Source organism: Geomonas sp. RF6 (assembly GCF_021044625.1).
In the GTDB taxonomy this organism is placed as follows: domain Bacteria; phylum Desulfobacterota; class Desulfuromonadia; order Geobacterales; family Geobacteraceae; genus RF6.
In genome coordinates this window covers 2,827,672-2,884,313 of the sequence record NZ_CP087999.1, presented here as the reverse complement: position 1 = coordinate 2,884,313, position 56,642 = coordinate 2,827,672, and the positions used below count along the sequence as shown (strand labels likewise).

The 56,642-nt window shown below is 61.4% G+C and carries 52 protein-coding genes and 1 pseudogene (2 of these 53 only partly in view); 24 read left to right on the top strand and 29 right to left on the bottom strand.

Going from position 1 to position 56,642, the window contains the following annotated elements; translation table 11 throughout:
* The 6 genes and pseudogenes from rplM to LPW11_RS12390 all read right to left on the bottom strand — a co-directional run.
* Positions 1-78 carry the 5' end (the start) of a 50S ribosomal protein L13 gene (gene rplM / locus LPW11_RS12415; RefSeq protein WP_230994204.1) on the bottom strand. It extends 351 nt beyond the left edge of the window, so 78 of the gene's 429 nt are visible here — the first part of the coding sequence; it begins with the start codon at positions 76-78; its stop codon lies off the left edge, out of view.
* A 203-nt stretch (positions 79-281) separates the two neighbouring features.
* Positions 282-1,007, bottom strand: a pseudogene (gene truA / locus LPW11_RS12410) (tRNA pseudouridine(38-40) synthase TruA); the annotation flags it as partial.
* Positions 1,008-1,333: 326 nt separating this feature from the next.
* Entirely contained in the window at positions 1,334-2,353 is a 1,020-nt protein-coding gene (locus tag LPW11_RS12405) for an aspartate-semialdehyde dehydrogenase (protein WP_230994202.1), read from the bottom strand.
* Positions 2,354-2,484: 131 nt separating this feature from the next.
* Positions 2,485-3,597, bottom strand: a complete 1,113-nt coding sequence (gene asd / locus LPW11_RS12400; RefSeq protein WP_230994201.1) for an aspartate-semialdehyde dehydrogenase — start codon at positions 3,595-3,597, stop codon at positions 2,485-2,487.
* 120 nt (positions 3,598-3,717) lie between these two features.
* Positions 3,718-4,806 carry a 3-isopropylmalate dehydrogenase gene (gene leuB, locus LPW11_RS12395; RefSeq protein ID WP_230994200.1) on the bottom strand — a complete coding sequence of 363 codons (1,089 nt, stop codon included), beginning with the start codon at positions 4,804-4,806 and terminating at the stop codon, positions 3,718-3,720.
* A 599-nt stretch (positions 4,807-5,405) separates the two neighbouring features.
* Positions 5,406-6,011 carry an MlaC/ttg2D family ABC transporter substrate-binding protein gene (locus LPW11_RS12390; protein ID WP_230994199.1) on the bottom strand — a complete coding sequence of 202 codons (606 nt, stop codon included), beginning with the start codon at positions 6,009-6,011 and terminating at the stop codon, positions 5,406-5,408.
* A 604-nt stretch (positions 6,012-6,615) separates the two neighbouring features.
* Here LPW11_RS12390 and LPW11_RS12385 point away from each other — a divergent pair.
* The 8 genes from LPW11_RS12385 (at position 6,616) to LPW11_RS12350 (ending at position 13,314) form a co-directional block, all read left to right on the top strand.
* Positions 6,616-7,056 (top strand): hypothetical protein, encoded by a 441-nt coding sequence (locus LPW11_RS12385; RefSeq protein WP_230994198.1) that lies wholly within the window; start codon positions 6,616-6,618, stop codon positions 7,054-7,056.
* Positions 7,057-7,314 carry a hypothetical protein gene (locus LPW11_RS12380; RefSeq protein WP_230994197.1) on the top strand — a complete coding sequence of 86 codons (258 nt, stop codon included), beginning with the start codon at positions 7,057-7,059 and terminating at the stop codon, positions 7,312-7,314.
* Between the two features lie 15 nt (positions 7,315-7,329).
* On the top strand, positions 7,330-7,665 hold the full coding sequence (locus LPW11_RS12375; RefSeq protein WP_230994196.1) for a YbjQ family protein: 336 nt from the start codon (positions 7,330-7,332) through the stop codon (positions 7,663-7,665).
* A gap of 278 nt (positions 7,666-7,943) precedes the next feature.
* On the top strand, positions 7,944-9,026 hold the full coding sequence (serC, locus tag LPW11_RS12370) for a 3-phosphoserine/phosphohydroxythreonine transaminase (RefSeq protein WP_230994195.1): 1,083 nt from the start codon (positions 7,944-7,946) through the stop codon (positions 9,024-9,026).
* Positions 9,019-10,203, top strand: a complete 1,185-nt coding sequence (locus LPW11_RS12365) for a phosphoglycerate dehydrogenase (protein ID WP_230994194.1) — start codon at positions 9,019-9,021, stop codon at positions 10,201-10,203. The genes serC and LPW11_RS12365 overlap by 8 nt, the downstream gene beginning before the upstream one ends.
* Before the next feature lie 145 nt (positions 10,204-10,348).
* Positions 10,349-11,998: a mucoidy inhibitor MuiA family protein gene (locus tag LPW11_RS12360; protein ID WP_230994193.1), complete on the top strand. Its 1,650-nt coding sequence runs from the start codon at positions 10,349-10,351 to the stop codon at positions 11,996-11,998.
* A 118-nt stretch (positions 11,999-12,116) separates the two neighbouring features.
* Positions 12,117-12,647, top strand: coding sequence for a peptide deformylase (gene def, locus LPW11_RS12355; RefSeq protein WP_230994192.1), 531 nt, complete (start codon positions 12,117-12,119; stop codon positions 12,645-12,647).
* Between the two features lie 64 nt (positions 12,648-12,711).
* Entirely contained in the window at positions 12,712-13,314 is a 603-nt protein-coding gene (locus tag LPW11_RS12350; RefSeq protein WP_230994191.1) for a flavodoxin family protein, read from the top strand.
* A 137-nt stretch (positions 13,315-13,451) separates the two neighbouring features.
* Here LPW11_RS12350 and LPW11_RS12345 read toward each other — a convergent pair whose 3' ends face one another.
* From LPW11_RS12345 to LPW11_RS12320, 6 genes are all read right to left on the bottom strand, one after another.
* Positions 13,452-14,858: a TolC family protein gene (locus tag LPW11_RS12345; protein ID WP_230994190.1), complete on the bottom strand. Its 1,407-nt coding sequence runs from the start codon at positions 14,856-14,858 to the stop codon at positions 13,452-13,454.
* Between the two features lie 33 nt (positions 14,859-14,891).
* Positions 14,892-15,344, bottom strand: coding sequence for an outer membrane lipid asymmetry maintenance protein MlaD (gene mlaD, locus LPW11_RS12340; protein ID WP_230994189.1), 453 nt, complete (start codon positions 15,342-15,344; stop codon positions 14,892-14,894).
* A gap of 28 nt (positions 15,345-15,372) precedes the next feature.
* The gene (locus LPW11_RS12335; RefSeq protein WP_230994188.1) at positions 15,373-16,119 is read right to left on the bottom strand and encodes an ABC transporter ATP-binding protein; all 747 of its coding nucleotides are present in this window, start codon (positions 16,117-16,119) and stop codon (positions 15,373-15,375) included.
* Between the two features lie 9 nt (positions 16,120-16,128).
* A complete protein-coding gene (locus LPW11_RS12330; RefSeq protein WP_269145339.1) occupies positions 16,129-16,899 on the bottom strand; it encodes an MlaE family ABC transporter permease in 771 nt (256 codons plus the stop codon).
* Between the two features lie 90 nt (positions 16,900-16,989).
* A complete protein-coding gene (gene msrA / locus LPW11_RS12325) occupies positions 16,990-17,583 on the bottom strand; it encodes a peptide-methionine (S)-S-oxide reductase MsrA (protein ID WP_230994187.1) in 594 nt (197 codons plus the stop codon).
* A gap of 360 nt (positions 17,584-17,943) precedes the next feature.
* Positions 17,944-19,728, bottom strand: coding sequence for a GspE/PulE family protein (locus LPW11_RS12320; RefSeq protein WP_230994186.1), 1,785 nt, complete (start codon positions 19,726-19,728; stop codon positions 17,944-17,946).
* Between the two features lie 165 nt (positions 19,729-19,893).
* Here LPW11_RS12320 and LPW11_RS12315 point away from each other — a divergent pair, with 165 nt between their 5' ends.
* The 7 genes from LPW11_RS12315 (at position 19,894) to LPW11_RS12285 (ending at position 30,093) form a co-directional block, all read left to right on the top strand.
* Positions 19,894-20,220 (top strand): phasin family protein, encoded by a 327-nt coding sequence (locus LPW11_RS12315; RefSeq protein WP_230994185.1) that lies wholly within the window; start codon positions 19,894-19,896, stop codon positions 20,218-20,220.
* The gene (locus LPW11_RS12310) at positions 20,214-21,884 is read left to right on the top strand and encodes an ABC1 kinase family protein (protein ID WP_230994184.1); all 1,671 of its coding nucleotides are present in this window, start codon (positions 20,214-20,216) and stop codon (positions 21,882-21,884) included. Before LPW11_RS12315 ends, LPW11_RS12310 begins: the two co-directional genes overlap by 7 nt.
* Before the next feature lie 190 nt (positions 21,885-22,074).
* A complete protein-coding gene (lpxC, locus tag LPW11_RS12305; protein ID WP_230994183.1) occupies positions 22,075-22,992 on the top strand; it encodes a UDP-3-O-acyl-N-acetylglucosamine deacetylase in 918 nt (305 codons plus the stop codon).
* A gap of 545 nt (positions 22,993-23,537) precedes the next feature.
* Positions 23,538-23,741 carry a hypothetical protein gene (locus tag LPW11_RS12300; protein WP_230994182.1) on the top strand — a complete coding sequence of 68 codons (204 nt, stop codon included), beginning with the start codon at positions 23,538-23,540 and terminating at the stop codon, positions 23,739-23,741.
* Positions 23,742-24,040: 299 nt separating this feature from the next.
* Complete coding sequence (locus LPW11_RS12295) at positions 24,041-26,275, top strand: sensor histidine kinase (protein ID WP_230994181.1); 2,235 nt, start codon at positions 24,041-24,043, stop codon at positions 26,273-26,275.
* An 85-nt stretch (positions 26,276-26,360) separates the two neighbouring features.
* Positions 26,361-29,570 carry a DUF3971 domain-containing protein gene (locus LPW11_RS12290; protein ID WP_230994180.1) on the top strand — a complete coding sequence of 1,070 codons (3,210 nt, stop codon included), beginning with the start codon at positions 26,361-26,363 and terminating at the stop codon, positions 29,568-29,570.
* 109 nt (positions 29,571-29,679) lie between these two features.
* Positions 29,680-30,093 (top strand): hypothetical protein, encoded by a 414-nt coding sequence (locus LPW11_RS12285; RefSeq protein WP_230994179.1) that lies wholly within the window; start codon positions 29,680-29,682, stop codon positions 30,091-30,093.
* A gap of 85 nt (positions 30,094-30,178) precedes the next feature.
* Here LPW11_RS12285 and LPW11_RS12280 read toward each other — a convergent pair whose 3' ends face one another.
* From LPW11_RS12280 to cdaA, 3 genes are all read right to left on the bottom strand, one after another.
* Positions 30,179-31,819 (bottom strand): B12-binding domain-containing radical SAM protein, encoded by a 1,641-nt coding sequence (locus LPW11_RS12280; RefSeq protein WP_230994178.1) that lies wholly within the window; start codon positions 31,817-31,819, stop codon positions 30,179-30,181.
* Between the two features lie 275 nt (positions 31,820-32,094).
* The gene (locus tag LPW11_RS12275) at positions 32,095-33,132 is read right to left on the bottom strand and encodes a C40 family peptidase (protein WP_230994177.1); all 1,038 of its coding nucleotides are present in this window, start codon (positions 33,130-33,132) and stop codon (positions 32,095-32,097) included.
* 164 nt (positions 33,133-33,296) lie between these two features.
* A complete protein-coding gene (gene cdaA, locus LPW11_RS12270; RefSeq protein WP_230994176.1) occupies positions 33,297-34,454 on the bottom strand; it encodes a diadenylate cyclase CdaA in 1,158 nt (385 codons plus the stop codon).
* Between the two features lie 200 nt (positions 34,455-34,654).
* Between cdaA and ubiE the strand changes: the two genes are divergently transcribed.
* Complete coding sequence (gene ubiE / locus LPW11_RS12265; protein WP_230994175.1) at positions 34,655-35,362, top strand: bifunctional demethylmenaquinone methyltransferase/2-methoxy-6-polyprenyl-1,4-benzoquinol methylase UbiE; 708 nt, start codon at positions 34,655-34,657, stop codon at positions 35,360-35,362.
* Positions 35,363-35,464: 102 nt separating this feature from the next.
* On the opposite strand, the gene LPW11_RS12260 is transcribed toward ubiE, so the two are convergent.
* The gene (locus LPW11_RS12260) at positions 35,465-36,049 is read right to left on the bottom strand and encodes a class I SAM-dependent methyltransferase (protein WP_230994174.1); all 585 of its coding nucleotides are present in this window, start codon (positions 36,047-36,049) and stop codon (positions 35,465-35,467) included.
* Between the two features lie 324 nt (positions 36,050-36,373).
* Between LPW11_RS12260 and LPW11_RS12255 the strand changes: the two genes are divergently transcribed.
* On the top strand, positions 36,374-37,999 hold the full coding sequence (locus tag LPW11_RS12255) for a fumarate hydratase (protein WP_442899784.1): 1,626 nt from the start codon (positions 36,374-36,376) through the stop codon (positions 37,997-37,999).
* Between the two features lie 326 nt (positions 38,000-38,325).
* On the opposite strand, the gene LPW11_RS12250 is transcribed toward LPW11_RS12255, so the two are convergent.
* The 3 genes from LPW11_RS12250 to LPW11_RS12240 form a co-directional block, all read right to left on the bottom strand.
* Complete coding sequence (locus tag LPW11_RS12250) at positions 38,326-38,823, bottom strand: chemotaxis protein CheX (protein ID WP_230994172.1); 498 nt, start codon at positions 38,821-38,823, stop codon at positions 38,326-38,328.
* A 34-nt stretch (positions 38,824-38,857) separates the two neighbouring features.
* A complete protein-coding gene (locus LPW11_RS12245; protein ID WP_230994171.1) occupies positions 38,858-39,817 on the bottom strand; it encodes an HD-GYP domain-containing protein in 960 nt (319 codons plus the stop codon).
* A gap of 84 nt (positions 39,818-39,901) precedes the next feature.
* A complete protein-coding gene (locus LPW11_RS12240; protein ID WP_230994170.1) occupies positions 39,902-40,084 on the bottom strand; it encodes a helix-turn-helix domain-containing protein in 183 nt (60 codons plus the stop codon).
* A 370-nt stretch (positions 40,085-40,454) separates the two neighbouring features.
* On the opposite strand from LPW11_RS12240, the gene LPW11_RS12235 reads away from it, so the two are divergent.
* The 4 genes from LPW11_RS12235 to LPW11_RS12220 all read left to right on the top strand — a co-directional run bounded on the left by LPW11_RS12235 (position 40,455) and on the right by LPW11_RS12220 (position 44,686).
* A complete protein-coding gene (locus tag LPW11_RS12235) occupies positions 40,455-41,399 on the top strand; it encodes an HD-GYP domain-containing protein (RefSeq protein ID WP_230994169.1) in 945 nt (314 codons plus the stop codon).
* A 233-nt stretch (positions 41,400-41,632) separates the two neighbouring features.
* Positions 41,633-42,640, top strand: coding sequence for an energy-coupling factor ABC transporter permease (locus tag LPW11_RS12230; protein WP_331001567.1), 1,008 nt, complete (start codon positions 41,633-41,635; stop codon positions 42,638-42,640).
* A 481-nt stretch (positions 42,641-43,121) separates the two neighbouring features.
* Positions 43,122-43,934 carry a cobalt ECF transporter T component CbiQ gene (gene cbiQ, locus LPW11_RS12225; protein WP_230994167.1) on the top strand — a complete coding sequence of 271 codons (813 nt, stop codon included), beginning with the start codon at positions 43,122-43,124 and terminating at the stop codon, positions 43,932-43,934.
* The gene (locus LPW11_RS12220) at positions 43,931-44,686 is read left to right on the top strand and encodes an energy-coupling factor ABC transporter ATP-binding protein (RefSeq protein WP_230994166.1); all 756 of its coding nucleotides are present in this window, start codon (positions 43,931-43,933) and stop codon (positions 44,684-44,686) included. Before cbiQ ends, LPW11_RS12220 begins: the two co-directional genes overlap by 4 nt.
* A gap of 118 nt (positions 44,687-44,804) precedes the next feature.
* Here LPW11_RS12220 and LPW11_RS12215 read toward each other — a convergent pair whose 3' ends face one another.
* The 5 genes from LPW11_RS12215 to LPW11_RS12195 all read right to left on the bottom strand — a co-directional run bounded on the left by LPW11_RS12215 (position 44,805) and on the right by LPW11_RS12195 (position 49,166).
* Positions 44,805-45,974, bottom strand: a complete 1,170-nt coding sequence (locus LPW11_RS12215) for an IS4 family transposase (RefSeq protein WP_230994165.1) — start codon at positions 45,972-45,974, stop codon at positions 44,805-44,807.
* A 245-nt stretch (positions 45,975-46,219) separates the two neighbouring features.
* Complete coding sequence (locus tag LPW11_RS12210) at positions 46,220-46,996, bottom strand: UPF0149 family protein (RefSeq protein ID WP_230994164.1); 777 nt, start codon at positions 46,994-46,996, stop codon at positions 46,220-46,222.
* Between the two features lie 92 nt (positions 46,997-47,088).
* Positions 47,089-47,877: a ParB/RepB/Spo0J family partition protein gene (locus LPW11_RS12205; RefSeq protein WP_230994163.1), complete on the bottom strand. Its 789-nt coding sequence runs from the start codon at positions 47,875-47,877 to the stop codon at positions 47,089-47,091.
* 523 nt (positions 47,878-48,400) lie between these two features.
* Positions 48,401-48,763, bottom strand: coding sequence for a glutaredoxin domain-containing protein (locus tag LPW11_RS12200; RefSeq protein WP_230994162.1), 363 nt, complete (start codon positions 48,761-48,763; stop codon positions 48,401-48,403).
* A 37-nt stretch (positions 48,764-48,800) separates the two neighbouring features.
* Positions 48,801-49,166, bottom strand: a complete 366-nt coding sequence (locus LPW11_RS12195; protein ID WP_230994161.1) for a S41 family peptidase — start codon at positions 49,164-49,166, stop codon at positions 48,801-48,803.
* 157 nt (positions 49,167-49,323) lie between these two features.
* Here LPW11_RS12195 and asnS point away from each other — a divergent pair, with 157 nt between their 5' ends.
* A complete protein-coding gene (asnS, locus tag LPW11_RS12190; RefSeq protein WP_230994160.1) occupies positions 49,324-50,709 on the top strand; it encodes an asparagine--tRNA ligase in 1,386 nt (461 codons plus the stop codon).
* 569 nt (positions 50,710-51,278) lie between these two features.
* Positions 51,279-51,668: a hypothetical protein gene (locus LPW11_RS12185; RefSeq protein WP_230994159.1), complete on the top strand. Its 390-nt coding sequence runs from the start codon at positions 51,279-51,281 to the stop codon at positions 51,666-51,668.
* A gap of 3 nt (positions 51,669-51,671) precedes the next feature.
* Here LPW11_RS12185 and LPW11_RS12180 read toward each other — a convergent pair whose 3' ends face one another.
* The 4 genes from LPW11_RS12180 to hpnJ all read right to left on the bottom strand — a co-directional run bounded on the left by LPW11_RS12180 (position 51,672) and on the right by hpnJ (position 55,351).
* Positions 51,672-52,421 (bottom strand): DUF3108 domain-containing protein, encoded by a 750-nt coding sequence (locus LPW11_RS12180; RefSeq protein ID WP_230994158.1) that lies wholly within the window; start codon positions 52,419-52,421, stop codon positions 51,672-51,674.
* Positions 52,422-52,530: 109 nt separating this feature from the next.
* Positions 52,531-52,911 (bottom strand): EamA family transporter, encoded by a 381-nt coding sequence (locus LPW11_RS12175; RefSeq protein WP_230994157.1) that lies wholly within the window; start codon positions 52,909-52,911, stop codon positions 52,531-52,533.
* Positions 52,904-53,767 (bottom strand): hopanoid biosynthesis-associated protein HpnK, encoded by an 864-nt coding sequence (hpnK, locus tag LPW11_RS12170; protein ID WP_230994156.1) that lies wholly within the window; start codon positions 53,765-53,767, stop codon positions 52,904-52,906. Before hpnK ends, LPW11_RS12175 begins: the two co-directional genes overlap by 8 nt.
* 150 nt (positions 53,768-53,917) lie before the next feature.
* Entirely contained in the window at positions 53,918-55,351 is a 1,434-nt protein-coding gene (gene hpnJ / locus LPW11_RS12165; protein ID WP_230994155.1) for a hopanoid biosynthesis associated radical SAM protein HpnJ, read from the bottom strand.
* A 379-nt stretch (positions 55,352-55,730) separates the two neighbouring features.
* Here hpnJ and LPW11_RS12160 point away from each other — a divergent pair, with 379 nt between their 5' ends.
* On the top strand, positions 55,731-56,468 hold the full coding sequence (locus LPW11_RS12160) for a phosphorylase family protein (RefSeq protein WP_230994154.1): 738 nt from the start codon (positions 55,731-55,733) through the stop codon (positions 56,466-56,468).
* A gap of 80 nt (positions 56,469-56,548) precedes the next feature.
* On the opposite strand, the gene ptsP is transcribed toward LPW11_RS12160, so the two are convergent.
* Positions 56,549-56,642: the 3' end of a phosphoenolpyruvate--protein phosphotransferase gene (gene ptsP, locus LPW11_RS12155; RefSeq protein ID WP_230994153.1), read on the bottom strand. It continues 1,667 nt past the right edge of the window; the window shows 94 of its 1,761 coding nt (coding positions 1,668-1,761); its start codon lies off the right edge, out of view; the stop codon is at positions 56,549-56,551.

Here is a 56,642-nt window from a genome sequence, read left to right as displayed (position 1 = left end):
GCCGAGCACCTTGCTATCCGCATCAACCAGGTACCAGTCCCTGGCAACATCATCTTTTTTAGCAACTTGCGTTTTCATCGAAACCTCACAGCTATCGGAATTGTCAGTCGGACACACAGAAAGTTGAAAATTTAATTGATTTGAAGAAGCATGTCAAGACAAAAAGTCGGCAGGCGTCTTTTCTTAACATTACCTCACCCGTCACCTTCCAGTAAAGAGTGTAAAGGCGGCTCCCCCGCCCCCGGCGCGCACTCCAGCGGAATCAGTTCCTCCGGATAAAACACTTCCATCAGGCAAAGGCCTTGGGGGGGCGCCGTCATCCCCGCCTGACGCCGGTCACCCGTCTTCAGAAGCCGGGAGATGTCATCGGGTGTCATCCTCCCCTGCCCCACCTCCACGAGCGTCCCCGTCATGACGCGCACCATGTTTTTCAGGAAGCCGCTGCCGTTCACCTCCAGGTGGAGGAACTCCCCCTCCTCGCGAAGCTCCAGCGAGTGAATGGTCCGCACCGTCGTCTTTGCGGCGCAGTTGGAGCCGCGGAAGGCGGCGAAGTCGTGTTTCCCGACAAGGCGACGGCACCCCTCGCGCATCGCCTCGATATCGAGGGGAGCGCCGAGGCGCCAGGAGTAGAGGCGGGAGAGGGGCGCCCGCAGCGGTCTCGTCTGGATCGTGTAGCGGTAGTGCTTCCCTGTCGCGTGGTAGCGCGGATTGAAGTACAGCGGAACCTCTGAGGCATCGCGCACCGCGATGTCCGGCGGCAGGTTCGCGTTTAGCCCCTCACGGAATGCGCGGAGCGGCAGCCCCTTTTCCGTGGTAAAGCAGGCCACCATGCCGTGGGCGTGGACACCGGCGTCGGTGCGCCCGGAGGAACGGAGACGCACCGACTCCCCCAGCATGCGGGCGAGCGCACCCTCCATGACCTCCTGGATGGCGAGGCCGTTGGGCTGTATCTGCCAGCCGGCGTAATTTGTGCCGTCGTATTCGATTGTCAGCTTGATGTGGCGCATAGAAAACCAAAATCGAACTTCCACCGCAAAGGCGCAAAGGACGCAAAGAAAACCACGCAAAGAGAATCCTGACCGATGATGCTCGTTCCCAAGGTCATCTTGAACGCACTTGGGTGCAAAGCTCCGGCTTTGCATCCGCGTCAGCGGAGCAATGGGCGTGTGGCGAGGCTGAGCCTCGCGGCCAGTTGCGTTCCCAAGCTGGAGCTTGGGAACGAGTCGGAATCACGCAAAGAAAACCCCGGACTTGAAGCCGTTAAGCCTTTCTTTGCGGATTCTCCTTTGCGCTCTTTGCGTCTTTGCGGTGGGTGTTAGCCGTGCCTTTAGCCTTACTTAAGATACTTCTCGATGAGGATCTCCGCGATCTGCACGGCATTCGTCGCGGCGCCTTTCCTGATGTTGTCCGCCACCACCCAGAGGTTCAGGCCGTTCTCGATCGACTCGTCCTCCCTGATGCGCCCGACGAGAGTTGCATCCTGCCCCGCCGCGTCCATCGCCATCGGGTACTCGCTGTTCTGCACATCGTCGACGAGTTCCACCCCAGGCGCGTTCTCCAGGAGCTCACGCGCCTTCTCCACAGTGATCTTTTTCTCCGTCTCAATATTGATCGACTCGGAGTGGCCGTAGAAAACCGGGACGCGCACGGCGGTCGCTGTCGTCCTGATGTTCGACTCCATGATCTTCGCCGTCTCGCGCACCATCTTCATCTCTTCCTTCGTGTAGCCGTTGTCGAGGAAGGCGTCGATCTGCGGCAGGCAGTTGAATGCGATGCGATGCGGGTAAACCGTGTTCTTCGCCGGACGGCCGTTCAAAAGCTCGCCGGTCTGGACCCTCAGTTCGTCGATCGCCTTGCTGCCGCTCCCGGAGACCGCCTGGTAGGTGGATACGACGATGCGCTTGATCTCCCCGTAATCGTGCAGCGGCTTCAGCGCCACCACCATCTGAATCGTCGAGCAGTTGGGGTTCGCGATAATCCCCTTCTTGGTGTAACCGGCAATGGCATGCGGATTGACCTCAGGAACGACCAGAGGTACAGCATCATCCATCCGCCATGCGCTGGAATTGTCGATGCACACCGCGCCGGAGCGGACGGCAGAGGGGCAGAACTCCTCGGAACGGCTCCCCCCCGCGGAGAAGAGTGCTATGTCCACCCCCTCGAACGAGTCATGGGTGAGCTCCTCGACCTCCACCGCCTTCCCCTTGAATTCCAGCGTCTTCCCTGCGCTGCGGGAGCTCGCCAGCAGCTTTATCTTTCCCACCGGAAAGTCGCGCTCCTCCAGACACTCGATCATCTGCGTGCCGACCGCGCCTGTGGCGCCCACTATCGCTATATTCCAACGCTTGCTCATCTTCTGTCTCCTGTAACGGGCGTTCCCCCTCAGTTGCGGCAGGGGGAAGATGGTCGGATGACGGATAAACGGCGGATCACCCTCAAGGAGCGATCCGCCGCTTTTGGTTCAGCTATGGTGACTACGTTTCCCTACTTCAGCCCCCGCTCCTGCAGCACGCGCAGCATGCGCCGCAGCGGCTCGGCAGCGCCCCACAGCAACTGGTCGCCGCAGGTGAAGGCTGAGAGGTACTGCGGCCCCATCTTCATCTTGCGCACGCGCCCGACCGGAACGGTCAGGGTGCCGGCGATCGCCGCAGGGGTCAGGTGCTCCAGAGTTTCGGCCTTCGTGTTCGGCACGAACTTCACCCACTGGTTGTCGTTTTTGATCAGCTCCTCGATCTCCTCGATCGGCAGATCCTTGTTGAGCTTCATGGTGAGCGCCTGGCTGTGGCAGCGCATCGCCCCCACGCGCACGCAGATACCGTCAACGGGGATAGTCTCCTTCGTCCCGAGGATCTTGTTCGTCTCGGCGCACCCTTTCCACTCTTCACGGCTCTGTCCGTCCTCCACCTCGCGGTCGATCCAGGGGAGGACGCTCCCGGCCAGCGGGTAGCCGAATGCCTTCTTCGGCAGCGCCTCGCCGCGCATAGTGGCGGTGACGTCGCGGTCGATGTCGAGAATGGCGGAGGACGGGTTCTTCAGGAGATCCTCGACCGAGCTGTGCAGCGTGCCCATCTGCGCGAGGAGCTCACGCATGTTCGGGGCGCCTGCGCCGGAGGCTGCCTGGTAGGTCATGGAGGTAGCCCACTCCACGAGACCCGCGCGGAAGAGTCCGCCGAGAGCCATCAGCATAAGGCTCACGGTGCAGTTGCCGCCGATGAAGTCCTTCACGCCGCTGTCCAGCGCGGCATCGATGACGTTGCGGTTTACCGGGTCGAGGATGATGACTGCGTTCGGCTCCATGCGCAGCGTGCTCGCCGCGTCGATCCAGTAGCCGTTCCACCCCGACTTGCGCAGCTCGGAATGCACCGACTTCGTGTAGTCACCACCCTGGCAGGTGACGATGACTTCGTTCTTCTTCAGTTCCTCTATATCCGCGGCATCTTTCAGCACGCCGGCATTCATGGGGGCCGCCTGCCCGAGCTGGGAGGTGGTGAAGAAGGTCGCGTCGATACCTATCCCTGCAAAGTCGTTCTCCTCCTGCATGCGCTTGAGCAGAACGGATCCCACCATACCACGCCATCCGACAAATCCGACTTTCATAGAGTGATCCCCTTCATTCTAGGACGATAGTAAGTCAAATAGAGACGCGCCCCGCGCCACCCTCATCGTAGCACAGCAGCAATTCCTGCTGCCAGAGGGGGGCGCGGAGCGAAAGAGACGCTAGAGAGCCGCGACGATGGCGTCGCCGATCTCACGGGTACCGACCTTCTTCTCGCCGGCCTTCCCCTGGAAGATGTCCTGGGTCCTCAGCCCCGCGTCGAGGACCTTCACGACGGCGGCGTCGATGGCATCGGCGGCCTCCACCATCCCGAAGGAGTAGCGAAGCATCATACCGGCGGAAAGGATCTGCGCGATGGGGTTTGCCACCCCCTGCCCGGCGATGTCGGGTGCGCTGCCGCCGGAGGGCTCGTACATCCCGAAGGTACCTTCAGCAAGGGACGCGGAAGGAAGCATCCCGAGGGAGCCGGTGAGCATCGCCGCCTCGTCGGAGAGGATGTCGCCAAACATGTTTTCGCAGAGGATGACGTCGAACTGCTTCGGCCACTTGACCAGCTGCATCGCGGCGTTGTCGACGTACATGTGGGAGAGCTCGACGTCGGGGTACTCCTTGGAAATGCCGATCACGACCTCGCGCCAGAGCACGGATGTGGAGAGAACGTTCGCCTTGTCGATGGAGCAGACTTTCTTTCCCCTCTTCTGCGCCGCCTGGAAGGCCACGTGGGCAATACGCTCGATTTCGGGGACGCTGTAGCGCATGGTATCTACGCCGATGCGCTCGCGGCCGACCCCTTCGATCCCCTTCGGCTGGGAGAAGTAGATGCCGCCGGTAAGCTCGCGGATGACGAGAACGTCAAAGCCGCCGGCGATGACCTCTTCCTTGAGGGAGGAGGCGCTGGTGAGCGAAGGGAAGATGATGGCCGGGCGCAGGTTCGCGTAGAGGCCGAAGATCTTCCTGAGAGGGAGGAGTGCACCGCGTTCCGGCTGCTCTTCGGGGGGCAGGGTCTCCCATTTGGGCCCGCCTACGGAACCGAAAAGGATGGCGTCAGAGGCCTTGCAGATGTTTACAGTCGTCTCCGGGAGAGCCTTCCCCTCGGCGTCGATGCCGGCGCCCCCCACGTTGGCGTGGGTGCGCTCGAAGGTAACGTCGTAGCGCTTCTCTACAGCGTCAAGTACCTTGAGTGCCTCAGCCATAACCTCCGGTCCGATGCCGTCACCCGGCAGGACCGCAACTTTATAAACGTTTCCCATGTATCTCCCCCGCTGCTCTACTTGGATTCAAAAATTCCTGATTCTAGGGGGGGGTGGCAATGAATGTCAATAAAAAAGGATCTGTAAACGAAGGGGAGAGTTCTGCAGGAAGCGGGGGGCCGGCGGGTGAGCGGGGGCGAGATGCCGAGAGAGCCAGAAGGCGGGGAATATATCCTGATTATCCGGGAATTCCGGGGACCGTGGGTACATTGCCACGAAGCACTGCAGAAGGCCTGACGTTCCCCCCTTTGCGAAGGGGGGGCAGGGGGGATTTGATCTTCAAGTCTCCTCCAGAACCAGCCCGTTTAACAGTACATCTCGGGCGCCGAAGCGCAGTGCTGCGGCACTCTAAAGATCAACGACATAGGCACCACCAGTTTTTTGCAAAGTGGAATCGCAGAAATTGCTTGAGACCACAGCAGTTGCGACTGCTGAAGGATGGGGCTGGCCAAGTCAAATCCCCCCTGTCCCCCCTTCGCAAAGGGGGGGACGCGAGGCCTCGTGCGGCTCTTCATTGGAACATGAGACGGCTTCCCCGAAATTCCGGATGAGCCTATCTCCTTCCGCCTTCTGCGTCGCCTTCACTCTCTTCTACAGTGCTACAGTGCCTTGATCTCGTTGCTCTTGGTGCGGAGCTTCTTCACCAGCGCCGGGTACCCCTGGTTGGCAATGATCCTGCCGAATTGCCCGCGGTAGTTGGAGACGAGGCTCACCCCCTCGATGATCACGTCGTACACCATCCACTTCCCCCCCTTCTTCAGCAGCCGGTAATCGAGGGTATATTCGTCGCGCTTCGGCGTGATGACCTTCGATCGCACCTCGGCATAATCCCCTTCCACCGTCTCCTTCAGGTACTCGATCTTCTCGTTGTGGTACGACTCGATCTTCCCGGAATAGGAGTTCTCCAGGAGCGTTTCGAAGAGCGAGACGAACTCCTTTCTTTCCGCCGGTGTCCGGTCCTTCCAATGCCGGCCGAGGGAGCGCTGCGCCATCTCCCCATAGTCGAAGATTGCGCCGATTGCCTTCTTCAGCTGCGCGCGCCTCTGCGGCTCCTTCTGCGGTTGCTTCATGCTCTCGTCACTGACAATCTGCACGACATGGTCCACGGTTTTCTTCACCTCCTCAGTGACGGAGGCACCGGCTTGTGCGGCCACGGATAGCGTCAGGAGAAAGAAAGAGACGACGAGGATAGCCAGCCTTCTCATAAGACCTCCTTGCAAGGGAAGGGAACAGCAGCAGTTACGCAACGAAGCGAGTTGACGGGTTAGAGGGTACCATCCTCGAAGACTTTGACAACATCTGCGGGGGGGGTGGAGGCGCTTCAGCCGCCACTTGGCATTCTCTCCCCCTGCCATCGACGGGGCGATTTCCACGCCCTGACAGAGCGGGACCACCCGCTGTGCGGGCCATGGCCGCGTCAAAAAATACTGCTCAAAAAAGAGGCAAAGAGCTAAAACCTCCCATTTTCGCTTTATCCGCGCCGTTCTCTGCGCCTCTTTTCAACAGAGTTTTCCACAGCAATGTGGATTGCGAAACCGCATGGATAAAGGCTGCGCGCATAACCCCAATAATTTTATGCACTTTATGAGAGAAACCACCACCTCCGACAATTCATTGACGCTTCCGGCCGCTCTAGGAGAGTCGCCAACCTCCCGAAAAGAGCCCCTTTCGACGTTTGAGAAACGGCCGCAGGAGCGACTGGAGGGCCGTTCATCGGAAACACCCGTGGCATGAGAAAGATGGTAAAGTTCTATTCGTCCCGATGAAGCCCCCGCATGGACAGTTGCACGATGAGCGGGAGGACGCTCCATGGCCACCACCGAGTACTGGCTCATCCTCGTGATCACCATTATTGCCACCGTTCCGATGCTGGCCGGCGTCGTCCGCGCCATCACGGCCCCCTGGCGCACGCTCGCCACGCACTACCCCGGCCCCGCCGGCAGCTGCGCCACCGAAATCTCCTACGTCACCGCCCGATTCTGGGGAACCTCTCTCCCCTTCCCCCTGACCCGCTGCATCCGCATCCGCGGGAACGACGCGCTGGTGGCCTTCAGCATCATCGGCTTTGACTTTCTTCTGGCAAAGCTGCCGGAGATCGTGGTCCCCCGAAGCGCGATCGCGGAGTGCGTCCCGTGTGACCTTATTGTCCCCAGGCAGAGGTTGAGCTTTACCGGAGCGCCGACGACGATGGTGGTCTACGGGCGCGGCGCGACGTTCATCCGCAAGTGGTGGAAAGAAGGAGGGCAGTGAGTGGCTATGAACAAGGTCGCTTCCGTCTCGATTGCAGTGATGATTGTGGTAGGGATTCTCTTCCTTGCCGGGGTCTGCTGGCACTCCGTGGGCGAGATCCACTACCTGAAAACCTTCTACCCGTCGAGCTTCAATATAGACCAGGCATACGAGGCGACGAGGATCGAGGCGATAAAGGTGGGGATCATCGCCTTTCCTGTCATCGTTGCCATAGCGGCAGGCCTGTACGTGCTGAAAAACTTCTCCGGCAGGCGCTGAAAAAGGAGGGGAGAGATGGATATTCCGGTAACCACGACCTTCAGCATCGATGGATTCCGCATCCGCGAGTACAAGGGAATAGCGCGCGGCATAGTCGTGAGATCGCCGACCATAGCACAGGGGATTCTCGGGAGCCTCAAGAACATCATCGGTGGGAACATCGGAGCCTACTCCAGGATGTGCGAGCAGGCGAGGCAGCAGGCGTACGAGCTGCTGGTGCAGCACGCGCTGGAGATCGGCGCGAATGCGGTGGTGGGGCTGCGCTACGACGCTTCCGAGGTGGTGAGCCGGGAATCCGCGACGGAGGTCTTGTGCTACGGCACTGCGGTCGTCATCGAACCGGAACGATAGCTCTTCGTCCCGTAGCCGATCTTGCTTTAGACGTCTGGCTCCTTCCAGTTGACGCTCTCTACATCCCACTGCGAGCTCCCAAGACAGCACTCTCGACACAAGCTCCATAACTGTTGAACCTACAAAAGAAAACCTCTCGCATAGCGCCGAGACATGCCAGACTTTTGCCATCTCGTACAGCGACAGGAATTTTTCCTGTTTACAAGAATGACAAGACAATCGCGGCGCTGCTATGATAGATTCCTTTTTTTGCTAAACCACAACGAGAAGGAGATCCTATGTCACGCGTATTCAACTTTAGCGCCGGTCCTGCAGTGTTGCCCGAGGAAGTTCTCAAGAAGGCTGCCGCTGAAATGCTCGACTGGAACGGCTCGGGTCAGTCCGTTATGGAGATGAGCCACCGCGGTAAAGAGTTTATAGCCATCGCCGAAGCGGCTGAGGCTGATCTTAGGGAACTGCTCGCGATACCCTCCAACTACAAGGTGCTCTTCCTGCAAGGCGGCGCCACCCTGCAGTTTGCCATGATCCCCATGAACCTTCTTGCAGGGAAGACCAGCGCCGACTACGTCAATACCGGTGAGTGGTCGAAGAAGGCGATAAAGGAGGCGAAGCTTTTCTGCCAGCCGAACGTTATCGCCTCCAGCGAGGACCAGAAGTTCACCTATGCACCGGCTCAGGGCGACTGGAAGCCCTCTGCGGATGCGGCATACGTGCACTACTGCGCCAACGAGACGATCGGCGGCGTTGAGTTCCAGTGGATCCCCGAGACGGGCGATGTGCCGCTGGTATGCGACATGTCCTCCAACATCCTCTCCAAGCCGATCGACATCACCAAGTACGGCCTGATCTACGCAGGGGCGCAGAAAAACATCGGCCCCGCCGGCCTCACTATCGTGATCATCCGCGAGGACCTGATCGGGAAGGCTCCGGAAAAGACCCCGGCGATGCTGAACTACAAGACCCACGCCGATGCGGACTCCATGTACAACACCCCCCCGACCTACGGAATCTACATCGCAGGTCTCGTTTTCAAATGGCTGAAGGAGCAGGGTGGACTCGCCGCCATGCAGAAGAAGAACGCAGAGAAGGCGGCGCTCATCTACGACCTCCTCGACAGCAGCAGCTTCTACAACAATCCGGTGCGCCGCGAAGACCGCTCCCTGATGAACATCCCCTTCACCCTCGCCAAGCCGGAGCTGGACGACGAGTTCCTGAAAGGTGCCAAGGCGCGCGGGCTCGTGCAGCTGAAGGGGCACCGCTCCGTCGGCGGCATGCGCGCCTCCATCTACAACGCCATGCCGCTCGAAGGGGTGCAGGCGCTTGTTGAGTACATGAAAGAGTTCGAGGTAAAGAATGCCTAGCACCTACAAGATCCTCGTTCTGAACCAGATCTCCCAGATCGGGCTCAGCCGCCTCCCGATCGACCGCTACACCGTCGCAAAGCAGATCTCCGACCCAGACGCCATCCTCGTTCGCTCCGCGGACATGCACAGCATCGACATCCCCGCGAGCGTCAGGGCGATCGGGCGCGCCGGTGCGGGTACCCAGAACATCCCCACGAAGGAGATGTCCGGGCGCGGCGTCCCCGTATTCAACGCACCGGGCGCCAACGCCAACGCGGTGAAGGAGCTCGTCTTTGCGGGGATGCTCATGGCGGCCCGCAACATTCCCGCGGCGCTCAAATTCGTGGAGGATCTCGATCCTGACGATTCGAACATGGAGAAGACGGTCGAAAGCGGCAAGAAGAACTTCTCCGGCTTCGAGCTCTCCGGGAAAACCCTCGGGATCATCGGTCTCGGCAAGATCGGCTGCATCGTCGCCGACGCCGCGATCAAGCTCGGCATGGAGGTCATCGGGTTCGACCCGGAGATCACGGTCGACTCCGCCTGGAGCCTCCCCTCCCAGGTGAAGAAGGCGGAGAGCGTCCTCGACGTGGTAAGGCACTCCAACTTCATCACCGTCCACGTGCCCCTTCTGGACGCGACCCGCCACCTCATCAACGCCTCGAACCTGGAGTTTGCGCAGGAAGGGACCGTCCTCCTCAACTTTGCACGGGAAGCGGTCGTGAAAGAGGAGGACGTGCTGGCGGCCCTGCAGAGCAAGAAGCTCCACTACTACGTCTGCGATTTTCCCGGGGCTGGGATCAACGGGAAGGAGAACGTCATCTCCCTGCCGCATCTCGGCGCCTCCACCCGCGAGGCGGAGGAAAACTGCGCGGTCATGGTCGCCGATCAGATCCGCGACTTCCTCGAGCACGGAAACATCCAGAACTCGGTGAACTTCCCGACGGTGCTCATGCAGCGCGAGTCCCGCTTCAGGGTTGCGATCGCAAACTCCAACGTGCCGAACATGGTCGGTCAGATCTCCACGGCCATGGCGCAGCACGGCCTCAACATCCACAACATGATGAACAAGTCGCGCGGCGAGATGGCCTACACCCTCGTCGACGTCGACAGCGACGTGCCGCAGGAAGTGATCGACAGCATCAGCTCCATCAAGGGCGTGCTGGCGGTGCGTTACCTGCCTATGGCAGGATAGCATCACAAAAAGACGTGGGGACGCCTCCCGGGGCGTCCCCACGAGCAGTTCCACCGCCGCACCCTTCGGCTCCCGCAACCGGCGCCAGCGCAAGCAGCACCCCTGCCACACACATACCTGTACCACCACCAAGAGGAGCACCTCCATGCGTCTGCGATCCTTGTTGTTGCTGGTTTCTCTTCTCCTCCCCTCTTTCGCTTCGGCTGCCGCAACAGAGCGCCTCGAGGCACCGCATCGCATCAGCGCCGTCACCGTCTACCCCGACCGCGCCATGACCACCCGAAGCGCCACCCTCTCGCTCAAGCCCGGAAGCTACCTCGTCGACTTCAGCCGCCTCCCCGTTCTCGTGCAGGACGACTCGGTGCGCGTAACAGGCACGGGGAGCGCATCGGTTACCATCGTCGGCGTGGAGGTGAAGCGCGCCTTCGCGGAGCAGGTCCCGGAAAAGCGCGCAAAGGAGCTCGAGCAAGAGATCAGGGCGCTGGAGCGGAAAATCGGAAGTATCGACGCCCGGAAGGCGGCGCTGGCGTCGCAGCGCGGCTTTATCGACTCCATAAGGGTGGCCTGGGGAGACCGCATCTCCAAGGAGCTCGCGGCCGGGAAGCCGACCACGGGGGAGCTCAATGAAGCGCTCTCCTTTGTCGGGAGCGGCGTCGCCAAGGTTGAAGAGCAGGCCCGCGATGTCGACGAGGAGAAGCGTCAGCTCAAGGAGCGGATCGACGCTCTGCGCCGTCAGCGGGACGAGGCTATCGGCTCGCAGGCGAAGGAGTCGAAGACGGTGCAGGTGGCGCTCGAAGTCTCTCGCGCCGGAAACCTTTGCCTCGAGCTCTCCAGCATCGTGCCGCAGGGGGGATGGGAGCCGGCCTACGACGTCCGGCTCGGGGCGGACGGGAAAGAGGCCGACCTTGTCTTTCGGGGGGTGGTACGCCAGCAGACCGGTGAGGACTGGCAGGATGTCGCCCTCACCCTCTCCACCGCACGCCCAGCACTCGGCGGCGCACCACCGGAGCTCCCTCCCTGGCATATCTCCTTTTATCGCCCCCCCCCGCCCCCGGTGCCGCTGTACGACGGCGGCATGGCAAAAGCCGCACGTGCCGAGGATTTCCGCGTGGGCTCCGCCCTCCCGGCGCCGCAGGCGGCGCCCTCGGCACCGGCCCGGTACGAGACGGCTGAAGTGGCCCAGGAGCGTACCTCGGTGACCTTCCGCATCCCGCGCCCCGTCAGCATCCCTTCCGACGGCAGCGAACACGGCACGGTCGTCGCCACCGAAAAGCTCCCGGTGGCGCTCGAGTTCCTCGCCGTCCCGAAGCTGGCGCCGACGGCGTACCTCAAGTCGGAGATCGTGAACAAGCTGGAGTACCCCCTCCTCCCCGGCAAGGTGAACACCTTCACCGGCGGAAACTACACCGGCAGCTCGTGGCTCAAGAAGATCGCCCCCGGCGAGAAGTTCGACCTCTTCTTCGGCACCGACGAGCAGGTCACGGTAAAGCGCGAGGAGCTGAAGAGCCACAAGGAGGCCGGGATCTTCGGGAAGAGCAGGCAGACCTACCGCTACCGGATCGAGGTACAGAACTTCCGCAAGGAGGCGGAGACGATCACCATACACGACCAGCTCCCCCTTTCGGGGGATCAGGAGATCAAGGTATCGCTCGACAAGCCGAGTGTGCCTCCATCGGAGACGCGTCCGGACGGGACGCTGGTCTGGAAAATCCCGCTGCGGGCCGGCGAGAAGAAGGAGCTTACCTTCGATATCGTGGTGGAATACCCTAAAGACCGGGAGGTTGTCGGCTTGTAAGGGGTGTGGTAATCGAGGCGCTCAAGCCTTACTATTGATGGGAGAGTCGTACATTCCCCGGTATCTCCCCCAACCTGGAACCAGCGCTCCGGGGGGATCAATCAAGAGGAGAACCCAGATGGCCATCATCCGCCAGATTGCACAGCTCGGGCGGCCGGTGTTGCGCAAGGTCGCGGCCCAAGTGGAAAATCATGCGGCACCGGAGATCCGCTCACTTGTGGAGGATATGCTCCTGACCGTCGTCGATGCAAACGGGGTCGGGCTCGCGGCGCCGCAGGTGCACGAGTCGGTCCAGCTTTTTATCATTGCTCCGCGCCCCAACCCGCGCTATCCCAATGCATCGGAAATGGACCCCATAATCATGATGAACCCGAAGCTCCTGTGGGGCTCGGAGGAGATGGAAAAGGGGTGGGAGGGATGCCTCAGCATCCCCGGCATCCGCGGCTTCGTGCCGAGGCACAAGTCGATTCGCGTCGCCTTTCTCGGAGCGGACGGTACAACGCGGGAAGCAGAGCTCGAAGGGTTCGTGGCGCGCATATTCCAGCACGAGTACGACCACCTGCAGGGGGTAGTCTTCCTCGACCGCACCGACCCGCGCGAATTGGTCATGGAGAAGGAATATCTGCACCTGATGATGAATGCCGCCTAGCGGAGGCTTCGCTGGGCGCGAGGCCGCAGCCGTGGAATGCGTTTTCGCTATTAGTGGAGGGGGCATGAAAATCACTGCAATCGTAGGGAGCTACCGCAAGGGGCACATCATCGACAGCGCCGTCGATGAGATTCTTGCCTCGGCTGCGGCGGAGGGTGCGCAGGTCGCGAAGATCTACCTCACCGACACCCACATCGAATTCTGCACCAACTGCCGCGTCTGCACCCAAAACCCGGACGGCATGCGCGGCAGCTGTCCCCTTGCCGACGAAATGTCGGGGATACTCGATCAGCTGGAGACGAGCGACGGGATCATCCTCGCCTCCCCCATGAACTTCTGGACCGTCACCGCCATCACCAAGCGCTTCATCGAGCGCCTCGTATGCTACGCCTACTGGCCGTGGGGGAACGCCGGGCCGAAGATGCGCAAGTTGCCGAAAACGAAGCGCGCCGTCGTCGTTGCCTCCTCCGCCGCACCGGCCGTCGTGGCGCGACTCTGCACGAAGCTGGTAAAGACGCTGAAGCAGGTGGCTAATCTCATGGGGGCGAAGACGGTGGGGGTTCTGTTCATCGGGCTGAGCGCCCGGCAGAAGGATCAGGAGCTCGGGAAAGGGGCGAGAAGGAAGGCGGCGCTACTCGGGAAGAAGCTGGCGGCGCCGACTTCGTAAAGAGGAATCAGAGAGAGAAAAATGTAGGCCGGAATAAGCGAAGCGTTTCCGGCAGCGCCGGCAGCAAAAGGGCCGCCGGATCTGCCGGGAACGCCGGAGGCTTATCCCGGCCTACATTTTAACATGATCACCTTCACCTACAGCGGCGATTCCCCGGTGGCGTAGCACAGGTTGGCGATGGCCATGTTGTAGTCGTAGATCGCCTGGAAGTACGCCGCCCGCATCTTCGCGTACTGCTGCAGCGAATCGAATATGTCCTTCGCCGGGCCGATGCCGAAGTCGAAGTTTGAAGAGGACGTCACCGCCCACTTCTTCGAGTTTTCATAGCCGCTCTTCGTCTCCGCCAGGGCGGTCCGCGCCTGCACCCCTTCGTCGTAATATTTCCTGATCTGCAGGGGGATGTTTTCCTCTGCAAAGGCTTTCGTGGAGAGGAGTTTCTCGTATTGAGCCTGCTCCTGCGCGATCTTTGCGGAACTGATGCCGAAGTCGAGCCCCCACTTGATCCCCAGCGCGACCCCCCCCCAGAAGTGCCGGAAGTTGTCCTGGATCCACGGGTTGTTCACCTTGTCGCGCTGCGAGGCATAGGCCGCGGAGAGGTAGCCGCCGAGAAAGAGGTCGGGGTAGCGGGCTGCCTTCGCCCCCTCCACCAGAGCGCTCCTCGCCTGCAGTCCTTCACTTACCTGCTTGAACTCGGGACGCTGCTGCTTCGCCCGCTCGGCATACGCCTCGAACCGCTCCAGAGGAACATCAACGAGGGCGAGGCGCTGGTCGCCGAGGTCGGGGACCACGTCGGTCGTTCCCCCCATCCGCACCGAAAGCGCCGAAAGCGCCAGGGTCTCACCCTTCTCCGCCTGCGCCAGATAGTTTCCCACCTCTCCGTTGAAGGCGGCGAGCTTGAAAAGATCCGCCTCCTCGACGTTTTCCGATTCCTTCGCCAGGAGCTTCTGAGCCGTATCGCGCGCCTTGTTCAGGTCCTCCCGAACCTCGCACAGAACCTCCTTCATCTCCCGCGCGAGGAGCACGGAGTAATAATACTCCTTCACCTTCAGGGCGATCTCGTTGCGCCGCTGTTCCCTGCGGGCCTGCTCCACCTTCACCCCGTGGGTCGCGGCGGTCATGGCGTTGCTGATCTTCCCGAAGGTGTAGATCGGCTGCACAAGGGTGACGTCTCCCCGCTCGAACCAGCCGAGATGGTTCAGCTCGGAGCCTGTGTCCGGAGAGGAGACCTGGTTGCCGCGGGCGCGCGGTACCGGCCCTGTGAGCCCGAGGAAGTCGATCTTCGCAAAACGATACCCCTTCGCCTCGGCAAGCTTCGCGCTCATGAGATCAATGTCCGATTGCGCCTCCCCGAGTTCCGGGGCGTTCGCCAGCGCACGCCGCACCGCTTCGTCGAGTGTCAGGGGATGCCCCCCCTGTGCCCCCGCGAGAGCCGGCAGGATGAGCAAAATGCCGACGGCAACGAGTCCCGCACCGCCAGAGCCGCGTACCGCAAAGTGGGAGATCACGTTCCTGAGCGACAGCAAATGGATCTTTTTCCGCATCATGTCGCCTCCTCCAGTGACCAGGGTACCCGCAGGCTATTTCACCTGGCCATGTATGTATTTACTGAGCAGTTCCTCCAGATCGACCGCCGATTCTGTCTCACGTATCCTCCCCCCCGGCTTCAGCACGGTGTCGGACCCGCCGGGCTGAAGGAGGACGAACTTGTCTCCGATGATGCCGCGGGAGCGTATCGAGGCGATGACGTCCTCCTGGAGCTTGATGCCGCTTTGCACCTTCAGGTAGACGCGGGCCCTGCCGCTCCCTTTCGGGTCGAGCCCTATCCTCTCCACCGTCCCGACCTGGACCCCCGCGATCTCCACCGACGCCCCCGACTTCAGACCGGATACCGAGTCGAAGTCCGCAGCCACTTGGTAGTGGTCCCCCCCCAGAAGCTCCACCTTTCCGAGCTTCAACGAAAGATAGGCGAGGCAAAGAATGCCGATCAGAACGAATATCCCCACCGTCAGTTCAAGGTTTCTTCTTTCCATAGGTCACCCGCATTTCCCTCCATCCCATTCAGGCTACGCGTATCGGGCCATCGAGGCTCCCGCTGATGAACTGGCGCACCACCGGGTCGGGGGAAAGCTCGATCGCCTCCGGGGGGCCGACCGCCACGATCTTGCCACGGTGCAGCACCGCCACCCGGTCGGAGATGTCGAAGATCTCCGGTATCTCGTGTGAAACCACTACCGCCGTGAAGCCGAACTTCTCATGGGTTTCCCGGATCATGTGGTGAATCGCGCTGCAAATGATCGGGTCGAGCCCGGTGGTGGGCTCGTCGAAGAGGATGATGCGCGGGTTCATCACCAATACCCTCGCCAGCCCCACCCTCTTTTTCATCCCCCCCGAAAGCTCGTCCGGATACTTCCGCTCCACTCCCGGCAGCCCCACTGTCGCCAGCGCCTGGTGCACCCGTTCCCGGATCTCCCGTGCCGGGAGGGCCGTCTTCTCCTCCAGGGGAAATGCTACATTTTCGTACACGGTCATGGAGTCGAAGAGGGCCGCATTCTGAAAGAGCATCCCGAACTGCTCACGCATCTTGTTCAGCTTGCGCCGGTTCAGCTTCGCAATATCCTCGCCGTCCACGAGAACGCTGCCGCGGTCGGGGCGCAACAACCCGATCATGTGCTTTAGAAGGACGCTCTTCCCCTCACCGGAAGGGCCGATGATGGAGGTGATCTTTCCCGTCGGGATCTCCAGGTCGATCTCGTCGAGGACGACCTGGGCGCCGAATCTTTTGGTGACACCTTTCAGGGTGAGCATGCCGCACTCTCACAGGAGGATGGAGGTGATGAAATAGTCCCAGACCAGGATGAGGACGCTGGAGGTGACGACCGCCGAGGTGGTCGACTTCGCCACCCCCTCCGCACCGTGCCCGGTGTAGTACCCCTTGAAGCAGCAGACCCACGCTATGATCACCCCGAAGGAGATCGACTTGATGAACCCGGAGTAGACGTCCTTCCACTCGACGCTCTTTTCCATCTCTCCCATATACGCCCCCGGATTCACCCCCAGGAGCTTCACCCCCACGAGGTATCCTCCGGCAATCCCCACCACGTCGAAAATGGAGCAAAGGAGGGGAAGCGCCAGGATCGAGGCGAGGAGCTTCGGGGAAACGAGATACCTGAAGGGCTCCAGCGCCATCGTTTCCAGGGCGTCTATCTGCTCTGTTATCCGCATTATTCCTATCTCCGCCGCCACGGCGCTCCCTGCGCGACCGGTGACCATGAGGGCGGAGAGGACCGGCCCGAGTTCGCGGATCAGGGAGAGCGCCACCGCAGAGCCGAGGAGCCCCTCCGACCCGAACTTGGAAAGGGTGTAGTACCCCTGAAGGCCGAGCACCATGCCGGTAAAAGAGGCGGTCAGGATGATAACGAGGGTCGACCGGGCTCCGATGAAATTTATCTGCTTGAGGATGTGGACCGGCTTCTTCAATGAGGGGAGGGAGAAGTAAAAGGCGTAGAGGAGGAAGCTGAAGATCCTCCCCAGCGCTTCCAGGCGGGTCAGGACGAAGGCGCCTAGATTTACCACGAAGTTTGACAAAGGCCCCTCCAGCGAAGGAAATAGCACGCTAGAGATTTTAGGTGAGAAAAGTGAATTGTAAAGGCTGGGCCTTTTAATGGGATGAGGCGGCTACTCCCCCCACAGCTCGCTCAGGCGCTTCTCCCGTCCGGAACCGTGCCAATACTGGGCGTATCTGGTGGGGTGCTTCCTGTAGAACTGCCGGTGGTAATCCTCGGCAGGATAAAATGCGCGTGCAGGGATAATCTCGGTGAGGATTCTGCCGTCGAAGAGTCCGGCGCGCTCCAGAGCCTCGCGCGAGCGTTCCGCAAGGCGCCTTTGCGCCTCCGTCTCGAAAAAGATGACGCTGCGGTACTGGGGGCCGACGTCGCAGAACTGCCGGTTTTTCACGGTGGGGTCGATGTTTCGCCAGAAGACCTCCAGCAGCTTGCCGTAGCTGGTGCGCTTCGGGTCATAGAGGATCTGCACCGCTTCCACATGTCCGCTGCGGCCGGAGGAGACCTCCTCGTAGGTCGGCTCTTCCGTGCGCCCCCCGGTGTACCCCGGGGTTACAGACACGACCCCCGGGAGGTGATCGAAGACCGGTTCCATGGACCAGAAACAGCCACCTGCAAAGGTTGCCGTCTCCAGGGGGTGCGGCCCGTCCAGTGAAAGGAGTGCCGCCGCTCCCCAGACGAAAGGATCGAAAAGAAGTTCACCCATCATAGTGTCTCCCCCTCAAGCCTGTTCTAGCCACAAACCGTTGCAATCTAATTATTGTTCTTTAATTTTGTATGTCAACCGGTGGTGCCGTAGCTGCTTTTCAACATACGGGAGGAAGAGTGAAGGGGCTGTAATGACAGGGTGAACTTCCGCCAGCTCGCAAAACGCTGCGGCGGGGAGTCGCCGGAGGGGGGAGAAAGGGGGGCTTGAAAAGCTGCAATTCACATTAACAAATAAGGGAGTGCGGTCGTCGGCCGGGATACGCCGCAGGGGTTCCCGGCGGCGGTGCCTGCCCTCCAACGGATTGCCGGAAACGCTCCGCTTATCCCGGCCTACATGTCACATCTCCGCTGCCGCACCGCGCTAGGTGACGGAAACGACTTCCTCGTAGGTGGTGATCCCTTCCAGCATCTTGCGCACCGCCTGCTCCCGCAGGGTGATCATGCCGTCGCGGCGCGCGACCGCCTGCAGCTCCTCCAGCGCCATCCGGTCCGAAAGTACCGCCTTCACCCCTTCGTTCACATCGAGGACCTCGAAGATCCCGGTGCGCCCGCGGTACCCCGTGCCGCGGCATTCGGTGCACCCTGCCCCGAACCAGATCGCGCGCGCCCCCGTCAACTGCAGGTACTCACCCTCCTCCGCGGAGAGCTCCCGCTCCCTCTTGCAGTTGGGGCAGATCTTGCGCAGGAGGCGCTGCGCGATGATGCCCACGACGGTGGAGGAGATCAGGAAGGCCGGTATGCCGAGGTCCAGAAGCCTCGTTATGGAGGAGGGTGCATCGTTGGTATGGAGCGTGGAGAGGACGAGGTGCCCGGTGAGCGCCGCCTGCACCGCGTTTTCCGCGGTCTCCTTGTCGCGGATCTCGCCGATCATGATGATATCCGGGTCCTGGCGCAGGATGTTGCGCAGCACATTGTCGAAGGTGACTCCTATGCCGCTTTGCACCCCGACCTGGTTGAACTCCTCCATGACCATCTCGATCGGGTCCTCCACCGTTACTATATTCACCTCCGGTGAGGAGAGGGTTCTCAGGGACGAGTAGAGGGTGGTGGTCTTCCCGCTCCCGGTAGGTCCGGTGACGAGGATGATCCCGTTCGGCCTGTGGATGAAGGAGTCGTACAGCTTGTACTCCCGCGGGTAGAAGCCGATCTGGTCGAGCTCCTGCATCAATACGTCAGGATCGAAAATTCTTATGACCACCTTTTCCCCGAAGGCGACCGGGAGGGTGGAGACGCGCAGCTCGATCTCTTTGGCGTTGTGGCTCGTCTTGATGCGCCCGTCCTGGGGGCGCCTCTTCTCCGCAAGGTCCATGCGCGAGAGCATCTTTATGCGCGACACGATCGGTGGGTGCAGCGGCTTTGGCACCACGTGGACATTATGCAGCACGCCGTCCACCCGCAGCCTGATGAGGCTCTTGTCCCGCTTCGGCTCGATGTGGATGTCGCTCGCGCGCTGGTCGAAGGCGTACTGCAGGAGAAAGTCCACCGCGCGCACGATGTGGCGGTCGTTCCCCTCGATTTCGTGCCCGGTCTTCAGCCTGACGAACTGCTCCAGGTTCCCGAGGTCCACGGCTGTTGTCGCCTCGCTCTCCGCCGCCTGAACCGAGGCGCGGAAGCCGAAGAACTCCCGCAGGATCTTCAGGATATCGCTGCGGGAGGAGAGGACGCGCCGAAAGTCGATCCCCTTGGCGCTCTTTAGCTCCTCGATGACGTCGTCGTTGAAGGGGTCCGCCACCGCAAGGGTGACGACACCGCCGGCGACGCCGACGGGGACGATCAGGTGCTTCAACGCAAAGGGGCGCGGAATATGGGCGGTGACGACGGAAAGGTCGAGGCTTAGCGGGTTGATCTTTAAGTATTCCATCCCCACCGCGGCGGCGATCGCCTCCGTGATGAGGTCCTCGGTGAGGAGCTTCCCGCCGGAGCCGGCAACTTCCAGGTTGAGGGAGGCGATGACCTCAGCCGGGGAGGGCTTTTCCGGGACGTGCTGCAGCCGGCGCGCGTATCCTGCCTGCGCCGCACCCGCCAGCCTCGCAGCCTGCTGCTCACCGGCCGTGGCGAGGTTTTGCGCCTGCTCCTCGCTGATGAGTCCCCGCTTCAGGAGGATCTGCGCCACGTTTTTCACGGTGAGCATCATTTTTCTGGTCATAGCACCCCCGACCCCTGCGGAAAATGAAGATTAACGAGCGGAGTCATTTCGGGAGTATCTGTGAGATGCCAAGCAAAGTCAAGTAGTCGCTCTCATTGACTTTAACGCCCCCCACGGTAACATTGCACCAGTTTTCCCCATTAAAAACTGGAAGGAGGGAATATCATGTTCGACTTGCTGGAAAAAGCGGTCCTGACGGCGCTGGGGGTGGCCTCTATCACCCAGAAACGCGGGGAGGAGATGCTCCAGGAGTTGAGGGATCGCTACAAGATGAGCGAAGACGAGGGGCGCGCCTTCATCGACAGGCTTCAGGACATCGCCCGCCAAGGGAAGGAGCGCAGCGTCGAGCTCGCGGAGTCGGAGGTGCGCCGCGCTCTGGACGCACTCGGGATCGTCTCGCGCGACGAGTTCGAGCGCCTCAGGAGACGGGTGGAGGCGCTGGAGGCGATGCAGCCGATAGAAGAGATCGTGGAACTGGGCCCGGAATGCTGAGAGTATTGCAGATAAACCGCAACGTGCGCAGCATCAGGCGCTATCGCCAGATCGTCCGTGTCCTCGCCGCGCACGGCCTGTACCAGCTCCTCGACTACCTGAACCTCTCCCACATCGCCGCCAGACGCCGGCGCGCCTCCGACATCTTGCACCTGGCGCCCCAGGAGCGCCTCCGGCTCGCCATGGAGCAGCTCGGCCCGACTTTCATAAAGCTGGGGCAGCTCCTTTCCACCCGCGCGGATATCATCCCTCCCGCCTTCGTGGCGGAGTTCGCCCTGCTGCAGGACCGGGTCCCCTCCATCCCGTTCGAGGCGATAAAGGCGGAGATCGAGCTCGAACTCGGCGCCCCGGTGGAGGAGCGCTTCTCCTCGCTGGAGACGACCGCCATGGCCGCGGCCTCCATCGCGCAGGTGCACCGGGCGAGGCTTAAAAACGGGGCAGAAGTGGTGGTGAAGGTGCGCCGCCCCGGCGTCGTGCAGATGGTGGAGACCGACATCGACATCCTCATGGGGGTGGCCCTCCTCCTGGAACGGCACATGGCGCGCAGCGACATCTACGACCCCGTCGGGTTCGTGCGGGAGTTTGCGCACACCATCAGGCGCGAGATGGACCTCTCAAAAGAGGGGCACGCCATAGAGAAGATCAGGGACAACTTCGGCGGCGACGAGACCCTCTGCTTCCCGAAAGTGTACTGGGAGGCCACCACCCACGGCGTCCTCACCACGCGGTACGTGCAGGGAATAAAGGTCAGCGACCTCGCGGCCCTCGACGCAGCGGGGCTGGACCGCCGGCTCATAGCCCAGCGCGGGGCGGTCGTCTTTCTCAGGATGGTCCTGGAGCACGGGTACTTTCACGGCGACCCGCACCCCGGAAACGTCCTCATCCTCCCGGGGAACGTCATCTGCCTCCTCGACTTCGGGATGGTGGGACGCCTCGACCCGGGGCTCAAGGACTATCTCGCCGACCTCCTGAACGCCCTCATCAAGAGAGACGTGGACGAGGTCGTAGCGATCCTCATCGACAAGGGGGAGGTGGGGGAGAACCTGAACGTCACTTCCCTGAAGCGGTCCGTCGCCGAGTTCATCGACAGCTACTTCGAGATCCCGCTAAAGGAAATCCACGTCGGGCGGGTGCTTCTCGCCTTCATCGACCTGATATCCATCCACCGCATCAAGCTGCACCCGGATCTGGCGCTCCTCATCAAGGTCATCGTAACCGTGGAGGGGATGGGGCGCGAACTCGACCCGGACTTCGACATGGTGGCACACCTGCGCCCCTTTCTTGAGGGGGCGTTCCGGGAGAAGTATTCTCCGACCCACATCGCAAGAGAGGCTGCGGCAGCGACCCACGCCTATCTCTCTCTATTCAAGAACCTCCCCCGGGAGATCAGGGAGATCCTGAAAAAGATAAACCGCAACAAGTTCCGCATCGATCTGGAGCACCGCGGTCTGGACCGCTTCAGCCGCGAGCTGGAGCGCTCGGCGAACCGCCTGTCGCTGAGCCTTATCCTCGCGGCCCTCATCATCGGCTCCTCCATCGCCATGCAGACCGGGAGGGGGCCCCTCCTCTTCGATCTCCCCGCCTTCGCCCTCGTCGGCTACGCCTCCGCCGGTGTGGTCGGGCTGTGGTGGGTTGTGGCGATCTTGCGCTCCGGCAGACTCTAGGTGTTGCACAAAAGCCACACTCACCCGTTGCTTTTACACCACACCCCCTCTCCTCCACCCCCCTGAACCTCCCCACGTCTCGCCATAAAGCCCCGACAGCAGCGGATCCATCCCATCACGGGAAGACCATGAAATTGGCTCGTTCCTTGCTTAAAGGGAGCCGTATTGATTTTTTTCCGGGAGGACGCAGATGATTTTCCAGCAGACGTTGAAGAACAAGGTCACGGTGAGCGGCATCGGCCTGCACACCGGCAAGACCATAACCTTGACCTTACGTCCCGCTCAGCCCGGCACCGGCATCGTCTTTCACAGGGTGGACATGTCCCCTGCCGTATCGATAGAAGCGTGCGCCAAGAACGTAGTGAACACCCGTCTCTCCACCACCATCGGTAAAGACGGCGCGAGCGTCTCCACCATCGAGCACCTGATGGCTGCTCTCTACGGCTGCGGCATCGACAACGCCCACGTCGACATCAACGGTCCGGAGGTCCCGATCATGGACGGCTCCGCAGCACCGCTGGTGGAGACGATCCGCAACGGCGGCGTAGAGGTCTCCTCGAAGGCCCGCCGCTTCCTCGTGATCAAGAAGCCTGTCAGCGTGACGATCGGCGACAAGCGCGCCACCGTCATCCCGTCGCGCCAGTACAAGATCTCCTTCGACATGCAGTTCGAGCACCCGGTGGTGAAAAGCCAGTTCCGCACCCTCACCTTCACCGCGGAGAGCTTCAGCGACGAGATCGCCGGGGCCCGCACCTTCGGGTTCCTCTCCGAAGTCGAGATGCTGAAGGCCCACGGTCTTGCCCTCGGCGGCTCCCTCGACAACGCGGTCGTCATCGGCGACGACGGCGTGCTTAACCCGGAGGGTCTGCGCTACTCCGACGAATTCGTGCGCCACAAGATCCTCGACTCCGTCGGCGACCTCTATCTCTGCGGCCACCGCCTCATCGGCCACGTCAAGGCGCTGAAGTCCGGGCACGAGCTGAACCACAAGCTGGTGACCGAGCTCCTTTCCCGCCCCGAGTGCTTCTCCCTGGTGGAGTTCACCCCGCAGGAAAGCGCAGCACCGTTCAACCTGCCGCTCCCGGAGCTCGCCTGGCTCGAAGCGTAACGGCAGCCACACCGCCTTTCTGAGAAAGCAGCCCCCGCAATGAGGCTGCTTTTTTTATTTCTGCGGTCCACGTAGGCCGGAATAAGCGGTAGCGTTTCCGGCATGCGCCGGTGCGCGACTGCGTCTGCCGTGGACTGCCGGGAACGCCTGCCGGCTTATCCCGGCCTACCTGGACGAGACTGTCTCTGGCCTTGAACGGGACGGACGCGGGCGCGCTGACAATGTAGGCCGGAATAAGCGGCAGCGTTTCCGGCATGCGCCGGTGCGCGGCTGCGTCTGCCGTGGACTGCCGGGAACGCCTGCCGGCTTATCCCGGCCTACATGGACGAGACTGTCTCTGGCCTGAACGGGACGGACGCGGGCGCGCTGACAATGTAGGCCGGAATAAGCGTAGCGTTTCCGGCAGCGCCGGTGCTCAGATTGTCCCGCGCCTGAGCGGGAGGTGACGAGCGGGTTGACAGCGGCGCAAAGCGGCAGCTACCATGAAGACATAGGCTTTTTCATGGGAGAAAGCTGGTGGAAAGGATAAATGAGGGGGAGTCGCCATGAAAAACGAAGAGAATATCTCCTGCGGACTGTCCGAGCACAAAACCCACATGTGCGCCCTGCAGGCAGCCGGCAACACCGCGGAACTGCAGCGCCTGTCCAGCCATCCCACCGTCACCTGCGGAGTGTGCGGCGCCAAAGCCAACAGAGCGGACAATGTCTGCACCCCGGCAGGGGTCTTTGACGACGAGCAGATCGCCTGACGCTGCTCCCTTCACCTCCATCCCGAGCAGCGTAACAACCGGAACCTTCCCTCCCCCCTTGCGGGGGAGGGCCAGGGGGGGGGAAGGTGCCAGCAGATCAGAAGGTGGCAGCTGAACCCACCGCACTGTCCACCCTCCGATCAGGCGTGGCCCGCCTGATTCACTATTCCCACCGAATTCAAAACCAAAGCTGCGCCGCCCGTGACTCTCGTGGGCCCGCCACCGCCGGGGGCACCCTTGAATTCCCTGCTCCTTTCGTATAGAGTGGTTTGATTTTAAATTCCCGACAGGCGGGGTTCATGGTTCAAAAAGAGAGTTCGGAACTCCCGCAGCGGGAGCTCAAGAAGAGGAAGCGGGAAAGGGTCATCATCGTCCTTTCCCTGCTCGCCATATTCATCCTCACTGCAGGGGAGATCCACCTCTCGCGGATCAGCTCGGAGGTGCCGGTCGGGAGCAACATCGCCATTTTCGGCGTTATCAACCTGATCATCCTCCTCATCATCCTCCTCGTCTACCTGGTCTTCCGCAATATCGCCAAGCTTGCCATAGAGAGGCGCCGAAACGCGCCGGGGGCGAAGCTGCGAACGAAGCTCGTCCTGGCGTTCGTTACTCTGTCGCTCGTCCCCACGATGCTCCTTTTCTTCGTTTCCGCCGCCTTCATAAACAACACCATCCACAACTGGTTCAACAAGCAGGTGGAAACCTCGCTGAACGAGTCGATGGAGGTGGCGCAGACCTACTACAAGAGCTCGGCTGCAAACGCCCTTTACTACGGGGAGCAGATAAGTGCCGCCATAAAAGAAGAAAAGCTCCTCAACGAGGAGAACCTCCCGAGCCTCAAGTCCCTCGTGCGCCAGAAGCAGAAGGAGTACAACCTCGGGGTCGTGGAGGTTTACTCGTCGCAGCGCGAGGAGCTCTTCCGCGCCGCCAACCCCGAGGTTCCCAGGGGGGACTTCACCAACCCCTCCTCCGAAGACATCAAGGTCGGTCTTTCGGGTCACGAGCTGACGAGGGTCAATTCCGTCGGGAAGGCGGACCTCATCCGCGGCATCGTTCCCATCTACTCGAACTGGAACGAGCACGATGTGGTGGGGGTCGTCGTGGTGAACTACTACGTCCCCTACTCCCTGGTCAGCAAGATGAAGGAGATCTCCTCCTCCTACCACGATTTCCGGCAGCTGAAGCTCTTGAAGAACCCGATCCGTACCGGGTACATCCTCACCCTCTTCCTCATCACCATGGTGATCGTCTTCCTCGCCGTATGGACCGGGGTCTATCTCGCCCGCAGCCTCACCATCCCGATACAGGAGCTGGCGGCGGCGACAAGACAGGTGGCCGAGGGGAACCTGGAGGTGCATCTGGGGGAGACGGGGCACGACGAGATAGGGATGCTGATCTCCTCCTTCAACAGGATGACCCAGGACCTGCGCGAGAACCAGCTCGCCCTGCAGCACACCAACGAGGAGCTGAAGTCGAGCAACGCCGAGCTGGAGCAGCGCCGACGCTACATGGAGGCGGTGCTCACCAACGTCACCGCCGGAGTCATCTCCGTCGACCGCGACGGCGTCCTCACCACGGTGAACAAGTCCGCCGAGAAGCTCCTCCTCATCAACACCGATCGGGTCAGGGGGCGCAACTTCCGCGAGGTGCTGGCCCCGTCCCAGCTCGACGTGGTGAAGGGGCTCCTGCGCGACATGGTCCTCGCGAAGCAGGGGTCGATCAGCAAGCAGGTCACCATACCGATGCCGGAGGGGGACCTCACCCTCCTCACCAGCCTGACGGTGCTGAAGGACGAAAACGACTCCTTCATGGGGATGGTGGTGGTCCTCGACGACCTCACCAACCTGATCCGCGCCCAGCGCATGGCTGCGTGGCGCGAGGTCGCCCGACGGATCGCCCACGAGATCAAGAATCCGCTCACACCGATCCAGCTCTCGGCGCAGCGCCTCAGGAAGCGCTTCCTTTCCCGCTTTCCGGAAGAGGAGCGGGTCTTTGACGAGTGCACCTCCATGATCATCAAATCGGTGGACGAGCTGAAAGGGCTGGTGGACGAGTTCTCCAACTTCGCGCGCATGCCGGCGGCGCAGCCGACACCGAACGACCTGAACGCGGTCGTGCGCGAGGCGGTGACGCTGTACGACGAGGCGCACCGCTCCATCACCTTCACGCTGAAGATGGACGAGTGCCTCCCCCCGATCCTCCTGGACCGGGACCAGATAAAGCGGGTGCTCATCAACCTCCTGGACAACGCCGTCGCCGCCATAGACGGGCCGGGAGAGATCGTCCTCTCCACGAGCTACGACGCGGAGCTCAAGATGGCTACCTTCGCCATCTCCGACACCGGTCACGGCATCGCGCCGGAGGACAGGCCGCGCCTCTTCGAGCCGTACTTCTCCAGGAAAAAGGGGGGTACGGGGCTTGGGCTCGCCATCGTCAACACCATCATCGCCGATCATCACGGCTTCATCAGGGCGAAGGAGAACTTCCCCCGCGGCAGCCGGTTCATCGTGGAACTCCCGGCAGACAGAACGTAGGAAAGGCGGGGAAGGAAAACCGTCGGGCCGTGACAGCGAGCCCGGGGAGTGAGGGAGTCATCCCCTTCACCACGCAAGGAGCACAATGCCTCTGACGAGGAAAAAAATAGCGATCGTCTCCCTGGCCGTGCTGGCGATCGCCCTGATCGCCGGTGGCGCGGTGCTGGTGCAGCGTCTCATGAACCTGGAGACGTACCGGGGGGAGATCATCGACTCCGTGCAGCAGTCCCTGAAGCGGGAAGTGCGCTACGAGCAGGGCACCTTTTCCCTCGGGCTCTCCCCCGCCTTCACCTTCACCAATGTCGCCATCCGCGAGCCCGACCGCTCCGGCGACTTCGTGCGGACTCAGCGGCTGACCTTCAAGGTGGCCATACTCCCCCTCCTGTACAAGAGGGTCGTGCTGAAGGAGATGGTCCTGGAGCGCCCCGTGCTGCAGATCATCCGCGCAAAAGACGGACGCTTCAACATAAGCGACCTCCTGGAGGAGAAGCCCTCCCCCCAGCCCTCCCTGAAAGTGAAGGGGGTGCAGCTAATCGGCGCCACCCTTACCTTTACCGACAACGCAGTCGCTGCGGCTCCGCTCGTCACCTCCCTGCGCGACACGCAGCTCTCCCTGTCGCACCTCGACCGCGGCAAATCGTGCGACTTCAAGATCGTCGCCTCCCTCGTGACCCGGGGCAGGAGCGTCCCCCTCTCCGCCTCCGGCAAGGCGCGTCTCGCCTCCAAGGGGGAGCGCTTCACCGAAACGTTCGTGGACGGGAAGATCCGCACGGGGGGGATCGATTCGGTCCATTTCCTCCCCTACTACGGTCGCTACCTCCCCTTCAGCAGGCTCGGCGGGGAACTCGCCCTCGACTGCTCCTTCAAGGGGAAACTGAACTCCTTCAAATCTAAAGGGGAGGTCCGGGTCTCCCGGCTCTTCCTCGAGTACCCGCAGGTCTTCCACGCCCCGCTCACCCCGAAGCTCACGAGGCTCGGGTTCGAGATGGAGCTCGGCCGCGACTTCCTTTCCTTCGACAACCTGAAGCTCAACGTCGACGGCGCGCAGGGGCGCGGCAGCTGCCGCCTGAGCGACATCCACTCCGGCGACCTGCGCATCACCGCGAAAGCCACCACCTCGCCCCTCAATTTCCAGCAGTACCACCAGTTCATCCCGTACGGCGTGATCGTGAAGGATCCGGCGGAGTTCATCGAGCAGAAGATCCGGGGGGGGAACTACCGCCTCGAGGAGGGGCGGCTCGACGGCAGGATCAGCCAGATCCTGCACATGGAGCGGGGGAGGAACTACGACGTCCTGTACATCAGGGCGCGCGCAGAGGACGGCCTGCTGGTCTACGCGAAGAACGTCCCGGCGTTCTCGGAGATCAAGGGGATCCTGGAGCTCTCCGGGAAGGACTTCAACCTGAAGGGGATGTCCGGCAAATTCGGCGGCTCCCCCTTCACCCTCGAGGGGAAGATCACCGATTATCCGATCGACGTCCCCTCCGGATATCCGTTCACCATGACGATGCTCCCGCGCCAGCAGGAGGCCGCCTGGCTCATGGGATCCGGACGCGGTGAGAAGCTCGCCCTTTCGGGGGACTCCACGCTCCATCTGACCGGATCCGGCTTTACCTCCCTCTATCATCTGAACGGGACGTGGGATCTCACCCATGCCGCCTTCCGGCTGCCGCAGATCGAGAAGCCCTCGGGGCGCCCCAATACCCTTTCCTTCTCGGCAAGCCTTTCCCCGACGGAGACGAAGATCTCCTCGCTAAGCTGCCAGCTCGCGCCCCTCTCGGTGCAGGGCTCGGCGCTGTACCGCTATGACAAGGGAGGCTCCCTTACCCTCGACCTGAAGAGCAACCCCTTCCAGGCGGCGGAGATCGCCCCCCTCCTCCCCGACCTGAAGAAGTACCGCCCGGCAGGGGTGGTGCAGGGCGCAGTGCAGGGGAAGGGGAGCGGGCTCTCGCAGCTTTCCTGGGGAGGTGAGATCAACCTGAACGGCTTCTCGCTGCACCCGGGGGGGAAGGTGAAGGTGATCACCGGACTGAGCGGCGCGCTGCGATTCGACGGCGACACCCTCGAGACCTCCCACTTCACCGCGCGCCTCGGCAACTCCCAAGTGTACGGGAAGGGGACGCTGGTGGGATTCAAGAAGCCACACCTGGAGCTCTCCTTTTCGGCACCGGTCCTCGACGTTGCCGATCTCGGCTTCACTTCCCCGAAGGGACCGCTGAAAGTGGAGAAGGTGCAGGGAACGGTAACCTTCAGGGAGGACGACCTGCAGATCGGCGCGCTCTCCCTGCAGCTTGGCAAGTCCCCTCTCAATGTGAGGGGAAGCGTGCAGGATCTCGAACACCCGCGGGTCGAGCTCGCGGTGAACTCCCCTTACCTGGAACTGGAGGACCTGGGGCTCCTCTCCGAGCTCTCCGGCGGCACCGGCGGCTCAGGGCGCAGCGCTCCGCTGAAGGTTACCGTGAGCGCCGATGCGGGAAAGGTGCGCGACATCCCCTTCAAGCGACTGAAGGGTACCGTCATGCTGGAGGACCGCATCCTCTACCTGCAGCCGGTGGAACTCTCCGCCTTCGACGGCGACATCACGGCCAAAGCCCGCATCGACAACGGCTCCGCCTCCCCGCGGTACCAGGCGAGCTTCACCGGGCACAGGCTCTCCGCGGAGAAGCTCATGCACGCTCTCGGGGTGCAAAAGCAGCAGGTAACCGGCACCGCCTTCTTACAGGGGGAGCTGACGGCACGCGGGGGGAACAGCGCCGACATAAAGAAGACCGCACTCGGGTCGGTGAAGATAAAGGTGGAACAGGGAACGATCCGCAAGTTCGCTACCCTCTCCAAGATATTCTCCATCCTCAACGTCTCGCAGCTTCTCAAGTTCCAGCTCCCGGACATGGTCTCAGGGGGGATGCCGTACAACAAGATCACGGGTGACATCGCGATCAGGGACGGCGTCGCCGCCACCAGCAATCTCTATCTCGACAGCAACGCCATCAACATGACTACCGTCGGGAAGGTGGACATGGTGAGGGACGAGCTCGACCTGACCGTAGGGGTGCAGCCGTTGCAGACGGTGGACAAGATCGTGAGCCGCATCCCGGTCGTCGGGTGGGTCCTTACCGGGAAGGACCGCACCCTTGTCACGACCTACTTCGAGGCGAAGGGAAAGATCGACAACCCGCAGGTCACTGCCGTGCCGGTGAAGTCGCTGGCGAAGGGAGTATTCAATATTTTCAAGAGGATGTTCGAGTTGCCGACCCGCCTGATTTCCAACATGGGACAGGTCATTACCGACCGCTGAGGGGGGAATGGGGGCAAGATGTTAGCATGCTTTTTTCTATTGTAAAGTCTTGAGAAGGTATGTTATTTTTCCCAGCGGTTCGCATACTATTTCCATCAGGAGGATGACTGTGAAGAAGACTCTCGTGGTTTTGTTGGCAATCGTTGCCGTTTCAGCGGTCGGCTGCAAGAAGAAAGAAGAAGCACCGAAGGCCAGTGCCCCGGAGGCAGGCCCCGCAGCTACGCAGATGCCTGCGGTACCGGCTGGCACAAATCCCCACGCGGGCCTGAAACCGCAGGAGGTTAAGCCGGGTGCAGGACACAAAGGGAAAGTTGTAGAGACGATGGACGCCGCCGGCTACACCTATGTCCAGGTGGACGAGAACGGCCAGAAGCTGTGGGTAGCAGTAATGCAGACCCCGGTGAAGGTTGGGGATACCGTCGAGTTCCCGGATTCTCCGCCGATGATCAATTTCTCCAGCAAGACCCTCAAGCGCACCTTCGACAAGATCATCTTCGCGCCGGGCCTGGCTGTCAACAAGTAACGAAAAGTTATCGCTGTAATGAAATGGGCGAAACCTGCAGAGGTTTCGCCCTTTTTTTGTGCTTTTTGAGTTGCCGGAGGGGCGGCTAGCGGCCGGCGCCCCCCTCCTTCTCCAACTCCGCCGCGAGCGCCAGGTAGCGCTCCCCGTCCCTGCGCTCCCCGAGAGACATGGAGAGCTCGCCGAGCGCTGCCAGCGCAGGGAGGTGCTTCGGCACCAGGGCCAGAAGCCTCTGATACCCCTCCTTTGCCTGGCGGTACTCCCCGTGGCTCTCGTGCAGGGCGGCGAGAAGAAGCCACCCCCACGGATGTTCCGGCTGCTGCTTCACGATCTCCCGGTACGCCTTCTCGGCACCCTTCCTGTCCCCCTCTTCCTCCAGCGCCTCCCCCATGAGCATCTGGGTCACCGCGGAGTAGCCGGTCGCCCTGTGGTGGGCGGCGAAGTCCTTCGCGCCGAAGCGCCCGCGCGCGCCCCCCTTCTCCAGCCCCTTCAGGAGGGAGCTCCTGGAGCGCTCCACGAAGGGGTCGCTGCGCAGCGGAAACCCTTCCCCTTCCGCCGCCTCGAAGAGCAACTCCGAGACCCTCTTCTCCTGCACAGCGGTTCCGAAGAGCTCCGTCCCGGGGTAGTACACAAGCGGCGAGACCTGCCCGTCCTGGGGACGGATACGCTCCACCAGAGAGAGCGTCTGTTGCAGGTCCTCCTCCCCCTCCCCGGGAATACCGGTGATGAGGTAGACCGACATGTTGATACCGACCGCGCGCACCATCCGCGCCGCCCGCTCCACGTCCGCCGGCGTGATCCTCTTCCCCAGCGCCTTCAGCATCGCCGGAGAGCCGGACTCCACCCCGAACTGGATACACTCGCACCCCGCACGCTTCATGGCGGCGACCATCTCCTGGTCGACGGCGTTCACCCGGGACTGGCAGTTCCACATGATATGGAGCCGCTCCTCCTCCAGAAGGCGGCAAAACTCCAGCACACGCTCTCGACGGACAGTGAAGGTGTCGTCCCTGAAGGAGAAGTAGATAAGGCCGTAGCGGTCGCGTATGGAGCGGATTTCGGCAACGATGGAGGCTGGGGATCGGAAGCGCACCCCTCGCCCCCAGAAAAGGGGGGAAGAACAGAAGAGGCAGGAGGCGGGGCACCCGCGCGAGGTGATGACAAACTCCAGCTGGCGCCGGTAGTCCACCCCGATCCTCTCCCCGGAGATCTCTCCCGGGAAAGGGAGCGCGTCCAGATCGGCTATCGGCTCCCGCGGCGAGGTGCAGCGGACATGCGCCCCCGCACGGCAGGCGATTCCCGCCACGGAAGAGAGGTCCCCCTTCCCGGAGAGTACCGAGAGGAGCTCCATCATAGCCCCCTCCCCCTCTCCCAGTACGACGCAGTCCACCTCGACGTTCCTCGCGAGGGTCGCCTCGGCGGTATGTGTGGCGTGGGGGCCGCCGAGGATGACGAAGGCGCCGGGGAGGAGCTCCTTTACCAACCGTGCCAGTCGCAGCGATTCGTGGCGGTTGTGCGTGAACTGCGAGATCCCCACCACTTGAGGCTTCACCCGCAGCAAGTGGGAGCGGATCTTTCCCCACCCCGTCCGCGAGAAGTTGGCAAGGGTCGCCTCGTGCCCATCCTTCAGGAGCACCCCGTGCAGCGATACGAGCCCCACAGGGAGAAGCGAGGTAAAAGGATCCTGCGCTCCGGCTGGGTCTGACTTGTAGGCTAGTAGTACTTTCATCTTAGATCCCAGGGGGACCGGCTCCGCAGGTGCCTGCCCCCTTCCATGCACGGGGACTGGCTCCGCAGGTGCCTGTCCCCCTTTATAGTGATAACAAGTGCGGCCGTCTTGAGTGTACGCCACCCGCGCGGCAGGGTCATCCGGAATGTGCCGCCCGCCTTGAGGGGGGAGGGGGACAGGCACCTTTTAACAAAGGAGCCAGTCCCCATATCGGGGCATAAAAAAATCCGGCCCTCTGCGGGCCGGATTCCTTTGCTGCATCATGGTTGAACCGGTTACTGCTCGTCGCCGCCGTTCAGGCCGAGGGCATCGTTCTGGCTCGCATCTTCCTCCTGCTCCTCCTCAACCCCGAGGATCAGGTCGTCGAGCTTGAACACGTCCGGATTGACCTTCGCGATGCGCTTGGCGCCCAGGAAGCGGGAGCGGTAGTACGGGGTGTTCATGGGGGAGATGACGACGCGGTGATCGCGGCTGGAGGCATGGATCATCTTGCTGTTGCCGAGATAGATCCCCACGTGCGATGCGTACGGCGCGTAGGTGCTGAAAAAGATCAGGTCACCCTTTTGCAGGTCCCCCGGAGCGACCGGGTTGCCGACCTCGAACTGCTCACGCGCGGTGCGCGGCAACGATACCGACAGATCGCGAAAGACTTTCTGCACGAATCCGGAGCAGTCGATCCCCGCGGTCCTGGAGGTGCCGCCGAAACGGTAACGGGTGCCGAGAAAGCCGTACGCCGCGCGCTTCAGCTCGCGCACGTTGTCGACCTTGAGCTCCGTGTTCTTCCTGAGGTCGACCTGCGCCTCCGGCTCAAGCTCCGCCAGCTCCTGGAGGCTCTGCTCGTAGTCCCTGTCGCTGAAAAGATCGGGGTGGCGCAGCTGCAGCTTCTTCACAGACGCGACCTTCGGAGCTGCCGCTTCTTCCACAGCGACGCTGCTCTCGCGCAGCACGAGGACCTTCCCTGCCGCCACCTTCTTGCCGATGGCGCCATTGAGACGCTTCAGCTCGGCGACGGAGACGCCGGTCTTCCGGGCGATCTTCGCGAGGGACTCACTCTTTTTGACTTTGTAGGTGTTGCTGACGCGTGCCGGAGCAGCGACGGTGCGCGGAGGAATGACGAGAACGGTGCGGGCCTTGATGTGGTCCCCGACGATATTATTGGCAGCCTTCAGCTCCTCTACAGAGACGTGATACTTCTTCGCGAGTGAGTAAACGGTTTCGTGCTTTTTAACGCGATGGGTCTTTGAGGCGAGAGCCAGGGAAGGGAAGATCAGAAGGATTGTGCACAAATATAAAAGTCGTAGGCAATGTTTCATGCGCCCCCCTTTTGTTTTAAAACAATACGCATGGCGACAAGTTTATATAACAATTTCCCACCACTGTCAACAGTTAACTCCTCATGAGGGGGAGGCCGCGCAAAAAAAGAGGCCGCAAGCGCTGCCGCCGCGGCCTCAACTACCTGAAATACCGTCTGCGGCGCCTACGGCGCGCCCCTGCGCGGACGTTTCTCCACTGTCACCCGCACCGGCGAGCGCGGCACCCCAGCAACCGAGAGCCCCGGCGGAAGCTTGATATCTTCCTTCCTGATCTGCAGGATGTTCACCCCCTCCTTCGTGCGGGAAAGATCGAGATCAACGGAGACGTTCAGCTCCTTCGGGGAGGCGACGAGGGTGGAGAAGGACTTCAGCTGCACTTCCACCTCGTCAGGTGTGCTGCGCGTCAGCGCGAGGCCGTCCGGGAGGTTGTGGAACTTCACCGGCGCGTTCACGCTCAGAATCTCACCGTGGCGGAAGGTGATCAGTACCCAGCAGACGAAGACCAGGAGCACGACACCGAGCTTCTGCCAGAAGTTGCGAAAGAGCATCCCCGCGAGCCCCACGCGCCTCGCCTCACCCGACGACAGAAGAAGGGAGGAGAGGCGCTCCCGCAGCGCCGTGCTGCTATCGACCGTCTCCAGGGTGCCGCCGACGGAAAGGGAGACCTCCCCCCTCTCCTCCGAAACCACCACGACGACTGCGTCGGAGCGCTCCGAGAGGCCCAGCGCCGCACGGTGCCTCGTCCCGTAGTACTGCGGGATGTCCGCGTTCACCGACAGGGGGAGGTGGCAGGAGGCGAGGGCCAGGCGGTTCTCCCTGATGAGGACGGCGCCGTCGTGCAACGGGCTCTGCACGTTGAAGATGGAAGTCAGCAGCGGCCCGGTCACCACGCTGTCCAGACCGACTCCGTGCAGCACATGCTCGTCCAGCGGCTCCTCGCGCTGGAAGACGATGAGGGCGCCGACACGCTCGCCGGCGAAGGTAAGGATCGTGTCGCACAGCTCCCCCAGATCCATACTGAGAGAGGCGGTCGGGCGTCCGATAAAGGTGCGCAGCAGGCTGAAGCGGTACAGCGCCTGGCGGATCTCCGCCTGGAAGACCACGATCAGCAAGACGAAGAGGACGGTGCCCAGTTCCTGCAGGATCCAGCTCGTCATGAAAAGCCCGAGGTTCTTCGTGGCGAAGTAGAGGATCCCGAGGAAGAGGACCCCGATGAAGACCTGCAGCGCCTTCGTGTCCTTGAACCAGCTGTAGAGCTGGTAGACCAGAAAGGCCATGATCAGAATGTCGGCGATGTCCTGGGGGCGGATCTGCGGCAGCACCTGGTTCACCTCGGCGAGTGTGGAGGGTGGCAAGAAAGGGTGCGGAAAGACTGCGAAGCTCCCTTGTCACGGGGGTGAAGGGGGATAGTTTTTGCTGGCAAGCTGTAGCGCTTTATGCTAAAGATCAACCTTTGCCGGGGTCTCCGGGCTCGAAACGAGCTAGAATTTATACCATTTTAAAAATTAAAAAGGTAGGAAAAATGTACGCACTCACCGAGAAAGGGGAGCGGATCCGCGCCATGTTCGGCGCCATCGCCCCGCGTTACGATCTGCTGAACAGACTCCTCTCCCTGGGGATCGACCAGCGCTGGCGCCGCTTCGCGGTGAAGCAGATCGGGGTCGCCAAAACCGGCCGCGTCCTCGACGTCGCCACCGGGACCGGCGACGTGGCGCTGGAGATAGCCTCCCGCACCGCTTCCGATGTCAGCATCGTAGGTGTCGACTTCTGCCCCGAAATGGTGGAACTCGGGCGCGTGAAGGTGCAACAGGCCGGGCTGGAAGAGCGGATCGCGCTGCAGGTTGCGCCGTGCGAGGACATTCCCTATCCGGATGAGACGTTCGAGGCGGCCACCATCGCCTTCGGAATCAGAAACGTGGTGGACAGGAAGAAGGGGCTGACCGAGATGCAGCGTGTCATCCGCAAGGGGGGGAGGATCGTGGTGCTGGAATTCTCCAAGCCGACCGCACCGGTCTTCAGCTCGCTGTACAACTTCTACTTCCTGAAGGTGCTGCCGCTGATCGGCGGCATGTTCTCCCGCTTCAGCGCCTACAAGTACCTCCCCGATTCCGTCCTGGAGTTCCCCTCCCGCGAGGATTTCAAGGGGATCATGAAGGAGGCGGGGTTCAGCGACGTAAAGCACTACGACCTGACCGGCGGCATCGCCACCGTCTATGTCGGGGTGAAGTAAGCCGCACCGCAACTGCAAAGGTCAAAAAGGCACCCTCCGGGGTGCCTTTTTTTGTTTCAGCGGAGGATTGGGCGAGATGGTGCGGGGACGTGGCCGCCGCTCCTAGTTCATCGGCGCGGCGCTCTTTTGAAATATCATCCTCGCCACCGGGGGCGTCCCCGTCGGGCTCTCATCGGAGCGCAGGATCTTCCCCGGGTACCAGGCAAAGAGGCGCCGCAACTCTCCGGGCTGCAGGAGAAACGACTTCGTGTGCATCCCCTCCAGGTTGGGGGTGTCCACGATCGTCTCCATAATGAGGAGCCCCCCGGGGGTTAACGAGGCGATCGCCTCAGGGACGAGGTCGCGCAGCAGGAAGTTGAAATTGAGGATGACGTCGTACTTCTCGGACAGCCGGTACTGCTCCAGGTCGGCGCAGACGAAATTGACCCGGATCCCTTCCCGCCAGCAGCGCGTCCTCCCCTTCGCGAGCCCCTGCTCGGAGATGTCGATCGCGGTGACGTCGAAGCCGTGCCTTGCCAGATAGATGGCATTTCTCCCCTCGCCGCAGGCTATGTCCAGCGCCCGGTTTCCCGGCGCCAGCCGGAGCACCAGATCGAGGTTTTCCTCCAGGAACCTCGAGGGGGTGAAGGGGAATATGTAATCAGGAACACCATACTTGCTGTTCCACTTTGTGCGGTCTTTCTCCATCGCTTCGTTCCTCTACTCTCGTCTCACCCCAGCGGGGGGAGGCGGTTCTGATGTGGTGAACCGGCATCTGAGCTGTAGCAGAAAGGCCGGAGTGCGTCATTAAAATTTTGCGCTGCAATGGCAGGACGGTCAAGGGGTCCGGTGCCGAAGCCGCTTGCGGCGCCCCTCGACCCGTCCCAGGACCAGCGTTGCGGCAACTTCCTGCTCGACAAACGCTCCCGATTGAAATATATTCGCGATGGCCCACGGCCGTATACGTTTTTTTCGCGACTTCCCGACAGCGACCTGACGCATTCCCCCGAGGTCTCCCCTCACCAGGAGTTTTTGATGCCCCCCGAGTTCAGGTATCAGGAGCAGTTTCCTCTAGGTCCCGATACTACAAGCTACCGGCTTATCCCCGATTCGCAGCAATACCTGAGCGTGACAGAGTTCGACGGCACGGAGATCCTGAAGGTCGCCCCCGAGGGGCTCTCCCTCCTTGCCAGGACCGCCATGAAGGATGTCTCCTTCCTGCTGCGCCCAAAGCACAACGAGCAGGTGGCCCGCATCCTCAGCGACCCGCAGGCGTCGCGCAACGACCGCGGCGTCGCCCTCGCCTTCCTGCGCAACGCGGAGGTCGCCGCAGGGTTCGAGCTTCCGGTATGCCAGGACACCGGCACGGCGATCATCATGGGGAAAAAGGGGGAGCGGGTCTGGACCGGCGCCGACGATGCCGAGTTTCTCTCCCGCGGGGTGTACGACGTCTACACCGGTGAAAACCTGCGCTACTCGCAGACGGTGGCGCTCGACATGTACCGGGAGCAGAACTCCGGCACCAACCTTCCCGCGCAGATCGACCTGTACGCCGTCCCCGGGATGGAGTACCGCTTCCTGTTCCTTGCCAAGGGGGGCGGCTCCGCCAACAAGACGTACCTGTACCAGGAGACGAAGGCGCTCCTGACCCCCTCGCGCCTGGTCGACTTCCTGGTTCAGAAGATGAAGACTATCGGCACCTCGGCCTGCCCCCCCTACCACCTCGCCTTCGTGATCGGCGGCACGAGTGCTGAAAGCAACTTAAAGACGGTGAAGCTCCTTTCCACCGGCTATCTCGACAATCTCCCCACCTCCGGGGACGGGAGCGGCAGCGCCTTCCGCGACCTGGAGCTTGAGGAAACGCTCCTGAAGGCGGCCCAGGAGTCCGGCATCGGCGCGCAGTTTGGGGGAAAGCACTTCTGCCACGACGTGCGCGTCGTGCGACTCCCGCGCCACGGTGCCTCCTGCCCGGTGGGGATGGGAGTTTCCTGCTCCGCTGACCGCAACGTGAAGGGGAAGATCAACAGGGAAGGGATCTGGGTGGAGGAGCTCGACCGCAACCCGGGGCGCCTGATACCGGAGCAGTTCCGCGGCAAGCACTGCCACGGCGTGCGCATCAACCTGGACCGGCCGATGGATGAAATCCGCAAGGAGCTCTCCCTGCACCCGGTTTCGACACCGCTCCTCCTCTCCGGCACGATCGTGGTGGCGCGCGACATCGCCCACGCCCGCTTCAAGGAGCTCCTGGACGCAGGAAAGCCGCTCCCCGAGTACCTGAAGAAGCACCCGGTCTATTACGCGGGTCCGGCGAAGACTCCGGCAGGAAAGCCCTCCGGCTCGTTCGGCCCCACCACGGCGGGTCGTATGGACAGCTATGTGGAGCACCTGCAGGAGGCGGGCGCGTCCCTCATCATGATAGCGAAAGGGAACCGCAGCAAGCAGGTCGCCGTCTCGTGCAGCAGGCACGGCGGCTTCTATCTCGGCTCCATCGGCGGGCCGGCAGCGGTTCTTGCCGAGGAGAACATCAAGAAGGTGGAGTGTCTCGACTACCAGGAGCTCGGGATGGAGGCGGTGTGGCGCATAGAGGTGGAGGATTTCCCCGCCTTTATTCTCACCGACGACAAGGGAAACGACTTCTTCGCCGAATTGGGGATCTGACGAAGCGGGAGGTTGGAAGTGAAGAGGCCGGGGTGCATGCACCACCGGCCTCTTTTGCTTGTAAGTTATAGGGGGCATCCGCCAGAGGACACAACGAAGCTAAGCCGTCGGCGTCGCGTCCCTCCCCTTTCAAGGGGGAGGACAGGAGGGGGATGGGGTCGGTGCCGTCACCAGCTACAACCCCATCCCCACCCTGTCCCTCCCCTTGAAAGGGAGGGGACGCTTGAGATCGTGCCGTACTAAAGAAACATGCGCGATCGTGATTGCTCTAACATACGTTGCTTCCCCCAGACTTCTTGCTGCGGGGAGCCACGAGCCGCGGCCTCCTACATGTACACCATGACGCGGAAGCTGATCCTGCCGTCCATCGTCCTGAAGGGGATGGTGACCCCTTTGCACTGAACCCGCATCATGCCGTCCGCAGGAGCGGGGGGCTGCTCGTTTATGGGGCGGATGCGGCCGGAAACCACGAGAGGGAGGCCGAGAGCCACGCTACCGTACTGCTCGTGGTACTTGCTCTTGAAGACCCCGGCGATGTTGTTGGTGATCTCCCCCACCGCATCGTTGATCGAATCCTCGTCCGCGTCCTCCAGCATAAGGAGCTCCTTCGCCACCTGCACCGCGGAGGGCATCTCCGTGGCAAAGAGGATGTACCCGACGCGGTCCCCGGCAACGCCGATAATCCCCACCACATCGCTCCCCACCGGGTCGATCTTTTTCTCCACCTTTCCTGCGTAGATGTCGGTGCCCATGTAGCTCTTGAAGGTATCCTGCGTCGCCTCCATGATGGTGAACATGATTTCTTCGAACGTAATGTTACTCACAAACCCTCCTTGGCACCTGCCACTATGATTCTTTTCAGGGGAAAACAGCCTCGTTGGGGCAGACGATTTCCTCCAGCACGTCGAGCAACCTGGGGTTTAGCGCCCCTTTCATCTCCTGCTTCATGATCTGCAGCGCTATGGAGGAAGGAAGCGCCTTCCTGCATGAGCGGTCCATGGTAAGGGTGCAATAGACGTCGCACACCGCCCCGACCTGCGCGCTGCGCGGGATCTGTTCCCCCTTCACTCCGTGAGGGTATCCGGTGCCGTTGTTCCGCTCGTGATGGTGGCGCACGATGGAGAGGGCGTTTTCGCTGATGCGGGTATTGTTCTTCAGGTAGTGGTACCCCTCCTCGGGGTGCTTCTTGTACAGCGCGATCTCCGGCTCGGTGAGCTTGCCGCTCTTGTTGAGGATCTCCTGCGGGATGAAGATCTTCCCGAAGTCGTGGAAGAGGGTCCCGATCCCCACGTCGAGCATCTCGTCCCGGGCCAGCATGTACGCCTCGGAGTGGAGAAGGATGGAGAGGGCGGTGACCTGGAGGCTGTGCACGAAGGTGTAGTAGTTGTGCGACATCACCGTCTCCATGGTGGAGAGGCAGTCCTTGTCGCTCACCAGGTACTGCAGGAGATTCTGCACCAGGCGCTTGCTGCGCTCGAAGTCGGCCACCTTTTCCGGGTGCTCGAAGATGTCCCCCACGAAGTTGATGGAGGTCTGGTAGATGATCTTTCCTTTCGCCTTCGCCTGCAGCGTCTCGTCCTTCAGGACCCGCTCCGCGTTCGCCTCCAGAAAGAGCGTGATGACCTCCAGGTCCGCCGGGCTGACGAAAAGAAAATCGACGCAGTTTTCCACGAGCCGCTGCGCGTCCAGACGCGAGAAGTTGCGGCCATGGCTCTTGTACAGGATATATTTGTCCCCGCTCTTCAGGTAGAGCGCCACGTCGGGAAAGAGGTCCGACTGGATGCTGTCCACGCTGACAGGGACGTAAAACTCCCCCATTGCTTCCTCCTGCTGATCCTGCCCGGGTTATCCCGGCACATTATCTCCAGAAGGTATCGGCAGAGTCCGTGGTTACTTAAGGGGTTAAATCCCGGTTACTTCCTGCAGCTTGAGCTCCAGGTCGTCCCCGTTTACCCGCAGCGGCTGCCCCCCCTCCTCCTCGGTGCGGATGAGCCCCTCGTCAATCCAGGTCATCAGCTCGTCGCGCTCCACTCCGAACTTCGAGACCGCCTCTTCGATCGTGTACCACGTTTTCGCTAAAGACATCGCTTCCCCCTTTTCCGCACCTTCGCGCCTGGTCGTTCCATCCAGAGAAAGAGTCTCTTCGTCCCGGTGAGCCCGCGGCGAATGCCTCTCCTTTCCCGCCTCCCTGCAGCAGTCACGATGCATGGTATCGCTCGCGGGGTTAATGTCAATCGCGAAGCCCCGCGGGTGCTGGATCTACGCGCCCTGCCGCTGACGAACCCTTCTGGTAGGTGCAAATCGACAGGAAGGAGGCCGCAAAAGGGAAGCAGTCGTATACGTCGGTGCGCCGGATGAGGCGATTTTTCCCTCTCTTTTTTCTGCATACCGCCGATAAGATGATCGGCGACGAATACAGTGCTTTGCTTTGCGCGCACTGCGCATTGGAGGGGGCATGCAGGAAACAGTCTTGTTTGTGGATGACGAAAAAAGTTACCTCGCCTACACCACGAGCATCTTTGAAAACAAGGGGCTCAGGATCCTCACTGCATCGTCCGCCATGGAAGCGCTCGAAATCATCGACCAGGAGCACGTCTCCGTGGTGGTCTCCGACAACGAGATGCCGGGGATGCGCGGCCTCGAGCTCCTGGCGAAGATCAAGGAACTCTCCCCACACACCGTAAAGATCATGATGACGGGGAGCGCCGATCTCTCCACCGCTCTCGCCGCGATCAACAGCGGCGAGGTCTTTCGCTTCGTGGTGAAGCCGTGGAAGAAGAGCGAGATGCTGCGCGCGGTGAAGGACGGGATCCGCAGGCACCGCATCCTGCAGTCACTGGCTCGGGAGGACGAGTACATCCTGCACTCTCTCGCCCAGACCATCGAGCTGAAGGACGCCTCCACCCGCGGCCACTGCGACCGCGTCGCCACCCTCGCCCTGAAGATCGCCGCCGAACTGCACATCTCCGTGGACAGGCAGCGCGAGATAAAGTACGGCAGCTGGCTGCACGACTGCGGCAAGATCGGAGTCCCCGAGGCGATTCTCAACGCGGAGCGCGCCCTCACCCCGAAGGAATTCGACGTGATCAAGAAGCACACGATCTGGGGGTGCGACGTCGTGCGCAAGGCGAACCTCTCGAAGACCGTGCAGGACATCGTCCTCTATCACCACGAGCGCTGGGACGGGAAAGGGTACCCCTGCGGACTGAAGGGGGAGGACACCCCGCTGGAGGCGCAGATTGTGGCGGTTGCCGACGTCTGTGACGCCCTTACCATGGACCGCCCGTATCGTAAGGGGCTCTGCCGTGACGAGTTCCTTCGCACCATTGTGGAGATGCAGGGAACCAATCTTGCCCCTCACCTCGTCGACACCCTCCTTCAGATCCTGGAACGCGACTAGCGGCCACCTCCCCCGGCGGCCCTTCCCCCCCCGCATCCCCTCCAGCTCACAGAAGAACCCTCCATCCTTCCCTCTCACTCACCCTTGCCGTCCCTTCCCCCGACACCTTGGGGACATTGTCATTGACAGCCGGGGAGGTATCTAGTATTTATCTGGTGTCACTAAATCCAAAATCGTGTCACCGCTGACAGCAAAGTGGGGACACGGGGGCGCAAGGGGAAAGAGCGATGCACATGGCAGACGCACTTCTGTCGCCGGCGGTCGGTGGGACGATGTGGTGCGTGTCAGCAGGCGCCATCGCCTGGTCGTCCCGGAACGTCGCAAAGGATCTCGACGAGCGCAAGGTCCCCCTGATGGGGGTGCTCGGCGCCTTCCTCTTCGCCGCGCAGATGATCAATTTCAGCATCCCCGGGACCGGCTCCAGCGGACACCTCGCCGGCGGCCTGCTCCTCTCGCTTCTGCTGGGGCCCCACGCGGCCCTTCTGGTCGTAGCCTCCGTCCTCTTCGTGCAGGCGCTCTTCTTTGCCGACGGCGGCCTCCTCGCGCTTGGGTGCAACATCTTCAACATCGGGGTCGTCCCCGCATTTCTGGTATACCCCCTGCTCTCTCTCAGGAACCCCCGCGCCGCCGGAAGCACCCGCGCCGCCTGCTGGACAGTTCTCTCCGCGATAGCCGCGCTGCAACTGGGCTCCCTCGCCGTAGTACTGGAAACATGGCTTTCAGGGGTGGCGGCACTGCCGGTGCGGACCTTCCTCCTCCTCATGCAGCCGATCCACCTGGCCATAGGTATCGTGGAAGGGGTGGTGACGGTCGCAATCCTCTCCTTCTTCCGCAAGACACGTCCCGAAGCAGCATTCTGCGCAGGCGTTCCTGCCGCCGGGAAAGCGGGCCGCCGCCTTTTGCTCGCCGGCATGGCCGTCGCTCTCCTTACCGGCGGCATCCTCTCCTCCTTCGCCTCCAGAAATCCCGACGGGCTGGAATGGGCGATCGCGCGAGCGACGGGAGGGGAGCTGAAGTCCTCCGCTGACTCTTCGATTTCTAGCGCGCTGGGCGCGCTGCAGCAAAAGACCGCGGTCATGCCGGAGTACGGGTTCAAGCGCTCATCCGCAGGGAGCGCAGCGCTAGACACCGTCGAAAGTGCCGGCACGGGGATCGCCGGTATCGCCGGCTCCGTGGTGACCCTGCTGTGCGCCCTTCTGGGCGGCCTCTTCCTGAAGAGGAAGAAAGGCGCGGTCTCCTAGGGAGCGCGATCGTTGAGAAGGGGACGCCGCTGCGAAAACTTTTTAACAGGATGCGAGGCTATCTCGTCCCCCCCTTTGCGAAAGGCTCATCCGAGAATTCCGGGGAAGCGTGGGTACATTGCCACGAAGCACTGCAGAAGGCCTAACGTTCCCCCCTTTGCGAAGGGGGGGCAGGAGGGATTTGATCTTCAAGTCACTTCTAGAACCGCAGCCCGTTTAGCAGTACATCTCGGTCGTCGAACCCCTGTTCTGCGGCAGTCTAAAGATCAGCGACATAGGCCCCACCAGTTTTCTGCAAGCATGAATCAAAGAACTGCTTGAGACCACAGCATTTACGCACATAGCAGGATCCTGGCCAAGTCAAATCCCCCCTGTCCCCCCTTCGCAAAGGGGGGGACGCGAGGCCTCGTGCGGCGCTTCGTCGAAACATATACGGCTTCCCGGGTAATTCCCCTGTGAGCCTTTTTTGTGCGGAGGGAAGATGGCATCGATAGAGGGAGCGCTCCTCGACTTCAAGAGCCTCGACCGCCTGGCGGGGGGAGTGAGCGGCCTTCATCGTCTCGATCCCCGAGCGAAGGTCATCGTCACCCTCGTATTCATCTTCACGGTCGTCTCCTTCGGCAGGTACCAGATCTCCGCCCTCATCCCCTTCTTTGCCTTTCCCATAGCCATGGTGGCGCTCGGGGACCTTCCGCCCCGCTTTCTGGTCAAGAAGGTCGCCCTCCTCTGCCCCTTCGCCCTCCTCGTGGCGATCTTCAACCCTCTCTTTGACCGCGACATACTGATCCGGCTGGGATCCGTCGGCATCAGCGCCGGATGGATTTCCTGCGCCTCGATAGTTCTGCGTGCCGCGCTGACGGTCGGTGCCGCCCTCATACTGGTGGCACTTACCGGCTTCCCCGACATCTGCCGCGCGCTGGAGCGCCTCGGGATGCCGCGCCCCTTTTCGGTGCAGCTTCTCTTTCTCTACCGCTACATCTTCGTCCTCGCTGAGGATGCTTCCCGTGCTGTGCGCGCGAGGCAGCTGCGTGCCTTTGGCGATTCCGGGATGAAGATCTCCGTGTACGTCTCCCTCCTCGGGCACCTGCTGCTGCGGACGTGGCAACGGGCGGAGCGGATCCACATGGCGATGCTCTCCCGCGGCTTCACCGGCACCTTTCACACCAGGCACAACTACCGCTTCGGCCCGAGGGAAGCGTTCTTCGTCGCCGGATGGTGCACCTTTTTCATCCTCTTGCGTCTCCACAACATCTCGCAGCTGGTGGGGAACCTTGTAACAGGGGTCGGTCAATGAGCCACCACATCGTTGAGGTAAAAAACCTGGGGCATGTGTACCCGGACGGGACGACCGCCTTGCGGGAAGTCTCCTTCCGCATTCACCACGGCGAGTCGGTAGCGATTATCGGCGCCAACGGAGCAGGAAAATCGACCCTCCTCCTCCACCTGAACGGCTATCTCGCCCCAGGCACCGGCTCTGTGAGGATCGGCGACCTGCCGCTGGAAAAAGGGACGCTGCCGCAGATCAGGCGCACCGTGGGGATGGTTTTCCAGGAGCCGGACGACCAGCTCTTCATGCCGACCGTTTATGACGATGTTGCCTTCGGGCCGTTGAACCTGGGGATGAGCACTGGGGAAGCGGAGCGGCGGGTTTGCGAGGCACTGGAGCGGGTCGGAGCCGCACACCTCAAGGAGAAGGCTCCGTATCACCTTTCCGGCGGGGAGAAGAAGCGGGTTGCCATTGCCACCGTCCTTTCCATGTCGCCGGACATCCTGGTGATGGACGAGCCGACAAACGGCCTCGACCCATTCTCTCGCCGGCAGCTCATCGGGCTTCTGAGGGAGTTCCGGCACACGAAGATCTTCACCACGCACGACCTGGACATGGTGCTCGACCTGTGCGAGCGGACGATCGTGCTGCACGAAGGGGAGGTCGCGGCGGACGCCCCGACAAAGGATGTCTTTGCCGACGAGGAGCTACTCGCCCGCTGCCGGCTGGAGAAGCCCCTGTCCATGCAGGGGTGCCCTGTGTGCGGCCGGCAAGGGTGAAGGTGCCATTCTGGACGATCTGGGGATTCCGGGGGAGCGTGGGTACATTGCCACGAAGCACTGCAGACGGCCTAACGTTCCCCCCTTTGCGAAGGGGGGGCAGGGCAGCGTTGTCCGGTTAGGTTTTTGCTTTGCGTCGTTTCTGCTTTTTTCGGTTTTTTTTGGCCTCATTTTTTCGCAGTCTAGAGGCTTCAGCTGCCATTCCAGCAGCTTCACTAGCGATTTTGTTTCTTAGCTCTCTGACACGATTGATGCTCACCCGCTCGTTATGCTGTTCTTGGCAGTAAATGGCCAGGAGAAGGTAAGTGATAAGTCCACTGAGGACCTGCACCATCATGCCATACTGGCTTCTGGCGATTAAGTGGTAGACGTTGAGGTATCGTTTCCACCAGCCAAAGAAGGTCTCTATGTTCCAACGTAGTTTGTATGCTTCGGCCACCTGTTCAGCGGTAAGGTCATAGCGGTTTGTCGCAACCCAGTATTCCTTTCGGTCAACGCGATAGCCAACTACTCGGAGCTCTTTCTGCCCTTCAGTGAGCCCCTTCTTGCCCAGAATAACGATGGCGTCATAAAAGACGATGTCACTGTGCGGAAGAGGATTTTGACGGACGACCTTCTTTCTGGCTCTCTGCTGGATGCGGCAGATAAAGAGTTTGCCGTCTTCTTGCCACTGATCGAAGTCGGCGTTGCATTGGTACCCTCGATCAAGGACAGCAGTTTCGCCAGGCTGGAGGATACGGTCTACATACTGCCGCTCCACCTGGTTAGCGTCAGTCACGACCACACTCGTCGGCACACCACGGTTCAGATCAAGGCCTACGTGGGCTTTGGCTTTATTGTGAGTGCTTGAGTACTGCGCCCAATCCATGGACATCAAAGCGTCGATGACAGATCCATCGATGCCAACAAGGTTGCCAAGTTCTGCGTGTTGGGCGGGAATGACTTTGCGAGCCTCTTTCGCCAGTGCTCCAAAGATTTCAGTGAGTTGTTCGAGTCCACGTGTGTTGATAGCCTCAAAAAAGGCGGATTTTTTAACGCCTTTAGGTGGCGCAACACATTCCTTGGCGAAATTGTCCTGTTCCAGGGCCTGGATCAGTTCTCTTCCAGAAGAGAATTCCTGGAGATGGTAGTAGACAAGGGCCTTTAGCTGATCGTCGAATGACAGTTGCAACGGTCGGTAACCTCTCGATGTAAGTGGAGAAACAGGGGTGCATGATCTCTTTACTGGGTCGAGAAGTCTATTAAATTCATAAGGATTCTGAGGCTTTTGTCTGCTGAAGGGACGCATGTCGTAACCACTCCCGAATTACGTAGTTACGAACGCGGCGCGCGCCACCCTTCAACAGATGTCAAGCAAAAAGTACAGCAATATCAAAGATTTCAGAGAGCAAGAACCTAACCGGACAACGCTGGGGGCAGGGGGGATTTGCTCTTTGCTGCCTGCTCCAGTTTTCCCAGCATCCGGGGCGGGAGAGGTGGTGAGAGAGAGGGAGAGTAGAGTCACAACGGAGGGAGGGAGGGAGAGCGAGGGTATTACTTGCCGCAGCAGTCGCCGAAGCTTTTCCCGCTGCCGCACGGGCAGAGGCGCTCCTTGATGAGCTCCTCCGTGTCATAGGGAGGGTAAGACAGCGTCTTTCTGACCTTCCTCGCATGGTCTCGCAGCGTCGATACCGCTTCAGGGAGCGCTGCATAAAGAATCGCTGTTATGGTACCCATGTCCGCCTGGCGCGCATCCTCGAAAAGCTCCGGAACGCTCTCCGGCACCGCCACCCCGAGGACCACGCTGCACGACGCCGAGAGGTATCGATCCTCGTCCGACATCTCCAGCTCGGTCACGACCCGTTCGTCTATCCCCCACACATTGAGTCGCAGGCACATCGCAGCGTACAGCCCGTACGCCCACTCCCCGATCCTTTCCAGATCGTCCTCCTTCAACGTCTCCATGTCGAAGGGAAAGTAGAGGAGGTCCTGCTCGTTCAGGATGCAGATGCGGTGGTAGGCGCCGAAAAGGTACTCGAGCGTCTCATTGGCGTCCACATTGCTGGCGAAGTCTGCGACCGCCTCGCCGAAGACCTGCGGCAGCCACTCGCTCGGCATGACCGGCTCAGGGGTGATGGCGAGGCCGAAGAGGAAGCCATGCAGCCCTTCCACCGTCAGGGCCTCGTCAGGGTTTACCGCTCTGGCAAGGAGGTCGGACAGTTTTTCTCGTTCTTCCACGGTAAAAATAGGCTTATCTCCCCTTATCCCTCTGACCGGGAGTATGGCGTCACCGCCGTCCCGCAACAAATTCCCCCATCTGCCGCCCCGCATGGTACACCCCCTCTTTTTCTACTTTGAAAGTGTAACAAGATCGAGGGGTTGCAGTCAAATTCGGCACGCCGAACTTTTGAGCCCTTCATGTGCTAGATCCGCTGGGCACGGGCCTTCATGGCCTTGAGCTTTTTGAAGGCCGCCGAGCGCAGGTTCTGAAGATCGGCGGCCAGCTCCTGTAACTGGGCGTCGTCGAGCATGGCGATCTCGAGGGCGTTGATGCGCCTCGTGCACCTGTTCACGAAGGTGAAATCTCCCTGCACCTCTGTCGGGAGGGACCGGCGTGATACCTTTGCAGCCTCCCCCGTCAAGACGTCCTTGTACTTCTGGTAGAGAGCCCTCATCTTCTCCTGGCTGTGCTCCCGGGCGATCTTTACCAGCAGAGCCCTCGACGCCTTAGGGTTGTTGCGGCACTCATCCTTTACGTCCTCGGGGAGCTTGTTGAGGGAGAGAATCTCGCAGACGGTCGACTCCGCCTTCCCGAGGATTCCGGAGAGGTCTTTCAGCTGGTAGTTGTGGGTCGCCCGCAGCCTTTCTATCGCCTCCGCCTCCTCGATCGCCGTCAGGTTCTCACGCAGCAGGTTTTCCACGATGGATATTTCCACCGGATCACCCTCGGTGAGAAGGGCGGGGATGGTGGTCAACCCCGCCTTGACCGACGCCTGGAAGCGGCGCTCCCCCGATACGACGAGGAAGCCGCCCTTCTCTCCACTGCGGACGAGAACGGGCTGCAGCACGCCGTGCTTCTCTATGGACGCTTTGAGTTCGGCGAGCGCCTCCTCGTCGAAATACTTGCGTGGCTGCGCCGTGTCGAGGAGCAGGTCGGAGATGTTCAGGTCATACAACTTGCCATGCTTGTACTTCTTTGGTTCCTGGGTCATCAGCGACCTCTCCGAAGAAGACGTTGCATCAAGGGCAGCGATCGTGGCCGGTGCAGCGTGGACACGAGCACCAAGCGCCGCATCCGGACCGTGATCGGGCGGCAAACGGCGCCACGGCAAGATACCGTGGGAGGACAGGTGGACCGGCTGGAATAACAGGTTGATCCGTCCGGCAAGGGGATGAATCGGTCGAACGCCTGGAGGGCGAACCGCTGTGGCTACAGATACCCCTCTAAATAATTAGATATTGTTAATTTATCCAAGAAGTGTTCCCACGTCAACGCGTCGGGCGACATTCCCCTTCTCCCTCGGCATCATCGGCTATGCCGGCAGGGGAAGCTGTTTGGGTGCTCGGGGAAAGATTGCAGGAAGGGGTTTGAGAGGAGGCAATGCGTCGCCTCCTCACTGAAGCTCATGGTCCTGCTGCAGGGCGGGATAAGCAGGCGTTCCCGGCGTCGGCGCAGCCGAAAATCGGCCTGGATTTGCCGGAAACGCTTCGCTTATTCCGGCCTACATTGCTTCATTACTTCTTGCTGCACTTTTGCAGCGCCTTCTCGAATTCAGCCTGGTCGAATCCTTTGAGGATGATCTCGTCGTCACCGAACACTATGACGGGTACCCCTTTGCTCTTGTACTTGCCGGTGAGAAGCTGCATTGCTTCGTCGTCCATCTCCACGTCGCGGTTGATGAAGGGGATGTTGTGCTCGGTAAGGTACTCCTTCGCTGCCTTGCAGTGGGGACACCAGGAGGTGGAGTAGAGGACGATCTTCGGGTAGTGCTGGCCTGCTGCGGGGGGCTTGAGCGGGCTCTGCTTCCCGTCTTCGGCGCCGCTGTAGACCGGGATCAGAAGGAGGAATGCGACGAGTAGTGCGGTCAGGGCTTTCATTTTGCCTCCTTTTCGGCGGGGGGGGGCCTGAAGCGCGTCACTTGTGCGGGATCACCAACTGCCTTCTGGTAAGTGTGAAGGAGAGAGGGTCGGGGGTGCCCGGTCGCCTCACCTTCAGCCTGACCTGCGTCCCGGCCTTCCCGCGCAGTCGCGTTGCGACCATCTGCTGAAAATTGCTCCCCGCCGTGGCCTTGCCATCGATATGGGTGATTATATCGCCTGGGCGGATTCCTGCGAGGTCCGCGGGGCCGCCTGCGACCAGCTGCCGCACCGCGATCCTCCCGTCCGGAAGTGGAACACCGTCGATCCCTACGCCGCCGAAGTTGGAAGAGGAGTTCGCGCACCACCCGGCATGTGCCAGCGCCAGCAAGAGTACGAAAAGTATGGATATCAGTCTCATCATGGTTTGCTAAAATATACTGCGCCACTAGGGCTGTCAACGTGCATATGGCAAGGGATTGGCACGATCATCATCCTTAATTCCTTTGTCAATGGCATGTCCTTCACGAAAAGGATATACTGAAGCAGTTTCCTCTCAATCCTCCACAAGGAGTTCCACATTGAGCAAATACCATAGAATAGCTGCTTTATTGAAAGAGGGCGAGGTCGGGACGGAAGTGAGCGTCAAAGGATGGGTCCGGTCGCTGCGTACCGGCAAGGGGGTTGCCTTCATCGCCCTCAACGACGGCTCCTGTCTCACGAGCCTGCAGATCGTCCTCGACGCCACCCTCCCCGACTTCGAGGAGATCTCCCGCCTCGGCACCGGCAGCGCCATCGGCGTGGAAGGGACCCTGGTAGCCTCTCCTGCAAAGGGGCAGTCGGTGGAATTGCAGGCAACGAAGGTGACGGTGTACGGGACGGTCGACGACAAGTACCCCCTGCAGAAGAAGCACCACACCTTCGAGTTCCTGAGGACCATCGCGCACCTCCGCCCCCGTTCCAACACTTTCGGCGCCGTCTTCCGGGTGCGCTCCGCGCTCTCCTTTGCGATCCACAAGTTCTTCAGGGAGCGCGGCTTCATCTACGTCCACACCCCGATCATCACGGCAAACGACTGCGAGGGAGCCGGCGAGCAGTTCCGGGTTACCACCCTCGACATCGGCGCGCCCCCCCGCAACGACTTCGGGGTCGACTTCTGCCAGGACTTCTTCGGGCAGCCGACCCAACTGACGGTAAGCGGCCAACTGGAAGGGGAGGTTCTCGCCTGCGGGCTCACCTCCATCTACACCTTCGGGCCGACCTTCCGCTCCGAAAACTCCAATACCTCCCGACATGCCGCCGAATTCTGGATGGTGGAGCCGGAGATTGCCTTTGCCGATCTGGCCGACGATGCCGATCTTGCCGAGGACTTCATCAAGTACCTCTGCCGCTTCGTCCTGGAGGAGTGCGCGGAGGACATGGCCTTCTTCGACAAGCAGATCGACCCGGGCGCCATCGAGCGGGTTCGCGCGCTGGCGGAGGCGCGCTTCGCGAGGATGGATTACAACGAGGCGATCGAGCGGCTGGAGAAGGCGGGGACGTCGTTCCAGTACCCGGTGCGCTGGGGGCTCGACCTGCAGACGGAGCACGAGAGGTACCTCTCGGAGCAGGTCGTGGGGGGGCCGCTCTTCGTGCTGAACTATCCAAAGGACATCAAGGCGTTCTACATGCGCCAGAACGACGACGGCCGCACCGTTGCAGCGATGGATCTGCTCGTCCCGAAAGTGGGAGAGATCATCGGCGGATCGCAGCGCGAGGAGCGCCTCGACCTCCTGGAGAAGCGGATGGACGAGATCGGGATCAGCAAGGAGTCGCTGAGCTGGTATCTCGACAGCAGACGCTGGGGCTCCTGCCCGCACGCCGGCTTCGGCCTCGGCTTCGAGCGCCTCATCATGCACCTGACCGGAATGGAAAACATCCGCGACGTCATCCCCTTCCCGAGAACGCCGGGGCATGCGGAGTTCTGATAGAGGACGGTAAGAGCCTCCACGGGTATGAAGCGACACCTCCGACATGTCAAGAAGGAGCAAATCCCCCCTGTCCCGCCCTGTCCCCCCTTCGCAAAGGGGGGAACGCCTCGCCCGCTTCTTGAAGAGGACGGAAACCGTTCAGCCTTCGCCAAGTTGACGCGGCTCGTCGAGGATTTTCTCGATAGAACTCGACAGAGCTGTGTGATGCCCCCGGCTATTTCACCGGATTGCACGCCAGATCACCCAACCGGTCCCCTTCTCTCCTCACAACCTCCTGCAACGACACCGCATCACCGAAAATCCAGGCGGGGAAGCCACAAGTCCCGCAATCGCTAAGCCTCCGGCATCATTACCTATAACAGGGTTCCCCCCACCATTCGCGCCAAGGCGTAAAAATATAGCAGGGGATGGCCTCGGCTATCGCGGATTTGGCACATTCCGCGCAGCGCATGCCGCGGCTACAGTACAACCTGCAGCAGGAGTGGCCCCCCTCCTTCGGAGGAGGATAGATTTTCGCCGTCCGCTCGGATACGGCCGGCATTGCTGATGTTATGAATTGAGGGATTATGAAGGACACAGCTGCCGAGCGGCCTCTCGTCGAGATTGCCTACGGCGCCATGGTAACAGACGGTTTCTTTGCTCTCGCGTACGCGCTGGATCTGCTCGGGCGCGGCGAGCCCCCCGCGCTCTCCGATTTCCTCTGGATCGGCGTCATCATCTGCGTTTTCCTGAGCGCGTGCTGGGTGATCTACGACGACTACTGGAAGGGGACCGGCGGGCTGGGGCGCGACGTGGTGAAGAGGCTGCGCATCAGGGAGATGGGGGAGGGAGCCACCATCGAGTACGACGGGAAATGGTACCGGGTGGAAAACATAGACCGCCGGAGCGGCGAGATCCTCATAGAGAGGATCGGCCACCCCGGCAGAATTATCGTTCATATCGAAGGTCAGCAGTAACCGCTACATCTGCGCCTTCTCGGGCCAGTAGGAGCCCCCCACCAGCGTCGCCGTTATCTTGCCGAGCTTCACCTTGGTGGTCATCTTCACCGGCACCCGCAGCGCATCGTCCGTCACCCAGATGTGCACGTCGCCGGTCCTCGCAAACATCCCCTGAAACCTCAGAATCGGCTTCACCACGATCGTGTTGAAGGTCCCCAGCGACGTGGTGATCCGCTCCTTGCGAAGAACCTGCACCTCCGTATCCCAGAGCTTCTTGCAGTCGTAGATTTCGATATTGAAGGAGCTGCCGACCACAAGGTCGCACTTGCGCATGAAGTATATGCACGAAAGGGTGTCGTAGGTGCGGTCGGTTATCTTGTGCACCTTCTCCTTCCCGCCGTCCCTGAAGTCCTTCGTCGTTACCGTAAGCTCCCGCTCGTCAAAGCGCGACTCCTTGTGCCTGTGGGTGCTCCCTTCGTTTATCCTCTCCCGGTAGAACCGCGGCATCCCCAGCCCCGAGCCGGAATTCCCCTTCTTCAGCACGGACTCGACCCTGTCGTCGACGGGAAAGAAATGGCTCAGCCACGAGGCGGAGCGGGTGGTTGAGACGATGTGGAGCACGTCGCCACTCTGGGTGACTTCCTGCACGGCGGTGCCGGCGGTCATCCCGGACCAGCTTATGTCGTACACCAGGCGTTCAGGAACGGTGAGGGCAAATGAGGATGAGGCGGAGAAGAGAAGAAAAAGGGCGAGGAAAACGAGTCTTTTCATCAGAACCGAAGCTCCCTGTCTGTTTGTTGTTGGGAGGCGGCGCAGGAAGGCGCCGCCAGTGCAACCACATACTATCACAAAGGAAGCCCGGACCGCATCAGCGCCGGTCTCAGGCACCACTGCTGCGTGTGATGAGCATCACACCTATGGCAACAAGTACCGTTCCGGCCCAGCGCATGGGGGTAACGGTCTCGTGCAGGAAGTACTGCGAGAGGAAGGCGACCAGGATGTAGTTGAGCGCCTGCATCGGGAGCGCCACCGTCAGGTCCTCCCAGGAGAGGACGGCGAGCCACAGAAAGAAGAAGACCGCGAGCATGCAGGTGCCGAAGATGAGCTTCGGCGTGGTGAGCGCCTGCAGCGCCGCGTTCAGGATCCCCTTCAGGTTCATGGTGGAGAGGTCCCCCAGTTCCTTCATGCCGCTCGCCAGGAGCAGATCCCCGATCGTCCCGGCAGTTACCGCCAGCAGCATGACTATTACAGTTTTAAGCATACGTTTTTTCCTCTCCGCGATAGTTTCTGAGACGAAGCCCCAGCTCGGCCATGCGCCGGCGCACCGCCGGGCTCGTCAGCGCCGCCACCTCGTCGTCGTGCCGGTACTCCGGCATCCAGCGGTCAAGTTCGCCGCAGGGGCGGCAGCCGGGGTGAAAATAGATCTCGGTGAGCTCCTCGCGCACCGTCCCGAGCGCCTTCAAAAGGTACTCCTCCGTCATCTTTCCCGAGTTGAGGAGCCCCTTCACCTCTCCCGCGTAGCGGATGCCGAGGCGGTCGAGGGCCGTGCGGCAGCGATCGGCAAGGCGGGAGAATATGAAGGCATCGGCGTACTTTCCCACGACCCGGTTTCTCGCCACGGAGAGCTCCGCCGCGAGATTCTCGCGGCTCAGCCGGAAGGTCGAGATGCCGTACTTCGGCATCAGCTCTGTGAGGATGTCGAAGACCGTCGGGTGCATGTGGATGTTCAGGTGCCCGTCCACGTGGGTGAGCCTTATCCCGGCATCGACGCACTTCCTTATCTGCGCCTCGATTTCTGCCTCCAGCTGGGGGCGGAGTGACTTCAGGAAGAAGTAGCGCATACCCTCGCGCACCGGATTGTTGCCGAAGTCCCCCCCCGGAGCGAGAGAGGGGGAGCCGGGATGCTGCAGCACCGAGCGCCCCTGCACGAGTGTAATGTGCACTCCCACCTGGAGCCCAGGGTTTGCCGCGGCAAGCGCGACAGCCTCGTCGAAGGCGGCCCCGCCGGGCATGAGTGAGGTGCTGGTGAGCACCCCTTCGCGCCAGGCCTTGATGATTCCGCGGTTCGCGCCGCTGGAGAGGCCGAAGTCGTCAGCGTTGAAGATGATTTCTTTCATGCAGGGTGGTCTTCCCCCTCCCTTTCAAGGGAGGGCCGGGGTGGGGATCGGGTCGAGTCGCTCCGCCCCTCCCGGTTGTGAGGGGAGAGAGCGTCGGCAAGGAGGTTCGGCGAAGGAGCTGGCGGTCCACCCCCTTCGCCGAGTGCGCTGCTACATCCTGGTTTCCTTCCGCTTCTTCATGTACTGCAGGTACTGGGCGCCTTCCTTCAACAGCTTCTTCCGCTCCTCGCAGTCGATGATCATGCGCCAGATGCTCTTGGCGATGTACTTCGGGCGGAAGTAGAACTTGTTGTAAAAGATTTCCACCGCATCGAAGATCTCCTGGTTGGAGAGGTGCGGGTAGTTGATGACGCACTTCTGGTGACCGGTGGCATCGAGGAAGCTGTCCGAGGCGATCCACCCCTCCTTCATCGCCATGGCGTAGAACTCCGTCCCGGGGTACGGGGAGGCCAGTGACGCCTGGAGCGAGTTGAGGTCGAGCTGGATGGCGAAAGCGGTCGTCTCCTTGATCGTCTCCCGCGTCTCGCCGGGGAGCCCGAAGATGAAGGCGCCGTGGACGCTCAGCCCCAGCTTCTTGCAGTTTTTGGTGAATTCGAGCGCCTGGGCCTTGGTGATCCCCTTCTTGATGTTCTTGAGGATCTGGTCGTTGCCGGACTCGTAGCCGACGACCACGTGACGCAGGCCGTTGTCGCGCATGACCTTCAGCGTGTCGAAGTCGCAATTTGCCCTGGCGTTGATCGTCCAGGTGATCCCCTTCGGCTTCACGAGCGGGCCTATGAGCTTCGCCACCGCAGTCGCGTGCTTCTTGTCAGCCGAGAAGGTGTCGTCGTCGAAGGAAATCTCCTTTATACCGGGGAGGTTCTCCACGATCCAGCGCACCTCTTCCGCCACGTTCTCGGGGCTTCTGGTACGCATCTTCTGCCCGGTGATCGTCTGCGGCCAGAGGCAGTAGATGCAGCGCGACGGGCAGCCGCGGCTCGAGTAGATGGAGACGTAGGGGTACTTGAAGTGCGGGATCACGTACTCGTTGATCGGCAGGTCGCGCTGATAGACCTGCGCGGAGAAGGGGAGCGCGTCCAGATCGGTGATGGGGGCGCGGTCGGCAGTATGCACCGCGGCGCCGTTTTTCAGGAAGCTGATCCCCGCGACCTCCTCCCACTCTTTCCCTTCGCACAGCTCCTTCACGGAGTAGTCGAACTCCCCGCGGCAGACGATGTCGACCGCGCCCTTGGCAAAGGTGAGGGACTCTTCCGGAAGAACCGTGACGTGGGGGCCGGTCAGCACGGTGATGATGCCGGGCTTCTCTTTCTTGATGGTGCGGGCGGTTTCCACATCTATGGCGAGGGTGGGGGTAGAGGTGTACATCACCACCATGTCGTAGTCGAGCGCTATCTTCAGGCAGTCAGCCAGGTCGAGTTTCTGCACGGGAGCGTCCACCACCCGCGATCCTTCAATCATCCCGGCGGGATAGGTGAGCCAGGTCGGATACCAGAAGGAAGTCACCTCACGGGAGGCCTGGTAGCGCGCACCGGCGCCGCCGTCGAAGTCCTCGAAAGTGGGTGGATTTAGAAATAACGGTTTCATAGCAAGAGCTCCCTCTACAGATAACTGTCAGAAAAAACAAACCGACACAATAAAGCCGTGCCTATCTTTTGTCAAGGCGAAAGCCCTTGCAGCACCTGAGGATTCCCGGTGCCGACCTCGATGTGCGCAGAGAGTATTCGGGGCGCAAGAGAAAGAGACGGCGGCGCACCTGTCACGGCGGGTGGAGCCTCTTTCGCTTCATGTAGGCCGGGATAAGCCACAGGCGTTCCCGGCGGTGCCCGCCTCTGCGACCCGCCGCTCGTTGCCGGAAATGCTTCGCTTATTCCGCCCTACAGGGGTACCACCCCGCAAAAGATCGGGGGAGTCTTGCGCGGTACCGTGCGCTCTGCTACAGTGCGCGCCTGGAAAGGAGAAGGCGATGGGGAAAAAGAGTATCGGGGTGGTGGCTGCCATGCCGGACGAGATAAGGCCGCTCTTGCGCAGAGTCGGGAAGTACCGCAAGGGAGAGATCGCCGGGTACCGGAGCTTTCACTTCAGCATCGGGGGGAACAGCGTGACTCTCGTGCAGTCGGGGATGGGGCCACGGCGTGCGAAGGAGGCGACCGAGGCGCTGATCCGGCAGAAGGCGCCCGCACTGATCGTCAACTTCGGCTTCGGCGGCGCCGTTCGCGGGGAGACAAAGGTAGGGGACCTTGTGCGGGCGCGGGAGGTGCTCCTCCTTGCGGGTGAGAAATGGACGCGTCAACCGCTGCCGGAGAAGCCCGGCCATGCCGTCCCCACTCTCTGCGACATCAGCGAAGGGGTCTTCATCACCTCTGCCGTCATAGAGGACAAGAGAAGGGTAGCAGCACTCCTCCCGGCGCAGCTGAAGCATCCGGTGCTGGAGATGGAAACCGCCGCAGTTGTCGCGGCGGCGCACGATTCCGGAATCCCGGTTCTGGCAATTCGCGCGATCAGTGACGGAGCGGATGAGGATCTGGGATTTTCGCTGGAGGAGTTTTGCGATGCGGACCTGAACATTCAGCCGGGGAAGGTGATGTCAACGGTGGCGCGCAAGCCATGGATAATTCCGCAACTGATACGCCTTGCCGGAAATTCCAGGAAGGCGGCGGAGCGTCTTGCGGATTGCCTGGAAATCCTTCTGAAAGAAGGATAATGGCGTTCAGATGCCGGGGTCAGGCTTTGCATTTGGGGATTTGGTAGCGAAATCCCAATATGCAAAGCCTGACCCCGGACCTAGTCGATACTCTCCAGGAAGTGCGCGGAGATTTCGCTTTTGAGATACGCCTCCACCTGCTCGGCGGTGGAAAAGGTCAGTGCCTTTGCCGCT

Bases quoted from the DNA above. Each gene is read 5' to 3' on its own strand.
- LPW11_RS12405 (WP_230994202.1), bottom strand. From the start codon at position 2,353: ATGAGCAAGCGTTGGAATATAGCGATAGTGGGCGCCACAGGCGCGGTC.
- asd (WP_230994201.1), bottom strand. From the start codon at position 3,597: ATGAAAGTCGGATTTGTCGGATGGCGTGGTATGGTGGGATCCGTTCTG.
- leuB (WP_230994200.1), bottom strand. From the start codon at position 4,806: ATGGGAAACGTTTATAAAGTTGCGGTCCTGCCGGGTGACGGCATCGGA.
- LPW11_RS12390 (WP_230994199.1), bottom strand. From the start codon at position 6,011: ATGAGAAGGCTGGCTATCCTCGTCGTCTCTTTCTTTCTCCTGACGCTA.
- LPW11_RS12385 (WP_230994198.1), top strand. From the start codon at position 6,616: ATGGCCACCACCGAGTACTGGCTCATCCTCGTGATCACCATTATTGCC.
- LPW11_RS12375 (WP_230994196.1), top strand. From the start codon at position 7,330: ATGGATATTCCGGTAACCACGACCTTCAGCATCGATGGATTCCGCATC.
- serC (WP_230994195.1), top strand. From the start codon at position 7,944: ATGTCACGCGTATTCAACTTTAGCGCCGGTCCTGCAGTGTTGCCCGAG.
- LPW11_RS12365 (WP_230994194.1), top strand. From the start codon at position 9,019: ATGCCTAGCACCTACAAGATCCTCGTTCTGAACCAGATCTCCCAGATC.
- LPW11_RS12360 (WP_230994193.1), top strand. From the start codon at position 10,349: ATGCGTCTGCGATCCTTGTTGTTGCTGGTTTCTCTTCTCCTCCCCTCT.
- def (WP_230994192.1), top strand. From the start codon at position 12,117: ATGGCCATCATCCGCCAGATTGCACAGCTCGGGCGGCCGGTGTTGCGC.
- LPW11_RS12350 (WP_230994191.1), top strand. From the start codon at position 12,712: ATGAAAATCACTGCAATCGTAGGGAGCTACCGCAAGGGGCACATCATC.
- LPW11_RS12345 (WP_230994190.1), bottom strand. From the start codon at position 14,858: ATGATGCGGAAAAAGATCCATTTGCTGTCGCTCAGGAACGTGATCTCC.
- mlaD (WP_230994189.1), bottom strand. From the start codon at position 15,344: ATGGAAAGAAGAAACCTTGAACTGACGGTGGGGATATTCGTTCTGATC.
- LPW11_RS12335 (WP_230994188.1), bottom strand. From the start codon at position 16,119: ATGCTCACCCTGAAAGGTGTCACCAAAAGATTCGGCGCCCAGGTCGTC.
- msrA (WP_230994187.1), bottom strand. From the start codon at position 17,583: ATGATGGGTGAACTTCTTTTCGATCCTTTCGTCTGGGGAGCGGCGGCA.
- LPW11_RS12320 (WP_230994186.1), bottom strand. From the start codon at position 19,728: ATGACCAGAAAAATGATGCTCACCGTGAAAAACGTGGCGCAGATCCTC.
- LPW11_RS12315 (WP_230994185.1), top strand. From the start codon at position 19,894: ATGTTCGACTTGCTGGAAAAAGCGGTCCTGACGGCGCTGGGGGTGGCC.
- LPW11_RS12310 (WP_230994184.1), top strand. From the start codon at position 20,214: ATGCTGAGAGTATTGCAGATAAACCGCAACGTGCGCAGCATCAGGCGC.
- lpxC (WP_230994183.1), top strand. From the start codon at position 22,075: ATGATTTTCCAGCAGACGTTGAAGAACAAGGTCACGGTGAGCGGCATC.
- LPW11_RS12300 (WP_230994182.1), top strand. From the start codon at position 23,538: ATGAAAAACGAAGAGAATATCTCCTGCGGACTGTCCGAGCACAAAACC.
- LPW11_RS12295 (WP_230994181.1), top strand. From the start codon at position 24,041: ATGGTTCAAAAAGAGAGTTCGGAACTCCCGCAGCGGGAGCTCAAGAAG.
- LPW11_RS12290 (WP_230994180.1), top strand. From the start codon at position 26,361: ATGCCTCTGACGAGGAAAAAAATAGCGATCGTCTCCCTGGCCGTGCTG.
- LPW11_RS12280 (WP_230994178.1), bottom strand. From the start codon at position 31,819: ATGAAAGTACTACTAGCCTACAAGTCAGACCCAGCCGGAGCGCAGGAT.
- LPW11_RS12275 (WP_230994177.1), bottom strand. From the start codon at position 33,132: ATGAAACATTGCCTACGACTTTTATATTTGTGCACAATCCTTCTGATC.
- ubiE (WP_230994175.1), top strand. From the start codon at position 34,655: ATGTACGCACTCACCGAGAAAGGGGAGCGGATCCGCGCCATGTTCGGC.
- LPW11_RS12260 (WP_230994174.1), bottom strand. From the start codon at position 36,049: ATGGAGAAAGACCGCACAAAGTGGAACAGCAAGTATGGTGTTCCTGAT.
- LPW11_RS12245 (WP_230994171.1), bottom strand. From the start codon at position 39,817: ATGGGGGAGTTTTACGTCCCTGTCAGCGTGGACAGCATCCAGTCGGAC.
- LPW11_RS12240 (WP_230994170.1), bottom strand. From the start codon at position 40,084: ATGTCTTTAGCGAAAACGTGGTACACGATCGAAGAGGCGGTCTCGAAG.
- LPW11_RS12235 (WP_230994169.1), top strand. From the start codon at position 40,455: ATGCAGGAAACAGTCTTGTTTGTGGATGACGAAAAAAGTTACCTCGCC.
- LPW11_RS12230 (WP_331001567.1), top strand. From the start codon at position 41,633: ATGGCAGACGCACTTCTGTCGCCGGCGGTCGGTGGGACGATGTGGTGC.
- cbiQ (WP_230994167.1), top strand. From the start codon at position 43,122: ATGGCATCGATAGAGGGAGCGCTCCTCGACTTCAAGAGCCTCGACCGC.
- LPW11_RS12220 (WP_230994166.1), top strand. From the start codon at position 43,931: ATGAGCCACCACATCGTTGAGGTAAAAAACCTGGGGCATGTGTACCCG.
- LPW11_RS12215 (WP_230994165.1), bottom strand. From the start codon at position 45,974: ATGCGTCCCTTCAGCAGACAAAAGCCTCAGAATCCTTATGAATTTAAT.
- LPW11_RS12210 (WP_230994164.1), bottom strand. From the start codon at position 46,996: ATGCGGGGCGGCAGATGGGGGAATTTGTTGCGGGACGGCGGTGACGCC.
- LPW11_RS12205 (WP_230994163.1), bottom strand. From the start codon at position 47,877: ATGACCCAGGAACCAAAGAAGTACAAGCATGGCAAGTTGTATGACCTG.
- LPW11_RS12200 (WP_230994162.1), bottom strand. From the start codon at position 48,763: ATGAAAGCCCTGACCGCACTACTCGTCGCATTCCTCCTTCTGATCCCG.
- LPW11_RS12195 (WP_230994161.1), bottom strand. From the start codon at position 49,166: ATGATGAGACTGATATCCATACTTTTCGTACTCTTGCTGGCGCTGGCA.
- LPW11_RS12185 (WP_230994159.1), top strand. From the start codon at position 51,279: ATGAAGGACACAGCTGCCGAGCGGCCTCTCGTCGAGATTGCCTACGGC.
- LPW11_RS12180 (WP_230994158.1), bottom strand. From the start codon at position 52,421: ATGAAAAGACTCGTTTTCCTCGCCCTTTTTCTTCTCTTCTCCGCCTCA.
- LPW11_RS12175 (WP_230994157.1), bottom strand. From the start codon at position 52,911: ATGCTTAAAACTGTAATAGTCATGCTGCTGGCGGTAACTGCCGGGACG.
- hpnK (WP_230994156.1), bottom strand. From the start codon at position 53,767: ATGAAAGAAATCATCTTCAACGCTGACGACTTCGGCCTCTCCAGCGGC.
- hpnJ (WP_230994155.1), bottom strand. From the start codon at position 55,351: ATGAAACCGTTATTTCTAAATCCACCCACTTTCGAGGACTTCGACGGC.
- LPW11_RS12160 (WP_230994154.1), top strand. From the start codon at position 55,731: ATGGGGAAAAAGAGTATCGGGGTGGTGGCTGCCATGCCGGACGAGATA.